This is a genomic window from Polynucleobacter sp. Fuers-14, assembly GCF_018882045.1.
GTDB lineage: Bacteria > Pseudomonadota > Gammaproteobacteria > Burkholderiales > Burkholderiaceae > Polynucleobacter.
This window is the reverse complement of the sequence record NZ_JACVPG010000021.1, coordinates 195,967-251,943: the sequence shown is the minus strand read 5'-3', so window position 1 is coordinate 251,943 and position 55,977 is coordinate 195,967. Positions and strand designations below refer to the sequence as shown.

Below are 55,977 nucleotides of genomic sequence, written 5' to 3'. Positions count from 1 at the left end.
CTTCCCGGGTCCCGATTCGAGTCCTGGTTAAGATTTATTGCCTTGCATTTGGTTTGATCACTAAAAAATTACTAAAAAATAAGCTTTAGCAAATATATACATGGATTTTCGAGTCCGCCCCGAGGCACCAAGAATTCTTCAAACAACGCCTAGCGTTGACCACAAAACCCCTTATAGGATAAGCCTCTAAGGGGTTTTTTGTTGCCTGTTGGCAATGATGGGAAATGAGGGTAGGGTGTCTGAAATGAGGGTAGTTTTGAGGGTAGAAAATTAAAGCCTCAAAGTTCTACCCTCCAATTCACATGACAGGGCTATTTGATGAAGTTGAGCGATGCGGTGATCAAAGCGGTTAAACCCGGTCGCCAATTGCAAAGCTTTCCTGATGGTAGGAACTTGCATTTTGTATGCCAAACCAATGGTTCGAAATGGTGGAAAGTTCGCTACCGTTTTGCGGGTAAAGAAAACACGCTTTCATTGGGCAGTTATCCTCAAGTTGGCCTGAAAAAAGCAAGAGAAAAACATTTAGCAATTCGTTTGTTGTTAGATGATGGTATTAACCCATCTCAAGATCGCCAGGAAAAAAAGCAACAACAAGCAATGGCTGCTGAGAATAGTTTTCGGGCGGTAGCTTTGAAGTGGCATGAGACTTGGTCGGTAGGCAAGGATCCAAGTAATGCTAGGCGCATATTAAGACGTTTAGAGCTCAATGTATTTAATCAGATTGGCTCTAAGCCAATAAATTCAATTACCGCGCCGATGCTTGTGGCCATGGTTAAGAAGATTGAGTCCGGTGAAAACAGTCCGCTGGAGATTGCCAAAAGAGCTTATTCAACGTGTGGACAGATTTTTCGATTTGCCGTGGCACATGGAATATGTGAGCGTAACCCCGCAGCTGATGTAAAAATTTCCGATGTTGTCCGTAATAAACCTGTTGTGCACAGGGCTAGGATCGATGCTAAGGATTTACCGGAGTTACTTCGAAAAGTAGACGCCTATGACACTCAGTTTGGTGGGGGTGAGCTCACTAAATTAGCAATGCAGTTGATGACTCTTACCTTTTTGCGTACCAGCGAACTAATACAGGCAAGATGGGAAGAGATAGATTTAAAAAATAAGGAGTGGCGCATCCCAGCCGCTCGAATGAAGATGAAAGATCCGCATATTGTTCATCTAACTACTCAAGCAGTGAAGTTATTTGAGCGCTTAAAAGAAATCTCAGGTGGTAGGCAGTTGGTATTTCCATCAGAAAAACCACTGAAGAGTATGAGTAACAACACCATTCTTTTTGCCCTTTATCGCATGGGGTATCGGGGGCGTATGACTGGCCATGGATTCCGAGGGCTAGCGTCGACAATACTACACGAGCAGGGGTATGAGCATGCACACATTGAATTGCAGTTAGCTCATTCGGATAGGGATGGTGTTAGTGCCGCGTATAACTTTGCAACCTATTTACCGAAAAGGGCGGTAATGATGCAAGACTGGGCAAATTATTTAGATGGCATTAAGGTCGGTGCAGATGTCATTAATCTCAAGCGAGCCTCTTAACTACAAAAATGTCCGCTATCGGCCAATAGTCGCCGGTAGGTTAGAGGATTGAAAACGTAGGATAGAGGGCTAAAACAGTTCTGCACATTGGGTCTAAGCTGGTTGCGACCCACCGCCCTATAAGCACCGAATCAATTGGCTCGCAGCGGTTTCGAATATTTCCAAAATGGCATGCGCAGCGTCGTGTTGGCGGGATATGCTATGTTTCATTTAGAGCAAAAGGTTGAGCGTCTAGGGGCTAGACGCTTGCTATGCAAAATTATTGCTGATGAGAGATGGCCAGCTTTAATAAACTTGCCACTCTATTCACCCCAAGCTTATCCATGACATTGGCTCGATGTGCTTCAACTGTTTTGAGTGAAATATTTAAAGTCTCACCAACCTGTCTATTGGTGCAGCCTTTGACTAGGCATTCTAAAACTTCTTTTTCGCGTTTCGTTAGAGTTTTCAGTTTGGTCTGTGCTGCTTGCACTTCTAAATTTTGCTTTTGCTCTAGATAAGCTTTTGACAACATATTCTCTACTAGACTACAAATTTGATTTTCTTTAAACGGCTTTTCTAAAAAATCTACTGCGCCTTGCTTAATTGCTTGAACGGCTAATTTAACTTCACCGTGACCAGTAACAAACGCTATTGGAATTTGATGGCCTTGCGCTGCCAATTTTTGTTGCAACTCAATTCCTGACATTCCGGGCAATCTGACATCAAATATGGCGCATGCCGCAGTAGATGCATCCGTATTGGCAAGTGCCTGTAAAAAGCGTTCTGCACTTTCATGACAACTGACCTTAAATCCGTTGCCCTCTAAAAGCCAACTCATAGAATCACGCATTGCCTCATCGTCATCGACAACATAAACTACTCCGCTTTTAACGGGCACTTCTTGGATTTTCTTGAGCATATTTACTATTGGGAGCTATATGTAGTCCCATCATATGGAATCTATTGGCTTTAGATATTAGGTATTCACCCTAAATGTGCTCCATTGCAGAAACAAAAACTGTCCCAATCAGCCTCTACCACTAGGGTAATGGCTACTTATGCTGTTGGGTTACAAGTCCCTTAACCTGATGCATTGAGCCCGCTTTTTGCGGTTTTTGTTATACGAGAACGGCAGAAATGGGTGGGCAACTATCCAATTGGCTTGGTGGGTCTAGGCGTCTCAAATCGGCCAGAAGCAGCCATCGCACCGCCTACACAATCTCATATGTCAGGAGTAAGACTGCAGCACCCATGCAGAGCAATGCGAGCATAAAGAACTTATCCGCAGTATCTTCAAAATAAACCTTCTTTGAATTGCTTCGAATGGATAGGTATGAAAAGATGGAGCTTGCTAGAAAGATGAGCGCATCTAGTGCTAGCATCATGTTTCATCCGGCTAATGCAGTTCACTTCAACTGGTTCTTTAAAAGAACCAGTTGAAGTGCAAATTATTGGTATGCGTCCAGTCAAGACGACTTATGTCTATCCCAATGTGGGTAAGCATGGGATGCCGTATAAATTAAATTAGGCGGAAGTCGAAACCCGATGCTTGCTTGCTGCTGAGCCAGCATCAGGTTTAAGTTTTAAATACCCCTTGAGCGAAATAAATATAAGCGCCCCTACGACAAAAAAGGTAATACGAAAATCCAATGCTGATGGGTTATTGATATTCCCATCTCTAGCTATAACGGTAATGTGAATAATGGCTGCCCCCAAGGCAACCCCGATACCTTGGGCAAGTTGACCAATAGTGCTAAAAAGGGTATTTGCCCCGCTCATTTTTTCTGGCGGTATATCTACAAAGGCTAGGGTTTGGATGCAAGTAAATTGCATTGATCGACTAACGCCATAGATAAACATGGCCAAGATAATGCCGATAATGCTCGAATCGCGAGAGAGCATGCCGCAAATCATGGCAGCAATGGCTGCAATAAACCCATTGCCAAGCATGATATTGCGAAAGCCAAAGCGCTCTAAAAGCATGGGGGTTAGAGGTTTGAGGCCAATATTGCCAAGCATGGCCGCAAAAAATAAAAGGCCTGACATAAAAGCACTATAGCCAAAGGCAATTTGGAACATCAAGGGTGCCAAGAACGGGGTTGCTCCTAATAGGACTCGCGTAAATGAGCCCGAGAAAAATGTAATGCCAAATGTGGGAACTTTGAGTACAGAAAAATCGAGCAAAGGATGGGTGTGCTTTTTAGCATGAAACCAGGCAGCAATTCCGCAGATAATTCCAAAGGCTGTATAGCCAATAGCTTGCTTGCTAAATCCCTCGCTGCCGACTAGCTCAACACCAATGATTGTGAACCCCAGGGCGCTCCCTATGATCAAAAATCCAATGTAATCAAGAGGGCGCTTTTCGAGCTGATGAGCATTAGACACATATTTTCTAATGAGAAAGATGCCTAATAGGCCTAGCGGCACATTAAGAATAAAGATCCAATGCCATGAGAGATAGGTAGTCAAGAAGCCGCCTAATGGAGGTCCAATTACAGGAGCTACCAATCCTGGCCATGTGATTAAGGCAATAGTTTTAACCAACTCCGATTTAGGCGTGGTTCTCAGGACAATTAATCGTCCAACGGGAACCATCATTGCTCCCCCAATCCCCTGAAGAATTCGAGCGATCATAAACTGATTTACCGTCTGACTAATGGCGCACAGAACAGAGGCAACGGTAAATATGCCAACAGCTGAGCCAAATACGGTTTGAGATCCTAGGCGATCAGAGAGCCATCCGCTAACTGGAATGAAGACTGCCAGCGTAATCAAATATGCAGTTATGCCGACACTCATATCTATGGCATTTACTCCTAATGTTTGAGCCATCTGGGGCAGTGCAGTGGTGATCACTGTGCCATCTAAGTTTTCCATAAAGAAGGCCGTCGCCACAATTAGTGGAACTATATGTGAGGGCGCAAAGGATTTATTCATCTAACTTCTCAAGATTTGCTATTTTTATGAATTTAAATAAAGAGCCCTTGTCCAATAAACTCACCTTCCTTGGCGCCGGGAGGGCATGCAAATAAACCACTGCCTACATGGGTTGTAAATTGATTAAGCATATCTATCTGCGCCATCTTAGCAAAGATTCGAGTAAACCCAAGGGTTGGATCTTTTTGGTAGCACTGAAATAAAAGACCTGCATCAAAGGTGGTTACTTGGCGCCATGGAGGCCAACGCTCAGCCACCTTGACAATCCCATTGTCATAAGAAAAAGCTCGTCTTAAGATTTGCGCTCCGCCATTATTTTCTGGTGCTGATAAAGCAACATGGGAATTTTCATTGATGATCGGATTGCCATCTTTATCTTCTCGATCTAAGCCAAGGGGATCAAACTCTTTTTTCTTTCCGATTGGTGCGCCTGATGCCTTATGTCTGCCAACTGTTTCCTCTTGGAAGGAGAGTTTCATCTCATCCCAATGCTCAACAGAAATGCGTATGGGGCGGATGACCATATAACTGCCATTTTGAAGCCACTTGGGGCCTTCATTGCCCACCCAAATAAATTGATCCAATGCTTTGGGATCTTTGCCTGAGACATTGATCGTTCCATCTTTAAATCCCATTTGATTTCTTGGGGTTTGATTTGGGGCGAAGTCTCCGCTAAAACCCATTTGAGCCCAGCGCATAACGGCAATGCCATTGGCGAGTTTTGCAAGGCGTCTAACGGCATATTCAACAACCTGGGGATCATAAGCACAGGCTTGTACAGAAAGATCTCCCCCGCATTTTTCAGGAAGAAGTTGATCGCCTGCAAATCTTGGTAAATCTTTGAGGGCTTCTGGTCGTTGCGCAGATATTCCAAAACGATCAATGCCGTCTTTTTCAAATAGCGCGGGGCCAAAGCCAAAAGTTAAGGTAAGTCCAGCGCTGGATAGTCCAACGGCCTCGCCTGGGCTAGTTGGAGGTAGATCAGGGTTTGTCTTTAAATCAAATTGCTCTGAGCTGCCCATCATTTGAGCGCTCGCCTGTGTCCAGCGCTTAAGCAGCTCAATCAGATCCTCTCGATTTTTTGAGACCATATCAAAAGCGATGAAATACGTATTCGTTTGTTGTGGGGTAGTGATACCTGATTGATGCTTGCCCCAAAATAATTCGGTTGGTCTTTTCGCTTTGCAGTCAGCAGCCTGCGCGTTTGAGGTGAAGGGCAATGCAATTGCCGATATTGCTGCGCTTTTTAGAAATGATCGGCGCCCTTGTGGCTTAAAAGTACTCATGGTTTAGCAATCCGTAATGAGTTGATGTCATCTTCAACGTAATAAAAACTTTTTCCATCGGGGGCAAGCGCAAGTCCAAAAAGATTGCCATTGCCAGGCGGAGACTGTGCTTGATTGGCATTGAGCCAATGGGCGTAAATCTGCTTTTTCTCTATCGGATCTATTTCCACAGCCTGCCCATTTTTTCCATTGGCGACAATTAAATGACCCTCAGGCGTCATAATCATTGCTAATGGCCATGCCAATAAACCTTCTTTGGCCACTGTTTCCCCTTTACCGGCACTATCTACTCTGGTGCTGGCATGGGCAATGGCGGTAATTTCATTGTCTAGGCCATCGGTGACGTAAAGCGTGTCATCTGAACCTAAAGCTAGGCCTGTGGGCCCCAGTAAAAAATTTGCAAGATCTGAACGATGTGAAAAACCATCCCCGATGACTGTTTGGCTTTTGAGGACCGGCGGCTTGCCATTTGGAATGGTGAGCTCTAAGCGCAATACCGTAGCCTTGTTCACAATAACAGGGTAGTCAGTTTTTGGGTCAATCACATCGGGGCTTGGTAAATCAAAGCCAGCCATGCTAATAAAGAGCGTAACGCTATCACCGCGATCAATAGTGGCTATATTCCCCCAGGGTCCATTAATAGTGGGGCCTTTCCAGGTGGAAACATGCTTACCATTGGGGTCAAATACCAAAATACAACCATCTCCCTTCGTTCTGGTTGTGCCATCGGTGCTTGGGGTGCTTCCCACAATCACCCAGCCACTTTTAAGCATGGTCATCGCGGTCGTAAGTCCTACGCCCCCTGGACATTCTTTTAATTTTTGGGGCACCTGTGCAAACAGTTTTGTTTCTTTGGTGCTGGGTCGATAGCGAATAATCGTTGTGCCAGTACCTTGAAGATTGGAGATATTGTTAAAGTTATCAACCAGCACATCATCCTTTTCAATTGCACCGAAAGAAACGGGTGCCACCACTACTGCGTATGGGTTTACGTCCCCATTATCTGGAATCGTTGAAGTTAAAAACTGATGACGCTTAATGGTTTCTAACATTCCCTTTGGTTCGGCATGGGCGGAAGATAGGCACATTAAAAAAATGCCAATACATGAAAGTACAGTCATCGACAACGTTTGTGGTGGCAACATGGTCGACTGCTTGGATGGCATTGATAAAAAGATGTTCATAGTCAATTTATTGGTAAGGGAAGTATTAATCTTCATTAGAATGAAATGTTGGTTCGGATGCCTAAAATCAGCTCGTTCTTAATTTTTGAATTGGGAATATTGGGGTTAGCTAATCCACCGCCAGGATTCATTGCATATTGAATGTCTGGCTGAATCTGAATCCACGGCTTCCATTGATACTGATAGGTTAACTCCACAAACGTTTCGCTATTGCGAATGGATGTAAAAGTATTGGTGAAGTTGGCGGTATTTTGATCGAGCTGCGCTACTTGATTGCTGACATGGGCATAACCAACGCCTAAGCCTAGGGTATCAGCCGGGCGATTTTTAAATGGGCTATGCATCACAGCACCAATGTTTGCACTAAAGTCAATCAGGTTATAGGCTTTCAGTGGAGTTCCCATGACACGGCCAAATATTCCTACGGTTCGATTGGGGTCTTTGTCATCACGCCAAATCAGCTGATCAGCCACTGCATACCAAGCATAGTTACCTTGATGCTGAAGGGGATTACCATTGCTATTGGGGTCCGCTAAAGATAGCCCATTGGTATCGACCGCCATATTCGAAAAATTATTGGTGTTATACCAGGCGCCAATTTTATAGGTATAGCCTAGCGATTTGGTTTGTCCAGGCTCAACCATGCTGCCCAATGTGGGGTAGGAGAATTGGGCTTCGGCGATATAAAGCTGTCCGCCGTTAGTGGGAAAGCTAGTTCCATAGCGGTTTTGGAGTTGTGGATCGCTCCCGTTATTGTTTTTAACTGGATCACCATTAAATGCGCCGACCAATAAGTTAAAGCCATCAACAGGTCTGACATTAAAACGAACCCCCAATGCTGACAATGGATAGGCGGGCCCACCGGAGGGCATATTGGCAGAAGGAAGCATGGGCCAGCCAAACATCGTATTAATAAAATAAAGAGCGTTTGTACTAACCATAAACTCCTGATCTAAGCTTTGCTGTCCAACGCGCACACTCAGGCGATCTTCATCTAGGAACTTTTGGTCATACCAAATCTCCCAAAGCCGGGTGGCTTGATCGCCCACAATGCCACTCGCCGTTTGTAATGTGTATAGGTTTTGAGCGCTCAGGTTATTGCCATGGAGATTTAGAACGCTGACATTAGCCAACCCCCCGTAGTGACCAAAGGCGCGATTTGTGTCCATTTGTGCCACGATCTGAGTAAGGCCATCATAAGCAGCGCTTTGCTTTACGCCGCCGTTGACATTGCCCATGTATTCGCTTGTTTCTAAAATCGCCAAGGAGATGCCATGTTTACTTAGGTCGGTACGAAGGCCCCACATATCACCCAGTAGAGCGCTACTTCGATTGATTCCATCGGTAAATCCCCAAAATCCTTTACTAGAAGCGTAGTTATCATCATTCATAGCCGAAATATTGATTGGTGGTGGTGCTGCAATAGCCTCCAGAGAGAGGCCTGCACTCGCCAGGGCAATAAAAATAGTGCCCAGCACCATCAGGCGGTTAGTTAAAGGCATGAAATATCAAATATATCAAATGAGAATGGTTATCATCTTAACATCTAAATAAGAATGATTTTCATTTGTTTGAAGAACTTGCCGATAAGTAATAAATGGGTATAGATCGAGGAACCCTTAGTTTTGGTGACTTATTCAAACCATGGCAGACTAACCAACCCGCTTAGGCGGGTTTTTTGTTGTCTCGATAGCCTGCTATGGGTCGCAAAGCGACAGTTGGAGATCGGATTTTGACTTTTTAACTAGTGGCCTGTAACTGAATTGACCTGATTTTTAGTACCACTCCATCAGAGAGGATTTTTGATAATTTTCATCCTAAAGGGGTATTAAATATGGCTAAAAGTTAACCTTTCAAACCCGAGCAAATCGGCATTTCTTTAAGGATGAATAAAAATAGCCTAGGCCAACTGTTGTATCGGGCAAAGCTAAAACGGAAGTCAGAACTGGGGGGGTATAAGGTAAAAAATGTAAAGACCAAAGAAAATCTCAGGCGTAAGCTTGATCAAATTCAAGCCCCGACCCCATTGGCAAATTTTGAAGATAGGTTGACACAAGACTGGCAGCCCTTCACCGCATAAGGCGAGTAGCCATCCCATGCTCGGACTGATGTCTTGGTGATGGTTAGAGCCCATCGCAAATTAACTCTATTGCTTACGTCTATTGCGCTGTTAGCCTCTGTACTGCTTGCATAAAAGCTATTTCTGCATCAAGAAGAAGATCTCAATCGCGTCGATTTCATGTCCGAATTAAGTCTATCAACCCTCTAAATGCAATTGATCTGCACAGATTTATTTATCTGCAATTTGATTGACGTCCCAGCCGCCGCCAAGCGCGGTAATTAGACCAACATGGGCTGCAATTTGACGATTAAGTAGAGACATCAGGATTCGTTCATTGGATAATTCCGCCGCCTGCGAAGTGGCTACATCCAAGTAAGTAATAATTCCTGATTTGTATTGATTTTCACTGATGCGCACTGCATCTTGGGCGTGCTTGACAGCGCTTGCTTGTGACTTACTCTCACTTTGCAGTAATCTGAGGGCAACCAAGTTGTCTTCAACATTCTGAAATGCTGCCAAAATAGTTTGACGATAGAGCGCGACGTTTTGATCATAGACTGCGCCAGCTTGTTGGTATGCGCCGATTCTGAGGCCACCATCAAATAAAGGCTGTGCGATCGCGGGTCCAATTGCCCAATAGCGCAAAGGCATACTGATCAGGCCCGGCAAATCTGCGCCCTGATACCCACCTGCGGCAGAGATGGTCAGCGTAGGGAAGAAGGCGGCTGTCGCCACACCAATTTTGGCGTTGGCTGCAGCCATTTGGCGTTCAGCTGCTGCAATATCTGGACGACGCTCTAAGAGCGTTGATGGCACCCCCACTGGAACATCGGGTAAATCAGCCACCAATTTGGATACTGGGCTGACTACTAAATGTGTTACCGGATCAATCGAAAGCATTTGTGGCGTGAGTGAGAAAGTGGATGGTGTCTGCCCAATCAATACGGCAATCGCATGCTCAAGTTGGGCTCTCGATAGGCTGACATCAATTGCCAGCGCGACAGTCGACTCTAGGAGGGTGCTCGCCTGAGCAACGTCCAGCTGAGTAACGATGCCAGCGTTGTATTGATTCTGGGTAATCTGGAGTGATTTTTCATAAGTTTTGATGGTGCTGTCATACATCTTGATTTGCATGTCAGCAATGCGCAGTTGGAAATACGTTTGGGCAAGGGTAGCCTGGGTTGATAGTCTAAGTGCATCGACCTGCGCAGCCGAAGCCTGCGCAGTATCTTTGCTGGCTTCAACATTGCGCCTGACTTGGCCCCAGATATCCGGTACCCAGCTTGCTCCAACATTGGCGTTGAACGTTTGGTTAACGCTAGATAGATTACCATTGCTTCCGCCGTTCACGGTTCCACGATTACCGCTGCCGTTCATCGTCAAAGTTGGGAATAGGGCGGCACGGGCTTGGGTTAATAAGGCGGTGGCTTGGCGATACTGGGCTTCGGAGGCAATGATGTTTTGATTATCAACATTGACCTTATCTATTAGCTGATTGAGGTCTGGGTCATGGTAAATCTCCCACCATTTTTCTTGCATACCCGCTTCATTTGGCTGTGCAATTTTCCAGCCATTACCACTCTTGCTATCGTCGGTTTCTTTGTAGCTGGGTGCTGTTGCGCTGTCAGGTTTGCTGTAGTCGGGGCCCATCATGCAGCTTGTCATGATCGCCAAAAGACCTATGGCACTCAGAATTTTTTTTGCAGTCTTGAGGTGAAGATTGTTTTGTATTGAATTCATTTCTTATTCCATTTCCAGGTGCGCAAACGCTCCATGTAAAGATAGACCACTGGTGTTGTGTATAGCGTGAGCAATTGACTCATGATGAGGCCGCCCACAATGGAAATACCAAGCGGCCGATGAAATTCTGCGCCATCCCCGGATCCAATGGCCAAAGGAACAGCTCCGAGAATGGCTGCCATAGTGGTCATTAGAATGGGGCGGAAGCGCAGCAAGCAGGCTTTATAGATTGCATCGTGCGGCGAGAGTCCGTCAGTTCTTTGGGCGTGAATCGCAAAGTCAATCATCATGATGGCATTCTTTTTGACAATGCCAATCAAGAGAATGACCCCAATTAGCGCAATGATGCTGAACTCAGTATTAAAGATCATCAGCGCCAGTAGTGCGCCAACACCTGCTGAAGGTAGGGTCGAGAGGATGGTGATGGGATGAATCAGGCTCTCATACAAAATGCCTAAAACTATGTAGACGGTGATGAAGGCGGCCAGTATTAACCAGGGTTGACTCGATAGGGAATCTTGAAAAGCCTTCGCTGCTCCCTGGAAGCTGGCTCTTATAGAATTCGGAACATTTAGCCGATCCATCATGGCATAAATGGCTTCTGAGGCTTGGCCAAGCGATACGCCTTCAGGCAGATTAAATGAGATGGTGGTCGCAGTAAATTGACCTTGGTGATTCACTACCAAAGGTGTATTGGTAGGACCATAACTAGAAAAAGCGGCTAGAGGCACTTGGCCACCAGTCGTTTTAGATCCGGGGCTGTGGATGGCGCTGATCGGAATCGTTGCTGCCGTAATAGATTGCGCTGCACCTACAGCAAACGAGTTAGGGGCGGGGGCAGCAGTACTGACATAAATTTGTTTGAGCATATCAGGGTTTTGCCAGTATTGCGGAGCAACCTCCATGACAACGTGATATTGATTTAAGGGGTTAAAGATAGTGGATACCTGGCGTTGACCAAAAGCATCGTTCAGTGTTGTATCAATGAGATTAGTGGTGAGCCCTAATTTGGCTGCAGTGTCATGATTGATATTGAGAGTGGTCTGCATGCCCTTATCTTGCGCATCGGTATTGACATCCACTAGCTCTGGCAAATCTGTCATGGCAAAGCGAATCTTAGGCCCCCACGCTCTTAAATCTTCTAGGCTGTCACCAAGGAGGGTGAATTGATACAGTGCATTACTAGGTCTTCCACCAATGCGGATATCTTGTACGGGCTGTAGGTAGAGGGTAGCCCCTGCAACTGCATTGAGCTTGCGCCTCAATCTAGCAAGCACTTCGTCCATGCTGCCTTGTCGGTCACTGAGGGCTTTGAGCGCCACAAACAGGCTACCCGTATTGGTTTGACCGCCACCATTAAAGCTCACAACTTTATCAACATCAGGATCTTGCATCACGATGCTCATGAACTGACCCATCTTTAACTGCATTGCCTGGAAGGAGATGTCTTGGTCCGCCTGAATACTGCCAACAATTCTGCCGGTATCTTGCTGCGGAAAGAATCCCTTGGGGATGCTGATATAGAGATATACATTTAAGGTGATAACTGAAAATAAAACCATCATCGTCATGCGTTTATGCTTTAACGCGTATTCGAGTGAACTGGCGTAGCGCTGATTCACGTTGCTAAAAAATCGTTCGACGGCTTGCATGAAGCGGCCGCTTGTCTTTGTGCCATGAGGCTTGAGTAGCCTGGCGCAAAGCATCGGTGTCGCAGTGAGGGAAATTACTAAAGAGACGCCAATGGCGACCGAAAGGGTGATAGCAAATTCCCGAAAGAGCCGCCCAACAATGCCACCCATTAATAAGATTGGGATGAATACCGCTACTAGAGATACGCTGATGGAGATTACCGTAAACCCAACTTCTCGGGCCCCCGAGATCGCAGCCAGAAAGGGCGCCTCTCCATCTTCTATTTTTCGTGAAATGACTTCCAGCACCACGATTGCGTCATCCACCACAAAACCTGTAGCAATTGTGAGAGCCATGAGTGAGAGGTTATTAAGAGAAAAGCCGCATAAATACATTGCAGCAAATGTGCCAATCAGTGAAACAGGCACCGCAATACTAGGAATAATGGTGGCCCTGACATTACCGAGAAACAGAAATACCACCATGACTACCAAAATGACCGACAAAATCAGTGTACGCTCGACTTCCCTGAGTGAGGCGCGGATGGTAGGTGTTCTATCAAGCGCAATCTCCATATTGATTGCCGCCGGAATAGATGCCTTGAGCTGGGGGAGAAGTGCTTTTACACCTTCAACTGTATCAATGATATTGGCGCCCGGTTGTCGCCAAAGCACCAGTAGTACGGCGGGCTTGCCGTTGGCTAGGCCGCCATTACGCAGATCTTCAACAGAGTCGACAACTTGCGCAATGTCTTGAATGCGAATGGGCGCGTTATTGTGATAACCCACAATGACTGGCATGTAGTCTTGAGCAGTCTTTGAAGTATCGTTGGCAACGACTTGCCAAGCGCGATCGCCACTTTCAATTACACCTTTAGGTCGTACGGTATTTGAAGCGGCAATGGCAGTGCGCACATCTTCAAAGCCAATGCCTAATGCAGACATGAGAGTGGGGTTAATTTCTACCCGAACGGCTGGTAGGGAACTACCTCCCACTGTCACCTGGCCAATGCCCTTAGACTGCGCTAGTTTTTGTGCCAGGATGGTGGAGGCGGCATCATACAGCTGTGCGCGCGGCATCGTTTCTGAGGTCAAACTCAAAATCATGATGGGGGCATCCGCTGGGTTTACCTTGCGGTAGGTGGGGTTGCTTGGTAAGCCGGTGGGCAAGAGGCTATGCGCAGCATTGATGGCAGCTTGGACATCGTTTGCTGCACCGTCGATGTTTCGGTTCAGATCAAATTGCAAGGTAATGCGTGTGGACCCCAAAGAGCTGGTAGAGGTCATTTCAGTAACGCCAGCAATTCTGCCTAAAGAGCGCTCAAGCGGAGTGGCAACGGTCGCCGCCATAGTCTCAGGGCTAGCGCCAGGGAGGCTGGCTGATACTGAGATCGTTGGAAAGTCAACTTGCGGTAAGGGCGAAACCGGTAGCAGTGTAAATGCCGTAATGCCTGCCAACACTGTGGCAATCATCAATAGGGTTGTGGCAATAGGCCGATGAATAAATGGAGCGGAGATATTCATCTGCAAATTCGTGTATTCATGGATTAAGCGCGACGACTGGCTCGATACGACTTAAGGCGACCCGAGAGTTGATTAAACGCTAAGTAAATGACGGGCGTAGTGAAGAGGGTGAGCACTTGACTTACCAGTAAGCCTCCGACCATAGTAATCCCGAGGGGATGTCGCAATTCTGAGCCGGTCCCAGTGCCCAGCATGAGGGGCAAAGCACCAAGTAGGGCTGCCATCGTGGTCATCAGAATCGGGCGCAAACGGAGTAGGCAGGCCTCATAAATGGCGTCACGTGATGATTTGCCCTCGGTACGCTCGGCTTCAAGCGCAAAGTCGATCATCATGATGGCGTTCTTTTTGACAATACCAATCAGCAAGATGATGCCAATGACGCCAATAATCCCTAGGTCATTACCGGAGACGATGAGAGCCAGCAGGGCACCAACGCCTGCCGATGGCAAGGTAGACAAGATCGTAATGGGGTGGATATAGCTTTCGTACAGGATGCCCAAAACGATGTACATACAAATAATGGCGGCAAAGATTAGGGTGACGGTATTGCTCAGTGATGCGTTGAATGCCTTAGATGCACCTTGGAAGCGCGTGACTAAGCTGGCAGGGACTTGTAGCTCATTTTCGGCGTCGTTAATCGCCTGAACGGCATCCCCCAGAGAGGCTGTGCGACTGAGATTAAATGACACTGTTGCTGACGGAAACTGTCCCTGGTGATTGATATTAAGCGGGCCATTTCGCTCTTCAATGGTGGCAATAACGCTTAATGGAATTTGCTTGCCACCGGCACCAGGAACATAGATGTCGTCTAAGGCATTTAGGCCGACCTCAACGCTGGGGCTGGCTTGCAAGACCACGCGGTATTGATTGGTTTGGGTAAAGATGGTGGATATGAGGCGTTGACCATAAGCGTTATACAGAGCGTTATCAATGGAGGCAATCGTTACCCCTAGGCGGGCAGCGATATCGCGGTCAATATCAATATAAGACTGCAAACCCTTATTCTGTAGATCACTCGCTACCTCACTAAGTTCGGGTAGGGAATTGAGCTTTTGAATAATCTTCGGTGTCCATTCGCTTAACTCATCTGCATTTGCATCCTCGAGTGTGAATTGATACTGTGTTCTGCTGACACGATCCTCAATGGTGAGATCTTGGACGGGCTGAAGATAGAGTTTGATATCAGAGAGTTGATCCACTTTTTCTTGTAAGCGACTAAGCACTGTTTTGATGTCATCCCGCTGATCGTGGGCTTTGAGATTAATCAGCATCCGCCCATTGTTCAGGGTTGCATTTGTGCCATCCACACCAATAAAAGAGGACAGACTTTCAACATCCGGATCTTTCAGGACAATGTCGGTCAATGCTTGTTGGCGACTGGCCATTGCTTGATAAGAGATCGATTGAGGCGCCTCAGAAATCCCCTGAATCATCCCGGTATCTTGGCTTGGAAAGAATCCTTTTGGGATGAAGATATACAACACAATTGTTAAGCCCAGAGTCAATCCTGCAACACTAAGCGTGGTTTTTTGGCGATCTAATACCCAATTCAGTGCGATGCTGTATTTGTGAATCAACTTGTCAAAAAGGGCGCCACTCCAATGGTAGAACCTAGATTGCTGATCCTCGGGAATATGATGAAGTAGCAGAGCACACATCATGGGCGTCAATGTGAGAGAGACTATCGCTGAAATGATGATGGCTACAGCCAAGGTCACTGCAAATTCTCTAAAGAGTCTACCAACGACATCACCCATAAATAGCAATGGAATCAACACCGCAATCAAGGAGATGGTCAGCGAGATAATGGTGAAGCCAATTTGCTTGGAGCCCTTAAGCGCTGCATCCAGCGGCCTGTCACCTTCTTCGATATAGCGTGAAATATTCTCAATCATCACAATGGCGTCATCCACCACGAAGCCGGTGGCAATCGTTAAAGCCATGAGAGATAGATTATTAAGTGAGAAGCCTGCCAAGCTCATAATGCCAAAGGTCCCCATTAGAGACAGAGGTACGGCAACGCTTGGGATTACGGTGGCGGGTACGCTTCTTAAGAAGACGTAAATTACTAAGACTACCAGCAATATAGAAAAGAGTAACTCTATCTGGACATCATTCACTGAAGCGCGAATAGTGCTTGTGCGGTCTGTGAGAATTTTGACCTCCAGAGCTTGCGGCAAGCTCGCAGATAGTTGCGGCAATAGTTTTTTAATTTGATCCACAACTTGGATGACGTTGGCTCCAGGTTGACGTTGAATATTTAGGATAATAGCGGGTTGTTTATTGGCCCAAGCGCCTAAGCGAACATTCTCGGGTGCACTGATGACTTTTGCCACATCCGAGACTCTTACGGGGGTACCATTGTTATAGGTGATGATAAGATCCTGATAACCCTCGGCAGATTTAATCTGATCGTTAGCGTCAATTGTTGAGGATTGATAAGGGCCATCAAAGCTCCCTTTGGCCGAGTTAATGTTGGCATTGCCAATGGCAACGCGGACATCATCCAGGCTTAAGCTTTTGGCAGCAAGTGCGCGAGGATTAGCGATGATGCGAACGGCTGGCCTTTGGCCGCCAGAAATACTTACCAGACCTACGCCTGGAATCTGGGAAATCTTTTGTGCTAAGCGGGTGTCTACCAAATCCTCGACCCGGGTCAGTGGCAAGGTGGGGGATGTAATTGCTAGCGTCAGAATCGGAGTATCAGCAGGATTTACCTTGTTGTAAATCGGCGGAGCAGGTAAATCTCCTGGTAGCAAAGAATTCGCCGCATTGATAGCTGCCTGCACTTCTTGCTCAGCAACATCCATATTCAGATCAAGCGTAAATTGCAAGACGATGACCGATGCACCACCTGAACTAACGGAGGACATCTGATTGAGTCCTGGCATTTGACCAAACTGACGCTCGAGTGGAGCAGTTACCAAGGAAGCCATCACATCAGGGCTGCCACCTGGATAAAGAGTGACTACCTGGATGGTAGGGTAGTCCACTTGTGGCAATGAGGAAATCGGCAGGTTGCGATAAGCAAGAATTCCCGCCAATAAAATTGCCACCATGAGTAATGAGGTGGCAATCGGGCGAAGAATGAATATCCGCGAAGGATTCATATGAGTCTGATCATCAGTCCGTTATGGCGCAGCATTTTTTTGTTTCTGCCCTTCACGCCAGCGCGCTTTGCCAGATGTTGGGGCTGAAGCTTCTCCAGCCATCACTTTGGCACCGTTACGTAATTTGTCGGTGCCATCCACCACGACAATATTGCCTGCCGCAAGACCATCCACCACCTGAACGCTGTTTCCATCAACTGGACCCAGCTTAATGGGAACAACGGAGACGGAATTATTGACATTCAGTCGATAGACAAAGGTACCAGGCGTGCCACGCTGAACGGCGGAAACGGGGATGACCACGACATCAGATAACACATTCAAGACCACTCGCACATTCACAAACTGATTTGGAAAGAGGGTCATCTCCTCGTTGGGGAAGATGGCGCGTAATTTAACAGTTCCGGTTGTGATATCAATTTGGTTGTCGATACTTTCTAAATAACCCGTCGCCAATTTTTTCTTATTGTCTGCATTCCAGGCTTCCACGGGAATAATCACTCTTTCAGGTATTGCGCTGGCATCAGAGGTTGCTGCAGGTTCGACACTAGCATCTTGGCTAATCTTGCGATGGCGCCCCTTGTGATCTTGAGATGGTTCAGTCTTGGCGCTAGCAGTCTCTACTTTCTGAGCATCTCCATTGGGCGTAGTTTCAGGAGGAGGTGGCTCTTGCAGGAATTTTTTGAACGAAGGGATGACATCCTGAGGAACTGAGAATAGGACTGTCGTAGGCTGGAGCTGTGTGATAACGAACAGACCGCTTGCGTCGCTCGGTTGCACCAAGTTGCCTGGATCTACCAATCGCAAACCAATGCGACCATTAATCGGTGAGGTGATGTGGGCGAATTCCAATTGCAATTTAGCACTACTGACCAAGCCCTCGTCAGTCAGAACATTGCCCTTGTATTGCTGAACTAAGGCTTTTTGGGTCGCATAGACTTGATGGGAAATCGAATCTTGTTTTAAAAGAGTGTCATAGCGTTTCAAGTCTAATTCGGCATTATTCAATAGCGCTTTGTCCTTATTCAAAGTTCCCTCAGCTTGCTTGAGGCTAGCCTCGAAAGCGCGTGGATCAATCAGAGCTAACAATTGACCGGCCTTTACTAGATCTCCCTCTTTGAAGAAAACCTTACTTAGAGTGCCGCTGACTTGTGAATGGACGGTAACGGTGTTGCGGGGGGTAACTGTACCCAATGCGGTTTGAATGACGGTAATCTGTCCTAGTTTCACAGGAGAAGTGACCACCGAGACGGGGCGCATCCGAGCGGCACGGCTTTTGGAGTCCTCAAAGAATCCTCCAATGAAATGCCATAGGACGCTTAATAGGATATAAAGAGTTACATATACAAATATTTGAGTAGCTCTTGCGCCCAATGAAAAATCAGGGTTCTTGCTGATCTTGCGGATGAGTTTTTCAAATCGGGGCTGAACATAAGCGGTGAGTTTGAGGTTCCAAGAGCAAAGCTTTTGATACGCCCAGCACAGCTTTTCTTTAGAAAAGCGGTAGATCTTGGGCCACAAAGGGAGTTGCCCAACGCGTTTTCCTAGATTCCTAATTGCTAAGTAAATTTTTTTGAGTAATTTTTTCATGGAGCCTACATTTTGACCTACCTAGTGTGCTGTAGCCATATTCAGCTGGCTCCATCAAAATCAGGCTGAAGAAGCCTAATTTGATTGCATTTAACCTTTATTAGACTGCCGAATTGGCAAATACTTACGCAGTTGGCGAAATAAGCACTATATAGCTTAAGTTGTAGCAGGTTTGTGCTGAATTTGACAGCATTCTGAATGTTTGACGGGGGATGTGTTTCATAGTTTGCGCTGCGATTGTGGTGCTCAACTAAAGACTGCTATGTATGAAATCGCTAAAGTCGGTCGAGGCGCCATCGTTTATCTTCATCAAGAAGGGCGGGTATTGGTCTCATTAACAAAATCAAAGCTTATGAGCTGCAAGAATATGGGGCTGATTCGGTAGAGGTCAACCATCTTTTTGGATTTGATGCTGATCTGCGAAGTTATGAAGGCGCTAAAACGATATTGAGTGCGCTAAATATTTCCTCTGTGCAGCTCATGACTAATAATCCTGCCAAAATATTGGCCTTAGTAGATTTAGGTATAAACGTGGTCAATCGTATTGGCTATAGCCTTTATATTGCCCATTGGCATCATAAATAGCCTGAGAAAAGACATTGGTCGACAATAACGCTAGCAGAAGGGGGTATTTTTTGAGGCTCTTCATTTTTAGTTCACCATGGTTATAGATACTACATATAAATTAGCATTAATGACTAAATGTCTTTAATTAATTTAATGGTTGAGTAATCATGAGTTCAATCACACCGCTTTATTGCCTCTAACTTATTTTCAGTATTAGCATTCTTTTCCCACTTTTTTGATAAAGGTCGATATCACTATCGCTAGATTTCCAAGAACTCCTCTCTTGATTACAAAATTCCTTCGAGGATGGGGGGGATTGAATTGAGGGTAGATAAGAGGGTAGTAATCTAAATAGATTTAAAAATAACTATATAAATCAATTATTTACAACTATATTGTGAGTCCGCCCCGAGCACCACTCAAAGACTGTTCAGTCCTTGAGCATCCCTAGATTATTTAAATTTCGTAAGTCTCGGATTCGTTATTCATTGCCTGCTCAACAATCTTCTTGGTGAGCGTTGGTGAGAATAGTTCAATGAAGGTGTAAACAAATGAGCGTAAGTAAGCGCCTTGTTTGACGCCAAGATGGGTCACGTTGTTACCAAATAAATGTCCCGCAGGAATCACTTTAAGATTGCGATCTCGATCGGGGTCATAAGCATGACCCGCAACAATACCAATGCCCATACCCGTTTCTACATAAGTCTTAATGACGTCGGCATCAATCGCTTCCAAAATAATATCGGGCGTAATATTTCTTTGTGCAAAGGCTGCATCAATCTTGCTACGACCAGCAAATGCCTTGTCGTAGGTGATGATTGGGTACTTAGCAATCTCTTCCAGGGTAAGTGTTGCCTGATTGAGAAGGGAATGGCTTAGCGGCACCATGAGTACGTGCTGCCATTGATAGCCCGGCAGGGCCAGTACCCCCGGAGTGTTGGCGATACCTTCCGTGGCAATCGCAATATCCGCACGATCATGTGTGAGTAACTCTGCAATTTGACCTGGATTACCTTGCTGAATACTCACCTTTACCTTTGGAAAGCGTTTAGTAAATTCAGTCAGCACTTTAGGAAGTGCGTAGCGCGCTTGTGTATGGGTAGTGGCAATGACGAGGCTACCTTGATCTTGGCTAGCAAAATCTTTACCTACTCTCTTCAGTGTTTCCACTTCATCGAGGATGCGCTCAATCGAACTCAAAATACGTTTACCTGGTTCGGTCAAGGAGCGAATGCGCTTACCATGGCGACGAAAGATCTCCACGCCTAACTCATCTTCCAGCTCAATAATGGCCTTAGAAACTCCTGGTTGAGAGGTGAATAAGGCCTTAGCTGCGGTCGTTAAATTGAAGTTTTGCCTAACGGCTTCCCGCACAAAGCGGAATTGGTGGAGATTCATAAGGATTCCTGTCTATATATCAACAATGATATAGGAATCAAATTCTAAATGATTTTTGGGTATTAAGCCTTAGAAACCCAGCGCAAACCGAATAGCGCCAAAAGGAAGTAGAGCAAAGGTGGGGTCAGCGCTGTTAGTAGTGCTGGCCAAGAACCCAAGAGCCCTACGTTAGAGAAGAGGGAGTTAAATAACTGGAAGCTCATGCCCAGCATGATTCCGCCAAACACTTTAATACCAACGCTTCCTGCTCGAACCTTAAGGTATGCAAACGGAAGGGCTAATGTCAGCATCACAAAAATCGTGAAGGGATAAACCACTTTCTTCCAGAAGGCGATGGAATGTCTCTGCGCATCTTGTTTGTTTTCACGAAGGTGGGAGATAAAGCGACCCAAACTCATGATCGACATTTTTTCAGGGCTAATTAAAAGCACATTCAAAATTTGGGGTGTAACCTCCGATTCCAAAGTGAGAATCGGATGAGTAAAAGTTTGCGCTGAAAAAACTGGGTTCAGTGGGTCAGACTGCTTTGTTTCTTTAAAGCGAGTTTCGGTGACGTCATTTAAAACCCAAATGCCAGTCTCATCAAACTGTCCGGAGTCTGCGCTACGGATTGAGAGAAGATGATAGGTGTCATCAAACTCATACATACGGATATTTTGAATCTCATTATCCTTGTCAACTTTGCCCACGTTGACATAGCGCACTCCTGGACGCACGGGCCCGCTGCCATCCTCATCGCGTAGGCGATCTTTTACCCAAACACCCGTTTTAAATTGTGACGTATAGGCTGAGCCCATAGCCTTCATGCGAATCTGGTCAGACTTTGCTTCGGAATAAGGGCCAACCCATTCACTCATGATGAGTGTGAGCGCTATTAATGGAAGTGAAATTTTTGTGAGAGTAATGAGCCCGCGTTTAACGTCTAATCCAGCGATGCGCAAAATGGTGAACTCAGACTGGCTAGCTAGCATTGCAAACACATAGATACTGCCAATCAAACCTGCAATGGGAATGATTTCTGAAATGCGGCTTGGGGCTTTCAGAAGAACATGAAGTAGCGCTAGAGGAAGCGTGTAGCCCCCCTGCACAGACCCCAACTCACTCAAGATATCGAAGAACAAAAACAAGGCCACCAAAGCGAACAAGATAAAGCCGAAAGCAGCATAAATCTGCTTGGCTAGATAGCGCTCGTAAATGAAAGGAAAGAGCAATTTCATTTGGTAGCCATTGAAGCGGGCAATTGACGGCGCCACCACTTTAGAGAAGGATTCATACGATTGCGAATTAAGGCTATCGCAATTAATAGGGCGAGCAAATGAATAGGCCAAATTGCAACAAATACACTGACCTTGCCTTGTGAGACAAAATTTTGCGTCAGGTTCAGTAAGTTGCTATAGATTAAATAAATTAAGACCGCATAAAACATCGCAGTGTAATTGCCCAGGCGAGGGTTTACATAAGCAAGCGGAATTGCAATCAGCACCAAACCTAATGCCATTAATGGCAAGCCAATGCGCCACAGTAACTCAGCGCGATTAGGGCTGATAGAGACTGGATTAGGGTCATTTAAAAGCTCAGTGATCGTCTTCTCGCGATCACGTGGCGGGGGTGCCAATGATTCTTTGCTCCGTATCTTGGTGCTGTATTCGTTAAATTCTAGAATTCTGAAATCGGGCTGAGTGGGTTGCCCCTCATAGCGTCTACCGTTATGCATCACGATGGATTTCTCACCACCTGCAGAGTTTTGAATAAATCCAGTTTGGGAAACTGCAATGCTCAGCCGACCATTCTTGGAATCAGCTACGAAGATATTCTTGACTTCGCTTTTATCAACATCGAGCTCTTCAATAAAAAATACACGCTCTGCTTTTGCGGACTCTTTGAATTGTCCGGCGCTCACCATGGATACGTCATCACGTTGTTGAAAGCGTTGACTAATTAAAGTGGATTCTCGGTTGGCCCAGGGCCACACAAAAAGAGCCAGGAGCGCGATCACAATAATGAGCGGCGTGGCAAATTGCATGATAGGGCGAATAAGATTGGTAACGCTTAGACCACTAGCAAACCACACAATCATTTCAGAATCTTTGTACCAGCGCACCAGAACAATTAATGTTGCGACAAATAGTGAGACTGTTAAAAGAACCGCAAGATAACCCAGGGTAGCTAAGGCAATTAACACTAGAGCGTCTTTTGGATTGACCGCCCCGTTAGCGGCATAACCCAAAATTCGGATCACCAAGGTGGTCACCATAATGGTGACTAAGACCAAAAAGACCCCGCCAGTCGTAAAACTGAGTTCGCGGCGAAGGGCCTGGTTAAAAATCATGAGAATTTATAGGTCTGGACTTGAAGGGTTATTGGGCTTGTAAATGGCTTATATTGCTGCAGGTAAGGGAAGTTATTCTCATGTCGGAGGATAATGGATAAACCTCCCAAATTAGCAGATTACCCCCTTTTGAAGCGACCAAAACACTGTAATAGATTATGACAATTCAATTCAGCACCAAGATTTTCCCTCAAGCAGACCTTCAGAGCCTAAAACTCCAGAAATCTAGCCTCAAATCCTTGCTTAGCCACAATACCGACTGCTTAGTTTTGGCATATTCCCAGGCGGATTTTGATAGTTTCTCTGGTGCTAAGGGCGCCAAGGCAAAAGCGGGATTTTTGCTAGAGCTAGATCTTTTGCTCGGAGGCTCAGTCAATCATGCCAATCTTGTTGGGGATTTAGATTCCAAGCAAGCTTCCGTATGCATGCTACGCGCAGAAAAATCTTGGTCCACTAATGGGGTTAAGGCAAAACGAGTATTACTCGTTGCTCTGGGTGATGTACATCTTGCTAGCGAACGGAGTTTGACTACTTATTCCAAAGTTGCTCGCGCAGCTTTGAAGGTCTTAAGTGGCGGATCCATTGAAAGTGCGCTTTGGTTTACACCAAGTTTTGCGCTTGCACACAAAGCTGACTTTATTGCCGAAGAGGTTCGCCTTACTGTTCAATACGCTGGCGACCAAGCTTATCGTTTTGGCGTGCGTCAGCCCGCTATGAAATTCAAAGTAAAAGATAAAGTAGACACATTTAAGCATCTCGTCTTTGCAGGTAACGATGCCTGCGCTAAAGAACTGAAGCCTGCGGTAGAGCAGGGCGTAGCTATGGTGGAGGGTATGAATCTGGCGAAGGATTTGGGTAACCTTCCTCCAAACATCTGTACACCAACTTACCTCGGTAAGGCCGCGCAGGGCTTAAGTAAAAAGACTGCTTTGAAAGTGGATGTACTTGGGCTCAAACAAATTGAGGCCTTGGGAATGGGCTCATTCTTATCCGTTGCCAAAGGATCTGCTACCCCGCCGCAATTTATTGTGATGAAACATCAAGGTGGCAAAGCAGGAGAGGCTCCGATTGTTTTGGTGGGCAAGGGCATCACTTTTGATACTGGTGGAATTTCATTAAAGCCAGGTGAAGCCATGGATGAAATGAAGTACGACATGTGTGGCGCAGCTTCAGTGATCGGTACGATGTACTCCGTTGCTTTAATGAAGTTAAAGAAGAACGTGATTGGCGTAGTTCCTACTTGTGAAAATATGCCATCAGGCCAAGCAACACGTCCTGGCGATATTGTGAAGAGTATGTCTGGGCAGACCATTGAGGTTCTCAACACCGATGCAGAAGGTCGCTTAATTCTGTGTGATGCGCTGACTTATGTAGAGCGCTTTAAGCCGGCGGCAGTGATTGACGTTGCCACCTTAACAGGCGCTTGCGTGATTGCTTTGGGTCATGTGCATAGCGGTTTGTTTTCTGACGACGAGAGCTTGGTAAGTGAATTGACTAAAGCGGGTCATGCTTCTTTGGATACGGTATGGCGTTTGCCTTTGGATGCGGCTTACCATGAGCAGCTCAAATCTAATTTTGCAGATGTTGCCAACATTGGTGGTCGTCCAGCTGGCAGCGTGACAGCGGCTTGCTTCTTGTCTCGCTTCACCGAGAAATACAAATGGGCTCACTTAGACATTGCTGGTACCGCATGGAAGAGTGGCGCTGCCAAAGGCTCTACCGGTCGTCCTGTGCCCCTCTTGGTGAACTTCTTGCTCGAGCGCAAGTGAGCGCTTTAGATCTTGGATAAATATTGAATGGCTCGAATTGATTTTCATAGCAATGTGAGTGATAAGCTGGAATATGCTTGTCGCCTTACGCGTAAGATTTGGAGTGCTACGCCTGAAGGTGAGCCAGTCCGCAATATTGTGATGGTGGGTGAGAAAGCAGATCTGAAAAAGTTGAACGAGCTTCTTTGGGCGTTTAGCAGTGCTGATTTCTTGCCGCATTGTTTTATTGAGGAAGAAGCTGCAGCTGAAACCCCAATAGTACTCACGGATGACTTTGCTTCCCCAGCCCTGATAGATATTCCCCATGCTGATGTCATGATTCATTTGGGAATGCGTATGCCTGCTGATGTGCCGGCCTTGGTTGCGCGCTTTCCCAGAATCGTTGAGGTAGTTACTGTGAATGAAACAGAGCGATTAGCAGGGCGCGAGCGTTTTAAAGCCTATCGAGAGTTGGGCCACGAGTTGCATAATTTCGACCAATCCAAAAGCTAACGATCCCAATACCCATGTTGATTCATCCACAGTTTGACCCTGCAGCAATTCGTATTGGATCTTTTGCAATTCATTGGTATGGCTTGATGTATTTAATGGCCTTCGTTCAATTTTTGCTTCTGGGTCGCTTACGCATTAAATCACCACGTTATCAATCCCTAGGTTGGACCTATAAAGATCTTGAGGATCTCCTGTTTGCCGGCGTTCTGGGCGTCGTGTTAGGCGGTCGTTTGGGCTACACCTTGTTTTATATGCCAGGCTTCTATCTAACTCACCCTTTGAGTATTTTTAAGATATGGGAAGGCGGCATGTCTTTTCATGGTGGTTTGTTAGGTGTGCTAGTTGCGCTTTACTGGTTCGCTAAAAAGCATAAGACTACTTTTTTTGTCGTGAGTGATTTGGTTGCTCCGCTAGTTCCCTTTGGCCTGGCTTTTGGTCGACTGGGGAACTTTATTAATGGCGAGTTATGGGGTAGACCTACCGATCTTCCATGGGCGATGATTTTTCCTTTAGTCGATTCTGTGCCACGCCATCCATCACAGATTTATCAACTGCTTGGTGAAGGTGTACTCCTGGGTATTGCGCTTTGGATTTATGCAGGCAAGCCAAGATGTGTTGGCCAGATATCTGGATTTTTCATGTTGGGTTACGGTATTTGCCGCTTCTTGGCGGAGTATGCGCGTGAGCCCGATTCCTTCTTGGGCCTTCTAGGCTTGGGTTTATCTATGGGTCAGTGGTTGTGTGTGCCAATGATATTGTTTGGCCTCTATCTCATGACTGCATTTAAATCCAAGAGTCAATAATTAGCTCATGCTAAATGAAGAGCTAACACTTCGAAAATTAGAAGTATTGTGCTCGTTTATTCGGACCGGCAGTCTTTCAAAAACAGCGGAAGAGTTGCATTTAAGTTCAGTCAGTATTCACAAGGCATTGCATTCCCTGGAATCCGGAATAGGGTGCGCCCTATTTGTAAAAGATGGACGCCAGTTAAAAGCTTTGCCGGCAGCTATTTATTTGGCTGAAGCAAGTGCTGATTTATTGGCTGACGTAGATCGTGTTCTCAAAAAGACGAGAGCAAAAGCCGGTGTCGAGAGCGGGCAAATTCGCCTGGGGTCAATGTACTCTTTGACGGCCAATATTATTCCTAGAGTCATTATGGGTACCAAAATTCGTAGACCTGATTTGGATATTGATTTGTATCTGGGATCTAATGAGGACTTGATGAAAAGGCTCGGCGAGGGAAATGTAGATGCAGTAGTCATGGCAGTTCCTACAAGAGATCTTCCGGAGGGTGTTCAGGTAGTCCCTCTTTTTGAGGACCAGTTGTTTTTAGCTTCCTCAAAAAACAATAAGCCAGCCGAAGCTAATATTGATTTATCCGAGTACCAAAATGAGAAATTTTTAACCCTTCAAGATGGTTTTGCCACCACCTCAGGGTTTTATGAGGCTTTCCAGTTGGCTGGATTTGCCCCCAATGTAGTTATGAAGGTGGGTGATATCTTTTCTTTAATGAATATGGTCTCCGGGGACCTGGGAAGATCTTTGTTGCCCGGTAGGGTGAAGGCATTAATGGGGGATGCGATTGAATTTACCCCGTTATTGCCAAAATATCAGGCAACCCAACATATTGCCCTAATGTACCTCCAGGCTAATGAATCAAACCCCAATATCCTCGCTCTAGCGGCTGAAACCCGCATGATGCATCGCAATAATTTCTAAACCTGGCTTAACGCGCTAGCTAATTCATTAACTTAAAGTTAATGAATATATACTTTCATTAATTGATTCAGGTATGGCTCAGCTATACATTAGTAATCAACCCGCCACCCTTTGGGTTGAATTCTTTGAGAGATACACATGCTTGAAAAGCTAGCAAAAGCCCGTTACTTTTCCCGCGTTACCGGCGCGGTTAATCGACTCATTTCCGAGCGCGGCGAATCGAATGCCGTCAGCATGGCTAATGATGTGATCCACAACTATCGCAAGCTCTCTAAAGATCAACACTCTAAATTTTTTAATTTTCTATTTGAAAAACTCAATCCTGATGCTGCTGCGGTCATGGCTGCTGCGCAAAATTTTTCAGCAGAAGCAAGTGCGCGTAATTACATTAAATTACAACGCGTGACTGAGCCTCCGAGGCAGGAATTGTTTCGTCGACTTAATCGTGCAACCAATGGAACTGCTGCGCTTGTAGGTATGCGTCGTGATCTGTTGCAATTACTTGAAAAGCAGCCGGAGTTAACAGCAGTTGATTTTGACTTGCGTCACCTCTTGTCTTCTTGGTTTAACCCAGGATTTTTAAAGATGCATCGGGTGGATTGGAAGTCGCCTGCCGAGGTTCTGGAAAAACTGATTCAGCATGAGGCTGTGCACGCAATTGATGGTTGGGATGACCTGCGCCGCCGCTTGCAGCCTGATCGTAGATGTTTTGCCTTCTTTCACCCGCAGCTTCCAAACGAGCCTTTGATTTTCGTTGAAGTAGCGCTTTTGCCAGAAATTCCCGCTGTGATCACGCCTTTGGTAGATAAGAAGGCAGAGACAGTTCATCAAACTTCACAATATAAAGTGGCTGCTTTTTATTCTATTAGTAACTGCGAGCCAGGCCTGCGCGGTGTTTCAATGGGTAATTTCTTGATTAAGCGCGTTGCCGAACAGTTACATGCAGAATTTCCTGGTCTCAAAACCTTTGTGACGCTTTCTCCAATTCCAGGCTTCATTGACTGGGTCGCAGCTGGTGCAGATATTGGCAGCGAAAAGACAGGTACCCAACTCAAGCCGGCAGTTCGCACAGCTCGTGAGCAATCCCTGGAGGTCCTTGGACTTGCTAATCGCTCTTGGTCTGAGCGCTTAAGTGCTGGCTGGCATCCAGACAATGCTAATGAAAAAGAAAAGGCCGCTTTACTATGCCTCGCAAGTATTTACTTGGGTTTAGGTTCTGCTGGCCGTAACGGTAACCCGGTTGCCAAGTTTCACTTGGGCAACGGCGCCAAGCTTCATCAGATTAACTGGGCTGGAGACCTTTCTCGCAAGGGTTTACGACAGTCCGCGGCACTTATGGTTAATTATTTATATGATCTTTCGGCTGTTGAGGAAAATCATGAGCGATTTACCCGGGGTGAAATTGATTATTCCCGTGCGGTTGGTCGTTTAATGCAGCCCTAAGTAAGAAATTTAGTAGAGGAGACGCTAAAGCAGAATTCACAGAGTATTCGCTTTAGAATGGAACATGAATAAGCCAGCGGTCACAAAACTGGCAGTATCCACAGTTGTAAGTAGAAAAATAATAGTCATTTAGGAGATGAACATGACAGATTCAAAAGAAATTTCTCAATTGCGTCGCACATTGTTGCTGGGTGCGGCTGGAGCATCCCTTGCTGGTTACGATCTGAGCGCGTTTGCTCAATCAGGCGCCAAAAGTTTAAAGATTTCTCACCAATTTCCAAGTGGCACAGACTTCCGTGATCGCTTATGTAAGAAGTTCGGTGAAGAGGTCACTAAAAAAACAAACGGCGAATTGAAGTTCGACGTTTATCCGCAATCCTCATTAATGAAAACAAATGCTCAATTTAGCGCTCTCCGTAAAGGCGCCCTTGACTTTAGTTTCTACCCAATGCCTTATGCGGGTGGAGAAGTTGTTGAGGCTAACATTGGTCTAATGCCAGCGCTAGTTACTAGCTATGAACAAGGCGCTAAGTGGAAAAATGCTGAAGTTGGCAAGATCTTGAATAAGGTCATGGAGTCCAAGGGTATTGTGATTGTTAGTTGGGTGTGGCAGGCTGGTGGCGTTGCTACACGTTCTGGTCCTATCGTGGTTCCGGACGACGTTAAAGGCGTTAAGGTGAGGGGTGGCAGTCGTGAATTTGATGCCATGCTTAAGGCAGCAGGTGCATCCGTAATGACCTCGATTCCTTCAAATGAGATTTATCAGGCCGTGCAAACTGGCTCACTAGAGGCAGCATACACATCATCGGCAAGCTTAATGTCATTCAAGCTTGCGGAGTTAACTAAAAACTTTACTTCCGCCAAAAATAAATCCTATTGGTATATGTTAGAGCCGCTCATGATGTCAAAAACGGTGTTTGATTCTTTAACACCAAAACAACGCGACGTCATTATGGCGGTCGGAGCGGATATGGAAAAATTTGGTACCGAACAGGCCAAATTGGATGATATTGATGCAGCTATTGCATTTGCTAAGGCCGGCAACAAGGTTTTTGAAATGGATACGTCGGTAGTTGATAAATGGAAGGCAGTAGCTAAAAATTCTGCTTGGAAAGAATTCTCCGAGCGTAATGAAACTTGTGCTGCAATGATGCGCTCGGCAGAGAAGATTTCATAAAATGATGTTGATTCTAGAGGCTGCCGACAGAGTGATGTCGGCAGTGAATAAATTCTTGGTGTTACTGGGCTCACTCGCCCTGATGGCCGCAGCTCTCATTCTGAGTTACAGCGTTATGTCTCGTGGTTTATTTCATACGGCGAACGACTGGCAAGATGAAGCTGCTCTATTTTGCTTGGTGGGCGTAACTTTTCTCTGCAGTTCATATGTGCAAGAGAGGCGTGGCCATATAGGAATTTCCGCCATTGAGGGTCTGTTGCCTCACCCAGTTAATAAAGTGCGCGGAATTGTTATTGATGTGATTTCCTGCCTATTTTTTGCCTTTTTTTCTACGAAAACTTGGGATTTGCTTCAGGAAGCATGGGTAGATGGTCAAGTAACTAACTCCACATGGGCCCCCCCTTTGTGGATTCCCTATTCAATGATGTTTGCTGGCATGGCATTGCTCACATTTCAACTATTTCTACAAATTTTCATCAGAAAAACGATCGCTACTGATGTTGTGAGTGGGGGTCACTAATATGTCTATTCTTACCATTGGTCTTTTATTTGCTTTTGTAACCCTGGTGATTATGTTTTCAGGGATTTCAATTGCTTTTGCTTTAGGTATTGTTGCAATTATTTTTATGTATTTCTTCATGCCTGCTTCATCATTGGATACGGTTGCGCAGAACGTGTATGAGGAAATGTCCAGCATTACTTTGATGTCCATACCATTGTTTATCTTGAAAGGTGCTGCTATTGGCCGTTCACGTGCGGGCAAGGATTTGTATGATGCTCTTCATGTATGGATGGGTAAGATACCTGGCGGCTTAGGAGTTGCGAACGTATTTGCTTGTGCGCTGTTTGCTGCTATGGCCGGATCTAGCCCTGCAACCTGCTCTGCAATTGGTAGCGCAGGCATTCCTGAGATGCGTAAGCGTGGCTACTCTCCAGGTTTTGCAGCAGGCATTATTGCTGCTGGCGGCACCTTGGGAATTTTATTGCCACCTTCAATCACCATGATTTTGTATTCTGTGGCAGCAGAGCAATCATTGGGGCGCTTATTCTTGGCGGCTATTGGCCCTGGCGTCATGTTGGTCATATTCTTTTCCGTCTACACGGTCTATCGCTTCCGTAAAGAGTACACCAGCGCTTACGAAGCTTATGCCGTGACTAAGGTTTCTACGCCCATATTGGAGCGTCAAACCTACACCATTCAGCAAAAAATGAGCTCATTGCCTAGAGTGCTGCCTTTCTTAGTTTTATTGATCGGTGTAATGGTTGCCTTGTACGGAGGATATGCAACGCCTGCTGAAACAGCGGGCTTGGGCGCAGTCTTTGCATTTCTATTAATTGCAGTGATTTATAAGATGTGGCGTTTCAAGGACCTGTACCCATTATTAGATGTCACGATCCGCGAATCCGCGATGTTGATGTTCATCATTGGCATGTCCCTCTTATTTGCAAATGTGATGAGTTACTTGCATTTAAGTCAGTCTGCTGCACAGGCAATTGTTGATCTAAATACTTCCAGATGGGTGCTATTGGGAGCCATTCTACTAATGGTGATCGTCCTAGGATTCTTCTTGCCACCTGTCTCGATTATTTTGATGACTTCGCCAATTTTCTTGCCACCTCTGCGTGCCGCTGGCTTTGATTTAATCTGGTTTGGCGTGGTGATGACTATTGTGATGGAAACGGGCTTAATTCATCCACCAGTTGGCTTGAATATTTTCGTTATTAAGAATATTGCCCCTGATATCACCTTGCGTGAAATCATCTACGGCGTGATGCCATTTGTATTCATCATGCTTTTTTCTGTTGTATTGCTTTGCGCATTCCCAGAAATCGCCACTGGATTATCTAATTGGGTAATGGGTGCGCCTCTAGTTTAAGAAATCAAGGAATATTTTCATGAATTTGTATTCAGTATTGGAAAAAGGTTTTCCAAAGGATAAAAAAGCGTGCGCTCTCGAGACACACGACGGTCTTTATTACTCTTGGGGTGACCTTGAGTCAGCAACCGCCAAGCTGGCTAATTTACTTGCTAGCTTGAAGCTTCCAAAAGGAGCTAGGGTTGCAGTGCAGGTTGAGAAGTCTCCTGAAGCACTTTTTCTTTATCTAGCAACGATTCGTGCGGGCTATGTGTATTTGCCGCTGAATACCGCTTATCAGTCAGCTGAAATCCAGTACTTCCTAGAGAATGCTGAGCCAGCAGTGGTTGTGTGCAGCAGCAAGAATCTCTCTTGGGTTTCTAAGGTAGCTTCCAAGGCTGGCACTAAGCATGTATTCACGCTGGACGAGAATCGTACGGGTACTTTATTAGAGCGTGCAGGAAACCTGAGCGACAAATTCAAGACCGTTCCAGCGAAGGATAATGATCTTGCAGCGATTCTGTACACCTCTGGTACGACAGGACGCAGCAAGGGCGCAATGCTGACTCATAAGAACCTTGGCAGCAATGCACAAGTGCTGCAAAAGTTCTGGGGCTGGAAAAAAGGCGACGTATTGCTACATGCTTTACCTATCTTCCACGTTCATGGATTGTTTGTGGCGGCGCATGGCGCATTGATTAATGGCAGCAAAATGATTTGGTTGCCACGTTTAGATACGGCGCAATTGATTAAGCACATGCCACAGTCCACAGTGATGATGGGTGTGCCTACATTCTATGTACGCCTATTGGCTGACAAAGGATTTACTAAAAAAGTAGCAAGCAATATGCGTCTATTTGTTTCCGGCTCAGCTCCTTTGCTGACAGAAACATTTAATACCTTCAAAGAAGTGATTGGCCAGCCGATTCTTGAGCGTTATGGCATGAGTGAGACGGTGATGTTGGTTTCTAATCCTTACAAAGGCAAGCGCGTAGGTGGTTCAGTTGGCCTACCATTGCCTGGCGTTAAGGTGCGTGTAGTGGATGAAGATAACAAGCCATGCAAAGTAAACGAGATTGGCAGTATTCAAGTGAAGGGCCCGAACATATTTGCAGGCTACTGGCGTATGCCTGAGAAGACTGCCGAAGAATTTACCAAAGACGGCTGGTTTAAAACTGGCGACGTCGGTCGTTGGGGTGGCGATGCCAATGGCGGTAAAGCTCCAAATGATTACTTGTGCATTGTTGGTCGCAGCAAGGATTTGATTATTTCTGGTGGCTACAACGTTTACCCGAAAGAGATCGAAAGTTTTATTGATGACATGACTGGCGTTGATGAAAGTGCTGTGATTGGTATTCCACACCCTGATTTTGGTGAGGCAGTGATGGCAGTAGTGGTGCCTAAGGCCGGAGTAAAACTCAATGCAGAAGCCATGATTGCTACTTTGAAAACACAAATTGCAAACTTTAAGATTCCAAAGCGCGTAGAGATTGTTGCTGATTTACCTCGTAACGCTATGGGTAAGGTGCAAAAGAATATTTTGCGTCAGCAGTACACAGCGTAATTAGAAGCCGAATGCCTTGCGGCTTTCATTAAACATGAAGGCTGCAAGGAAAAAAAGCATGATGCCAAAAACTCGTTTGAGTTGAGCAATATCGAGTTTTCTGGCCATCTTTGCACCTAAAGGTGCAGTAAAAATACTGACCGTCACGATGCACGCAACCGCTGGTAAATATACAAAGCCCAAAGAGCCTGCTGGAAGATCGGGGTTGCCCCAGCTCCCATACATATAACCAATAGTGGCCGCTGCAGCAATTGGAAAGCCCAAGCCAGATGAAGTAGCCATTGCTGTATGCGGCTTGACGTTGCACCAAAGCATAAATGGCACAGTAATAAATGCCCCACCTGCGCCAACTAAGCTTGCAAGGGCTCCAGCAAAGGCGCCAAACGAAAATAATCCAAGTGTCCCGGGCAAGTCTCTACCTGCCTTAGGCTTCTTATTGAGGAGCATTTGGATTGAGGTGTAAACAATAAAGACGGCAAAGAAGAGTGATAGCCATGAGGTCTTGAGTGCCTCAAATAATTCACTGCCACCAATCAATCCACCAAAAATCATTCCGGGGCTTAAATAGGCAACTAGTTTCCAATCAATCGAGCTATGTTTGTGATGCGCCCAAATTGCAGAGGTGGTGGTAAATAGAATGGTCGCCATGCCTGTTGCAATTGCCATGTGCACAATCACTTCTTGGCTAAATCCGAGATGATTAAAAACCAAGATCATGAAGGGGACCAGAATCATGCCGCCACCAATACCCAGTAGTCCAGCCAGATAGCCAGAGATGGCGCCACATAACATCAACATCAAGATGTCGCTTAGTAACATGAATTCCCCGCCTTAGCCGCTAGGCCGTCATCCTGAACCCTAAGGTTCAAGGTGGAACGGCTACTCTGTTTCGGGTGCATTAAGAGGCTCAGGGAGTAACCAAGTCTAAGTTGGCACTGTGAACTTGCAAAACGCTCACGCCCACAAGGTAAAGATCGTTCCGGATGCTTGCGCATCGGTTCAAGGAACTATTGGCCTTGGCGAACCAGGCAGGGAAAGGGTTTGCATCAAAGCATCTACTTGGTCTTCAAGTGCACGAATCTCACCCTGAAGGCGAGTGACTTCATCTGTGCTGACATTGGAAGAGCTGCTTTGCTGCGATGGATTTTTTTGTAGGGTAATAAGATCGCCGGCAATTTTGAGTGCGGCCATCATGCTCGCTCTTTCAATGCTGCGGTTACCACCATTAATAGCTAGTTGAATTTGTTCATCTACCAAGACACACGCTGCACGGAGTAATGGCTCATGCTCAGCACTGGTTGCCAGAGTAATTTTCTGGCCGGCAAGACTTACCTCAATGCGTTGTTGGCTCATTGTCATCCTCGGGGTTATTTGGTGGGATAGCTTCGCCTAGTAGGTTGAGTTGGCGACCGTCGCTTTGTTCTGGCAGGCGACTTAGGATATGTTGAATACGCTTTTGCGCATCTTCAATCTTGTTTTCGAGTTGCGCTCGATTTTGGTTTAAGTTTTGAACGGCTTCAGCAATAACCTGAATTTTTCCAGCCACTCGATTGATGGATGCGCATAGCGCATCCATACCTAAGGCTAGGTCGCCAGTGGAAAGAGGGGAGGTCTCGCTCATACTGGCATTGTAGTCTGAAAAAAGAGCTTATTTCATAGCGTAACGCAGCCCTACAAATACGTTTGAGCCCGGGGTGTTGTAGCCATAACTAAGTTGGTAGGTCTTATTTAAAGCATTATTCCAGCGGGCAAAGACGCTCAGGTCTTTCTCTAAATCGTAATTAGCATAGAGATTGAAGATGGTGTAGCCGCCCATGCCAGTGTTTGCACCCTGAAAATCGTCCCTTCTTCCGGAAAAAGTAGCCCCAATTCCGGTAGTTAATTTGAGATAAAGATACTCGCCCGCCACATTGCAGTATTGCTTAGCCTGTTTTATCAAAGTGCTATTAGTGCTCTCGTTTACCGGGTTTTGTTGTGTGAAGGAGCCTTTTAAGCTGAGTGAAGACATTTGTACGGCGCCACTCAAAGTGCTGCCAGTAATTTTGGCGCTGGCCACGTTGGATGCACAGCCAAAAATACCTGTTCCCACTGGGCAAGTATCTGAATTGCTAACTTGAATTAAATTTGAGATGGAATTACTAAAGACCACAACATGCCCATCAAGACCTGGTTTTTCATAATGCAGTCCTGCTTCAGTGTTTTTACTTTTCTCAGGAAGGATGGCTGTATTTCCGTATCCTGGGTAGTAGAGGTCATTAAAGGTTGGTGCTCTAAATCCAGTTCCGTAGTTGATGTTCGCACGCCATTCTTTGGTGAAGAAATAACCATAAGCCGCGGCACCGGTAGTTTGTGGTCCATAACCTGTAATGCTGTCATTGCGGAGCGAGAAGTTAGCTAAGTGCGCCTCTCTTTTTAGTTGATAAGCAATAGCACCTGAATTGGTATTACGAGTTTGACTAAAGCCTAAAAAAGGATAGGGCGCTGTCAAGTTGTTGAAGTCACCGTTGTTGTAGTCCAGTTGATTGCTGGAAACTTTTTGGGTTTTTCTTTCCGCTAATACTTGCAAAACATCAGTGCCAATAGCGAAATCATTTTGCCAGGTGTAGGTATTTTGTCTTTGATTCAGGGTGCTGTCGTATGCTGGGTTATCTGGCGTGCCAGGAGCATGGTTTAGTGCGGTTCCTGTTTGTGCGGATGCTTGCAGGAGGCTGCGCCAGTTTTCCATCACTTGATTTTTAGAGTAGAGGGAATAGGTTCCCAATTGAGAAACTTGATTTTGAGTTTGTTGATATAAAAACTCTTGTGGGTCAAACCCAGGTAGTTGGTTATTTAGACGACTATTTAAAAACTGTAATCCAAACTCTTGTCCCTTACTCCACTCCTGGGATAGTCTGCCAGTAATACTGTCTTGAACGTAGCCCGTTCTGCCTGATGCGCTAAGCCCATCCTTATTGTTCGGTGCGATAGTGTTGAAACCCATGGAGAGCGTTTGGCTTGCGGCAAGCGAGTAGCGAATTTTTTGATCGCCTTGCGTAGAGCCATTAATGCTGGCTTCACTGATGCTCGTGCCGTAACTGCCGTATCCAAAAGAGGCGCCCACCTTAGCAGGGCCATCGCTTTTTTTGGTAAAGATTTGCACTGCGCCACCGATGGCATCAGAGCCATAAAGACTACTTTGAGGGCCAAATACAATTTCAATATGATCAATGATGGTCAGCGGGATAACTGACCAGTTGGTGCCGCCATTAATTGCATCATCAATACGCACGCCATCGATTAATACCAGAGTCTGGTTATTGGTAGTGCCTCTCAAGAAAACGCTGGCATTAGATCCGCCCGTTCCGTAACTAGAAATGGTCACGCCCTTTTGGCGTTGCAGTAACTCAACTAAGCTCGTCTGTCCGGCTTGCTCAATTTCTTCAGGGCCAATGTAAACGTTATCGGCCAATACATCGCTCGCTTTGGTTGGCGTACGCGTTGCGGTGACGATGATGGGGTTAAGTGGGCTAGCAGCGCTTGCTAAAACTATTGGTGAGTTGTTTTGTGCGAAGGCATTAATGCTGATGAGGGCACCCAAAAGAAGTGCCGCTTTTTTGTTGTTGAACTGCTGCTTCATGATTCACTTTCTGTTATCGATTGCCTAGCTAACTTCCCCGTTAGCTGGGTCGAACAGAATTTCCCGTGCAGGAGTTCAGGCGTCAATTGGGCGCAGTATCGAGAGACTTAGCGCTTTCTTGGCGCGCGAAGATCCCCGTCCGCAAAATTCCACCTGTCTTGGCCGGTATCCGGGCTAGTAAATATCAGAATCTGGCCTTCCCATGCTATTGACGCGCACAGTGGCTTTGTCAGATTCCTGACGCCCCAAATAAAGCAAAAAGGGCGCATTTACCTACCGTTGCGGGGGCAGCACACATTTAGTGTTTCCCGTTTAACTTTATTGCACTGCAATAAAGCACCACGACCTCATCATTCTAGCGGATTTGAAGTGCGCCAAGAGGGGGTTCAAGGCTTTGGGAGGTAAAAAAGCCTACAATAGAGGGTCTTGGAGCAAGGATTCATGACCGTATTAGATAAGCATCCCGAAAAAAACTTGATTCGCTTACAGTTGAGTCAAAACTCGGTCTTAAAAAGCTTGGATCCCTCAGCAATGGCTGATTTAGAGCGCCATTTAGAAATTGCGGACCTCAAAAAATCAGAAATTTTGCTGCATCAAGGTGATCACCAGATGGAGCAGTACTTCGTTTTGGATGGCATTCTGAAGCGGATTGTTTCAAGCGCTGATGCCAAAGAGATGATTTTGCGTTTTGCCATCGAAAAAGATATTGAAACGAGCTATGCCGCATGGCGCTTAAAAACCGCTGCCCCCTACAGTATTGCGTGTGTCACTAAGGCGCGTGTGGCCCGGATGCCCATGAAGAAGTGGGCTGAATTTCTTGAGGAGCACAAACCTCTCAAAGAGAGCTTTGAGTTCGAGGTAATGCGCCTGATGAGTGAAATCATGGCCCACACCATTACCTTGCATATGCTCGATGCCCCAGGCCGGGTAGAGCGTTTCTTGCGTAAATATGAGGATTTGTTCGAGCTTCTACCAAAGAAGGAGCTGGCAGCCTATCTCAATCTCTCTCCTGAGACCCTAAGTCGCCTTAAAACGAAGCATAAAGAGCTCTTTGTTTAAGGGGCAAAACCGCCCGTAATTACAGGATTTAGGGGGGAAATTGACCGAAGTCAATGATGAACCTCTCCCCCAAGCCTAATATTCATCTCAGCCTAAGCGGGACACAAAACCCGTTATGCGATTTATAACTACATTGGAGACGTTAGCGAAAGCTAAATTGCATTGGCTCTACAAGAGCAAACCCGCAATTTCTATATCAATTTCTATGACAACAGATAATCAAAACACACAATTAACCGATGGCTTTCACCTCGTTATTGACGCCCTGAAAGCAAACGACCTCGATACTATTTTCGGCCTCGTTGGTATTCCAATTACTGACTTATGCCGTTTAGCGCAAGCAGAAGGTTTGCGTTTTATCGGCTTCCGTCACGAACAACACGCAGGTAATGCTGCCGCTATTGCTGGTTACATGACGCAAAAGCCGGGTATCTGTATGACTGTTTCTGCTCCTGGTTTCTTGAACGGTTTGACAGCTTTAGCTAACGCCACTGTGAACTGCTTCCCAATGATTTTGATCTCTGGTTCAAGCGAGCGTGAAATCGTTGACTTGCAACAGGGTGACTACGAAGAGATGGATCAGCTCAATGCTGCTAAGCCATACTGCAAAGCTGCATATCGTATTAATCATATTGAAGATATCGGTATCGGTTTTGCTCGCGCAATCCGCGCTGCCGTTTCTGGTCGTCCAGGTGGCGTGTATTTAGACTTGCCAGCTCAGTTGCTTGCTCAAACCATGCCTGCTGATGAGGCTAAGAAATCCATTTTCAAAGTAATCGATCCAGTTCCACGTCAAATCCCAGCAGCTGATGCAGTTGCTCGTGCATTAGATGTGTTGAAGGGCGCTAAGCGTCCATTGATTCTCTTGGGTAAGGGCGCTGCTTATGCTCAAGCCGATAAAGAGATTCGTGACTTAGTTGAAAAATCAGGTATCCCTTACTTGCCGATGTCGATGGCTAAAGGTTTGTTGCCAGACAATCACCCACAATCTGCTTCTGCAGCGCGTTCATTTGTATTGGCTGAAGCTGATGCAGTGTTATTGGTTGGTGCACGTTTGAACTGGTTGCTGGCACACGGTAAAGGTAAAACTTGGGGCAAAGAGCCTAAGAAATTTATCCAAATTGATATTCAAGCAAACGAAGTGGATAGCAACGTTCAAATTGCTGCTCCATTGATTGGTGATATCGGTTCATGCGTTGGTGAACTCTTGAAGGGCATCTCTGCTGTTCCTAAGCCAAGTGCTGAGTGGATTGCTGCGATCACTGAGAAGAAGGATAAGAACTTAGCCAAGATGGCAGAGACATTGGCTAAAGAAGCAAATCCAATGAACTTCCATGGCGCATTACGTGTGATTCGTGATGTGATCAAGAAGAACCCAGATGTGAACTTGGTAAACGAAGGTGCAAATACACTCGACTATTGCCGTGCAATCGTTGATATGTACAAGCCACGTAAGCGTTTTGACTCTGGTACTTGGGGCATTATGGGTATCGGTATGGGTTATGCAATTGGCGCGGCCGTTACTAGCGGCTTGCCAACAGTTGCAGTTGAAGGCGATAGCGCATTTGGCTTTAGCGGTATGGAATTGGAAACAGTTTGCCGTTACAACTTGCCAATCACGACTGTTGTATTCAACAACAACGGCGTATACCGCGGTACTGACGTTAACCCAACAGGCGGCGCTGATGTTGCACCAACTGTGTTCGTTAAAGATGCTCGTTACGACAAAATGATTGAAGCATTTGGTGGTGTTGGTTACTACGTAACTACCCCAGCAGAATTAGAAGCAGCGTTAACAGAAGCGATTGCTGCCGGTAAACCAGCCCTCATCAATGCTGTTATTGATGAAACTGCAGGTACTGAGAGTGGACGTTTAACGAACTTAAACCCATCCACAGCAGCTGCTAAGAAATAAGATATTAAAAACGGTAATAAAAAGTTAATATTTTTGAGCTAAATTTGAAGTAAACAAGAAAGACTTAAGGAGAAACACACATGACTAAACCATTAGACGGTATTCGCATTATTGACTTCACACACGTACAAGCAGGTCCTGCATGTACTCAGTTGTTGGCTTGGTACGGCGCTGACGTAATCAAGGTTGAGCGTCCAGGTTCTGGCGACGTAACTCGTAGCCAATTGCGCGACATTCCAGGTGCAGATGCTTTGTACTTCACAATGTTGAACGGTAACAAGCGTTCTTTGACTTTGGATACTAAGACTCAAGAAGGTAAAGAAGTTTTAGAGAAGATGATCAAAACTTCTGACGTCATGGTTGAGAACTTTGGCCCAGGCGCTTTGGATCGTATGGGATTCTCTTGGAAGCGTATCCAAGAATTGAACCCAAAAATGATCATGGCTTCTGTAAAAGGTTTTAGCGATGGCCACTCATACGAAGACTTAAAAGTGTATGAGAACGTTGCTCAGTGCGCTGGTGGTGCTGCTTCCACAACTGGTTTCTGGGATGGTCCTCCTACAGTTTCTGCTGCTGCTTTAGGCGACTCAAATACTGGTATGCACTTGGCAATCGGTATCTTGACAGCTTTGATGCAACGTCAAAAAACTGGCAAAGGTCAAAAAGTTTCTTGCTCAATGCAAGATGCTGTATTGAACTTGTGCCGCGTGAAGTTGCGCGACCAACAACGTTTGGACAAAATTGGTTACTTGGAAGAGTACCCACAGTACCCACACGGTTCATTCACTGACGTAGTTCCACGTGGCGGTAACGCTGGTGGTGGCGGTCAGCCAGGTTGGGTGTTGAAGTGTAAGGGTTGGGAAACAGATCCAAACGCATACATCTATTTCACTATTCAAGGTCACGCTTGGGAGCCAATTACTCGTGCGATTGGTAAGCCAGAGTGGGCAACTGATCCAGCGTACATGACTGCTGAAGCGCGTCAAGACAAGATTTTTGACATCTTCGCAACTATTGAAGACTGGCTCAAAGACAAGACTAAATACGAAGCTGTAGACATTCTCCGCAAGTTTGATATTCCATGTGCCCCAGTTCTCTCCATGAAAGAATTGGCTAACTCACCTGACTTGCGTAAGAGTGGTTCTATCGTTGAAGTGGATCACAAAGTACGTGGTAAGTATTTGACTATCGGTAGCCCAATCAAGTTCTCTGATTTGGAAATCGAAGTTGGTCCATCACCGGTATTGGGTGAGCACACTGACGAAGTATTGGCTGACCTTGGCTATAGCGCTGATGACATCGCTAAGTTGCACACAGCTAAAGCAGTTTAATAACAAGTAACATTGGCATTAATTTGAAGGCGCTCCTAGTGAGCGCCTTTTTTATTTCTTAAAAACTCTATAGACTGATCACATGAACACCAATATTGATTTACACCAGTTAGTGGAGTGCGTAGGCGATGCGATTGTGGTTGCTGATGCCCATGAAAAGATCGTGCTGTGGAATCCTGCGGCCACACGTATCTTTGGATACTCAGAGCAAGAAGCCCTTGGAAATACTTTAGATCTCATTGTTCCTGAGCGTCAGCGCCAGAAACACAATGAGGGATACAACCATTCAATGGAGACGGGCACGACCCGTTATGGCGCATCCTTATTGAAAGTGCCAGCCAAGCACAAGGATGGCAGCACTATATCGATTGCATTCACTGTAGGCATGCTGTTTGACGCCTCGGGGAAGGCTAGCGGGGTGGCTGCCATTATTCGGGATGAAAGCGAGCGTTTTGCCGAAGAAAGGGCCCTTAAAAAGCGACTTTCTGAGCTTGAAAATCCCCAGGCTTAGTCGCATATAGACCCTAACAAGAGTAAATGTAGGTTTAGACGGAATATATGCCCAAAAAGCGGGCACGCCTCAATTTCCCCTATATCCCACTGGTAAAATCGCCTTAATTCAAAATTTCATTCTTATTGGGACTTAAATCATGGCAAAAGCACTAGAAGGGGTCAAAATTCTCGACTTTACGCACGTTCAATCAGGTCCGACCTGCACTCAGTTGCTGGCTTGGTTTGGTGCAGATGTTATCAAAGTAGAAAAATCCGGTGAAGGCGATGCAACGCGTGGCCAATTGCGCGACATCCCCGATGCGGATAGTTTGTATTTCACGATGTTGAACCATAACAAGCGTTCCATTACCGTGAATACCAAAACCCAAAAGGGTAAAGAAATTCTAGAGCGCCTCATTAAAGAGTGCGACGTATTGGTTGAGAACTTCGCACCCGGCGCACTTGATCGCATGGGATTTTCTTGGGAGCGCATTCAAGAACTCAATCCAATGATGATCATGGCTTCTGTCAAAGGCTTTGGTCCTGGTCCATATGAAGATTGCAAGGTGTATGAGAACGTAGCGCAGTGCGCTGGTGGTTCTGCATCTACTACTGGTTTTGATGACGGCCCTCCAATGGTGACTGGTGCACAAATTGGTGACAGCGGAACCGGTTTGCATTTAGCACTTGGTATTGTTACAGCTCTATACCAACGTACGCACTCTGGCCGTGGTCAGAAAGTATTGGCAGCAATGCAAGATGCAGTGTTGAACCTGTGCCGCGTGAAGTTGCGCGATCAACAGCGTTTAGAGCGCGTTGGTCTGATGCAAGAGTACCCACAATTCCCGAACGGTGAGTTCGGTGACGCTGTACCCCGTGCTGGTAATGCTTCTGGCGGTGGTCAGCCTGGTTGGATTGTGAAGTGTAAGGGCTGGGAAACTGATCCAAATGCTTACATGTATGTGATCGTACAAGCGCCAGTTTGGGAGGCAATTTGCAAAGTAATCGGCCGTGAAGATTGGATTACCGATGTGCGTTTCGCATCGCCAATGGCACGCTTGCCACACCTTATGGAAATCTTCGGTGAGATCGAAAAGTGGACTATGACCATGACGAAGTTTGAAGTCATGGACGTATTGAATAAATATGACATTCCATGCGGTCCAATTCTGTCCATGAAAGAAATTGCTGAAGAGCCTGCATTGCGCGCGACTGGGACAGTTGTTGAGGTTGATCATCCAATTCGTGGCAAGTACCTTACTGTTGGTAACCCAATCAAGATGTCTGATAGCCCAACCGATGTGACTCGTTCACCTTTGCTTGGTGAGCATACTGATGAGATTCTTAGTGAGTTAGGTTACTCAACTGATGAATTGATCGCATTACGTCACGAGAAGGTGATCTAAGATGCGGGTTGCTTTAATTGGGAGTGCGGATTTTGGTAAGGCGGCGCTAGAAGCCTTTTTAGATCGCGGCGACGAAGTGGTTGCCGTTTTCTGCCCACCCGACAATCCTAAATCAAGCAAATCCGAAGTCTTGAAAGAGGCGTCGTTAGCAAGGGGTTTAACCCCCCTGCAGTTCACATCCTTAAAGGGTCCTGAAGCTGCTCAAGCCATGATTGATGCCAATGCAGACATCTGTGTAATGGCTTATGTGCTTCAGTTTGTACCGCAAGAGCTTTGTAAGATTCCGAAGCACGGCACCATTCAATATCATCCATCCTTGCTGCCTAAGTATCGCGGTCCGAGCGCTATCAATTGGGCAATCGCATTAGGTGAAGAGAGAACAGGTTTAACCATCTTCCGCCCATCCGATGGTTTGGATGAGGGCGAAGTGATTTTGCAAAAGGAAGTAGCCATTGGACCTAATGACACCTTAGGCAAGATCTACTTTGATCATTTATTCCCGATCGGTGTACAAGCCCTCCTAGAGACTGCTGATCTTGTAGTTGCAGGTAAGCATCAAGAGGTTGTTCAAGATGAATCACAAGCGAACTATGAAGGCTGGTTTGATGCCAACGCTGCGCAGATTCATTGGGCAACACATATCAGTCAAATCTATAACCTGATTCGTGCATGCAATCCTGCGCCTGGTGCATGGACTAAGTTTGGCGAACAAAAAGTACAGATCTACGATTGCCATAAGCACGTTGCTGCAACCTTTGGCACCGTCAAAGGCAAGCCTGGAGAAGTAACGCAGATTACGCTTGATTCATTCTTCGTCACCTGCCATGGCGGACAGATTGAAGTCCTTAAGGCTAAAGGCGCTGCGGGTAAAGTGACTGGTGCTGAGCTTGCTAAAGAGTTGAATCTAGAGGTAGGGCAGTTTTTCGCTCTTTAGATCGCTTGGCAAATAACCCAATTAGGTTATCAATCGTGATGCTCACCAGCTCTTGCCATAGAATCATCATTTACAAATAGCCATTCCACTGCTATCTTTTGATGGAATGCTTTTAAGTCAAATTGACTTGCATTAGCTTGTTTAATTTAGAAGACGCCACCTGATTTTTACTACAAGGATTTTGTCTATGAAACACCGATTTTTGCTATTACTTATTTGTGCCCTAAGTTTAGGAATGGTTGCCTGTTCTAAAGGAACCAATTCAAGCGAAATTAAGGTAGCCGTATCGCCTGCATCGCCGCCCATGCTGTTTGATCAGAATGGCCAGATTGTTGGCGTAGATATGGATATTTTCCAAGGCTATTGCAAGTCTCGTGGCTGTACTTTAAAGGTAACCCCTTATGATTGGCAGGGAATGCTTGGCGCCGTTTCAAGTGGTCAAGCTGATGTTGCCTTCTCTGGCATCTCAATTACGGATAAGCGCAAAGAGGCGATGGATTTTTCTCAGCCTTATTACGACAACTCTTGGCATCTAGTAAGCCTTAAAAGTAAAAACATCAAGATCACAGATTTAAATCAACTTAAGAAGTATTCGATTGGCTACCCACGTGGCATGGCCTACGATGACTTGATCAGAAATGAGCTGGAGCCTAAGGGCTACTACTCTATAAGCAAGGTAAAGCTTTATCCCTCATATGCTGAGGTGGTAACAGATCTGCAGAATGGCAATATTGATTTGGCATTTATTGAAGAGCCTGTGCTCTTGAATTATGAAAACAAGCTGAAGTTACCATTGGAAAGTGCTTATGTATTCAAGGGTTACGATAAGTTAGGATTTGCTTTTTCCAAGGGATCCAAGTTGCGTGATGACTTTGATAAGTACCTGACAGAACTAGGACCAGAAAAAATTCAAGCGATCTTAGATAAGTGGATGAAGTAATCCGTTAGCAAAAGGTTGTCATGAGTCTTTTAGATATTCTGCTGGAGCTCTGTAAGGGTGTTGTCTACACTGTTATCGTGACACTAGTTTGCAGTATGACCGGCCTTGTGGTTGGTCTACTGCTTTCTAGTCTGCATCGACTCTCCATCAGAAGCGTTTCATTTCTCATTGATATCTATACCTATATCTTTAGGGGTGTTCCAGTACTCGTTCTCCTATTCATGGTGTACTTTGGCCTTCCCGGAATTGGTATTAAACCTCCGCCTTTAATGGCCATGGCCCTTAGCCTAGGTTTAGTAGCTGGCGCTTATCTCACAGAGGTCTTTCGTGGAGCATTTAATTCTATTGATCCAGCCGAGATAGTTGCCGCACAGGCAATGGGCATGAGTCGCATCCAGGTGCTTCGTTATATTGAAATTCCACAGATGCTCCGCTTTTCCATTCCCGGCATGGTAAATGAATTTACCTCTGTCCTGAAATACTCTCCATTTGCCTATACCGTTGGTATTCCAGAGATCACCAAGGAAGCCATGACATTGACAGCCAATACCTTAAAGGGAATTGATGTTTATCTCATGGTTGGAGTCCTTTATTTTGTTATTTATCGGATCTTGTTATTGGGTGTTCAAGTCATTCAAAAGCATTATGAGATTCCAGAAATGAAAGAAGCTGCAGTATGACGGTAATCACCATCCGAGGCCTCACCAAGAAATTTGAGGGTCAGTTAGTTCTCTCCGGGATTAACCTGGACTTGCAGCAAGGTGAAGTGAAAGTCCTAATGGGCTCTTCTGGTAGCGGTAAATCTACTCTCTTGAGATGTTTGAATCGCTTAGTAGAGCCTACCTCCGGATCAATTCAGTTCAAGGGCAATGAGATCCTGGGACCCAATGTAGATGTAAGGCAATTGCGCAAACAAATTGGATTTGTGTTTCAGCAATTTGCTTTGTATAGCCATCTCACTGTCTTAGAAAACGTCACATTAGCATTACGTAAATTAGAGGGTATGGGGCTTAAAGAGGCCAATGAAAAGGCTTTACATGAGTTGTCTCGATTTGAGATGACATCCCATCAAAGCAAGTACCCATCTCAATTATCTGGCGGACAGAAGCAGCGCGTTGCTATTGCACGAGCTTTAGCAATGGACCCAGCCGTGTTGCTGCTTGATGAGCCAACCTCAGCACTGGATCCCATCATGTCTCGTGATGTGGGAGATCTCATAAATCGCCTGCACCACAATGGAATCACCATGATTTGTGTAACTCATGACTTGGGTTTAGCGAGCGCTATTTCAGATCGGGTGCTATTTTTGGATAAGGGCGTCATTCGTGCAGACGAGCGCATTGATGTTCTTGCCAACAATCACTCTGATCCAGAGCTGCAAGCTTTTTTTGGTAAGAGAGAGTAGTCATGGCGGGATCTTGGAGCGGTTTTGAGTGCGACCTTCTTGAGCAGATGCCGCTTATATTGGCTGGACTTTCCAATACTCTCCAATTAGCAGTTGTAATTACCATTACAGGATTTTTATTGGGTGTTGTTGTCTTTTATCTGACGCTCAGTAAGAACGCCTTCATACGCAATGCCGTCAATGGCTACATTTCCTTTTTTATTGGCATGCCTTTGATCGTGCTCTTGTTCTTAATGTATTACGGCCTTCCACAATGGGGGGTTAGACTCAATCCATTTACAGTGGCAGTGATCGGGTTTACCTTAAATGTGGCTGCTTACAATGCTGCATATCTAAAGACGGCGTTTAATGGCCTGGATAAGACCCAGTTGGAGGCTGCTAGAGCACAAGGCTTTAAGCCGTCACAGGTATTTCGTTTAATTACTCTGCCGCAAGTATTGCGTACTTCAGTGCCAGCACTAACCAACCAAGTAATAGGCAACCTTAAAGACAGCTCGATTACGTTTTTGATTCAGTACACCGAGTTCTTTGCCCGTATGCAAGAGCTGGCTTCTACTAATTTTCAGTTCTTTAAAGCCTACTTACTCACCGCTTTAGTATATTTACTCTTAGTTTCCGTCATTGTCTTAGTGGCTAGAAGAATTGAGCGACGGGTGCTAATACCGATTAATTGAACTCAGCTAAATATAGCTAAAGACAGCTAAATTAGTTTTCACCAGAACTTGGATTTGTATGGAAAGTAATCATAAATTACAGCGCGGCTTAGGTCAGCGACAAATCGAAATGATCGCCATCGGCGGCTGTATTGGCACCGGTTTATTCATGGGCTCTGGAAAGACCATATCGATTGCTGGCCCCAGCATCATTTTGATTTATGCCGTCATTGGCTGCATCTTATATTTTGTGATGCGAGCTATGGGAGAGCTGCTCCTATCTAACCTCAATTACAAATCCTTTGTTGATTTTTCAGAAGACTTACTGGGGCCGTCAGCAGGATTTTTTATGGGCTGGACGTATTGGTTTGCCTGGATCGTAGCTGCGATTGCTGAGATTATTGCGATTACTGGCTATATTGCTTTCTGGTGGCCCAACTTACCCCCTTGGATATCTGCTCTTTCCATTGTGCTTTTATTACTCACTCTAAATATTCTCAGTGTTAAAGCATTTGGGGAGCTAGAGTTTTGGTTGGCCATTATCAAAGTGGTCGCCATCATTAGTCTGATTGCTCTCGGGATTTACTTATGTATTACCGGCTTTGTTTCTCCGAGTGGGGTTACCGCCCACATTAGTAACCTATGGTCCTACGGAGGACTGTTTCCTAATGGGGTCTCGGGCTTGCTGGGAGGTCTTCAGACTGCCATCTTCGCATTTGCTGGCATGGAAATCATTGGCACCATGATGGCAGAAACAAAGGATCCAGAGCGGATGCTGCCCGATGCAATTCATAAAATACCTTTCCGCATCATGATTTTCTATATTGGCACGGTCATGGTTTTAATGATGGTGACTCCTTGGGTGGATATCTCTCCTAACGAAAGTCCTTTTGTCGGAATGTTTTCGCTGGTGGGTATGGTGAGTGCTGCATCCTTGATTAACGGCGTGGTGATTAGTTCGGCAACGTCTTCGAGCAATAGCGGCATATACGCTACATCACGCATGGTGTATGGCCTAGCAAAGAATCATCATGCACCATCCATCTTTGGAAAGTTGTCTTCTCATAAAATTCCAACTGGTGGCATCTTTTTTGGAACAGGTCTTGTATTGTCGGCATCTCTCATTCTGACAACCACACAGTCCATGATGAGCGCATTTGAATTGGTTGGCAGCGTAACAGCCATTCTCTTTATTTATATCTGGTCAATGATTTTACTTTCTTATCTTGCGTATCGAAAGCGTTTACCCCAGGTTCATGATGAGTCGAAGTTTAAGACTCCTCTGGGTAAAACGATGATTTATGTCGCATTTGTATTTTTTGCAATTGTCATCTACGCTCTAGGCCTAAATGAGAACACACGCATTGCGCTGTACTTCTTGCCATTATGGTTTGTGGTTCTTGGATTTTTCTACTGGTTTAAAACTCGTAGAAGTGTGAATCAGAATGCATTGATTGCAGCCTTTAAGAAAAAAGTCATCGAGCAAAATGCTGCTGCAAAAATATATAGGGCTCGATAGGAATATATGCAAACAGTGAATTCTCTAGTAGAAGATCTCAGTCTTCTCCCGCATCCTGAGGGTGGCTTTTATCGTGAAATGTATCGTTCGCCAACTATGGTTAGTGCTGAAGGCGCAGGACTAAAGAGTGCCTACACCAGTATTTATTATCTGCTATCAGGCGGCGACTTCTCATCATGGCATCGGATTAAATCAGATGAGACTTGGTACTTTCATAGTGGTTGCGATGTCAGTATCTATTTCTTTGATAAGAATAAAGAGCTGCAAACCATTCAATTGGGGCTGGATTCGAAATGCTTGCAAGCCACTATTTCAGCCAATACTTGGTTTGCTGCCAAACCCATGCATCAAAACTCGTTTTGCTTAGTGAGCTGTGCTGTAGCACCCGGTTTCGAGTTTGTAGATTTTGAAATTGGTCAGCGCGAGATCTTGTTAAGAGAGCTTGGCCACTCTGCAGATAACATCAAGGCTATTGAGACTCTTACGAGGGCTTGATCAATATTTTGACTGACCCCAGACTTAGATTTCGAGGTTATCAATCAGTCGAGTTTTACCCAGCTTAGCTGCTGTCAGAATGACGAGTGGCTCACCAGCTTGTAATTGCTCATTGCTTGCAGGGGCTAAATCACTTTGTTGACGAATAGCGATGTAGTCTGGTTGCCAACCGCGTTTAGCCAAACTGGCAGCTGCAGCTTTTTCGATCTCGGAAATAGATTGGCTGTTGCGATCCTTCAGTTGGATGACGCGTTCCCGAACTTCTTTGAGCGCCTTCATTAACTCTGGTGCTTCAGCACGTTCCTCAACCGAGAGATAGCCATTACGTGAAGAGAGGGCAAGCCCATCTTCTGCACGAATAGTTTCACCAGGAATGATGTCAACCGGTAAGGCAAACTGCTTAGCCATCTGGCGAATAATCATCAGCTGCTGATAATCTTTTTTACCAAACACGGCCACCTTAGGCTGTACACAAGAAAAGAGCTTCAATACAACTGTACAAACCCCTTTAAAGAAACCTGGACGGAACTCACCTTCGAGGATATCTCCCAACTGCTGCGGTGGATCAACTCGATATTCTTGTGGCTGTGGATAAAGATCGCGCTCAGTAGGTGCAAACAGGATGTATACACCTTCTTTTTCCAGCTTATCAATATCCGCCTGCATGGTGCGCGGGTAGCTATCAAAATCTTCGTTAGGACCAAACTGCAGGCGGTTCACAAAGATACTGGCCACAACTGGGTCACCATGCTGTCTTGCCAGGCGCATCAATGAGAGGTGACCTTCATGAAGGTTACCCATTGTTGGTACAAATGAAGCGCGGTTTTGACCTCTTAAATGGTCACGTAATTCTTGGATGTCGCTAATGATTTTCATGCAACGGGTGTGTAGGCAAGACGCACATAAATCGGCGCATAGGGCTCAGCTTGGGTAATTTCTACTAAAGCTTCGCGTGATAGCTCAAGCATCGCAATGAAGTTCACGATAACAACCGGTATGCCTTTGCCAGAATTAATGGCTTCTTCAAATAGCTCGCTGAACTCTACAAATTTAGTGCTTTGCAGGCGACGCAAGATGCGTGTCATGAAGTCACGTACTGATAATTCTTCACGGGTAATCGTGTGATGCTGAGTGAGTTTGGCACGGTGTAAAACATCACGCCAAGCCATTTGCAAGTCTTCTACATTGACATCTGGCCACGCAATTGCAACGGTGGTATCCACATAGCCGTGTGCTACCTGGAAATCACGCCCTTGCTGTGGAATCTGATCAAGCTCTTGCGCTGCTAGCTTCATACGCTCGTACTCTAAGAGACGACGTACTAATTCTGCGCGTGGATCTTCTACTTCTTCTTCGCTATCTGCCTTCTTCATTGGCAGGAGCATGCGGGATTTAATTTCAATCAACATGGCAGCCATGAGTAGATACTCAGCAGCCAGTTCAAGATTGTGATGACGGATTTGATCGACATAGCTCAGGTACTGTTGAGTAACCTGTGCCATTGGAATATCGAGAACGTTGAAGTTCTGTTTGCGAATCAAGTACAGCAATAGATCTAATGGACCTTCAAATGCTTCTAGAAAAACTTCCAGTGCATCTGGTGGAATGTAAAGATCAGTAGGGAGCTTAAAAAGTGGTTCGCCATACAGTTTAGCGAAAGCAGCCGACATTCCATCAGTAACCGATGGAGTGCTATCGAGTAAATCCGATATTGGCTGAGCGCTAGGCTCATTGCCTTGATTAGTCATTCGAGTACACGTAGGCGCGTTGCTTGAGTTTTGCAGCTTTGGCGCGGCGCTGGTCTTCAACGCTCAATGGCTCTTTGTCCCAAAGGAGGGCGCGACCAGCCTGCTGTTCAGCTTCGAGCTGTGGATGCTCGGTTTTGAGCTCAGTTAAGAACTGGGTAATTTCAGATTGATATCTTGCCATGGCATTTCCTAAAATACTCAATAAATTCAATAACTTATGAAATTAATTCGAAAAGTTATCTAGGGACTACAACCGCCATTATAGGTGCTTTTTAGGGCTATTTTTACAAGTTTGCAGCCAGCAAAGCCTCAATTTGAGGGGCTTCCACCCGGGTCATGAGGTGTTTATAGGGCTTAATAGGGTTCTTGCTGGAGAGCGGGGTATTAATGTCTGACCATGAAAGGGGTGGCAAGGAGAAGAATTCTTCAACTCCAGCTGCTACATGAGGAATCACTGGCTTCAGATAAAGACTCATCATCCGGAATGCCTCTAACGTAATACTGCAAACCCGCTGTAAATCTGCTTCACGTTCTGGATCTTTAGCGATTTCCCATGGCTTGTTCTCATCTACAAAGCCGTTTACCTTGTCAGCTAACTCCATCACGGTACGCAGTGCTTTTGCATATTCGCGTCCCTCATAGAGTTCAGCTATTTTTTCGCTAGCAGCGGCAATCTCTTTGAGTAGTGGATTACTCATCGCTTCATCAGAAACTACGCCACCAAATCGCTTCACTAAGAAGCCTGCGCTACGACTAGCAATATTGATGTACTTGCCGAGTAGGTCACTATTCACGCGCGCAACAAAGTCTTGAAGATTTAAATCTAAATCTTCCATGCTGTCATTAAGCTTAGTCGCAAAGTAATAGCGGAACCACTCAGGATTAAAGCCGCACTCAATCACGCTGTTTGCAGAAATTAAAGTGCCGCGTGACTTACTCATCTTCTCGCCATCTACGGTTAAGAAGCCATGAGCAAATACGTTGGTTGGTGTGCGATAGCCGGCAAACTTCAAAGTAGCAGGCCAGAATAAAGTGTGGAAATACAGAATATCTTTGCCGATGAAGTGGTATTGCTCGGTAGTGGTATCTGGCTTGACCCACTCATCAAAATTAAGGCCTTTAGCTTGGCAGTAATTGAGGAAGCTGGCATAGTATCCGATCGGGGCATCAAGCCACACATAGAAGTACTTGCCTGGTGCGTCAGGGATCTCGAACCCGAAATATGGGGCATCGCGGGAGATGTCCCAATCGCCCAGCTTGCTTTCGCCAGGCTGGCCAACCCATTCTTTCATCTTATTGCGAGCTTCAGGCTGCAATGGAGTTTTGACTTGAGTCCAGTCGCGTAAAAACTCTTCACAACGCGGATCAGACAACTTAAAGAAATAGTGATCCGAAATCTTTTTAATAGGTGTTGCACCGCTCACTACTGAGAAAGGATTTTTTAAATCCGTTGGCGCATAAGTGGCACCACACTTTTCACAGTTATCGCCATACTGATCTTTAGCGCCGCACTTAGGGCACTCACCTTTGATGAAGCGATCCGGTAAGAACATTTCTTTAACAGGATCGTAAGCTTGCTCAATTGCACGTTTTTCTATCAAGCCAGCATCACGCAGCTTGAGATAAATACTTTGCGCTAACTTCTCATTCTCGGGACTATCTGTGGTGTAGTAGTTGTCAAACGAAATGAGGAAGTTATCAAAGTCGCGTTTATGTTCTTTCCAAACATTCGCAATGAGTTCTTTAGGGGTGATGCCTTCTTTTTCAGCGCGCAACATGATGGGGGTGCCATGCGTGTCATCGGCGCCAACATAGTGAACCTCATGACCACGCATTCTCTGAAAGCGAACCCAAATATCAGTCTGAACGTATTCCACCAAATGGCCGATATGGATCTGACCATTGGCATACGGTAAGGCGGAGGTGACAAGAAGGCGGCGTTGAGAACTGCTCATGTAGTGCGGACTTAAATAAGAATGTAAGAAGGTTAAATAGGGTGCAGCGCTCAATTATGCTGGCTAATGCAGTGATTTTAGTCTGCGGTTAAAGTAAAGCCCCGCGGAGTGTTCTTAAACCCCGATAAAATTGAGTTCAGCCCGACCTTAGAGAGTATTTTATGGCAGTAAAACCAACCATTCAGATGTCTTCTGCCTCAGTGCCCTTGGTGCATGAGGTCGAGGTCATGGATGAGCTAGGCCGCCTTAAAACTACCCATATTCCGGGGGAGCGCCCTTTAACCATTTATTTAGATAAGCGTGAAGTCGTAACACTCATGACCTTGGGGAGCGCCCCAGAAGCGTTGGTCTTGGGCTATTTGCGTAATCAGCGTCTTGTGGAGTCTCCGGACGATATCGAGAGTATCCAAATGGACTGGGAGACCGATTCAGCTGCTGTTAAGACGCGCCGTAGTACGGTGGATATTGATGCTCTAACCAGCAAACGGGTAGTAACCACTGGTTGCGGTCAGGGAACCATGTTTGGTGGCTTGATTGAGGAGATGGATGCAATTCAGCTTCCCGAGGGGCCGCTACTCTCTCAAGAGGCAATAGTTGCCTTGATTGACTCCATTCGGATGCATGACACGATTTATAAGAAGTCTGGTTCGGTCCATGCCTGTGCGGTCTTTGAGCGAGATGGTCAGGATGGGGTGCGACTGCTGCACTTTATTGAAGATGTTGGTCGTCATAATGCGGTCGATTCCATTTCTGGCTTGATGTGGCTAGTGAATAAACCGGGCAAGGATTTGATTTTCTTTACTACTGGGCGCCTGACCTCAGAGATGGTGATCAAGGGGGCTCAGATGGGCATCCCTTTCCTTCTGACCCGCTCTGGCGTGACCTTGATGGGTCTGGAGCTGGCGCGCAAGACTAACCTCACCATCCTCTCCCGTTGCTCCGGCAAACACTTTGAGATCTATAACGCCCCGGAGAGGGTCGTTTTTAGCCAAAAACCCCAATAAATTCGTCGGCAGGTAAGGGCGAAGGTTTTACAATTCGGTCATGACTATTAAATCAGACCACTGGATCCGCCGCATGGGCGAGCAAGGCATGATCAGCCCATTCGAACCTGGGCAAGTTCGCCAAGATGCCGCCGGCAACAAAATTGTAAGTTATGGCACTTCAAGCTATGGCTATGACATTCGTTGCGCAGACGAATTCAAAATCTTTACAAATATCAATAGCACCATCGTTGATCCGAAGAATTTCGATGAGCAATCATTCGTCGACTTCAAGGGTGATGTTTGCATCATTCCACCAAACTCTTTTGCATTGGCAAGAACAGTAGAGTACTTCAAGATTCCACGTAGCGTATTAACTGTCTGCGTTGGTAAGAGTACGTATGCTCGCTGCGGCATTATTGTGAACGTCACGCCATTTGAGCCTGAGTGGGAAGGTTATGTCACTCTTGAGTTTTCAAACACAACACCATTGCCTGCAAAGATTTATGCGGGTGAAGGTTGTGCGCAAGTACTCTTCTTTGAGAGTGATGAAGTGTGTGGAACATCATATAAAGATCGCGGTGGTAAGTATCAAGGTCAGCGGGGCGTAACCCTGCCTAAGACCTAAGCCATAACGGCAGTGCGTAAATTTCTATTTAATCGCCGTCCATCGCGGATTAATCTAGAAGAATATCGCGCCACACTCTCGCGCTCAGAAATGGCGCGTCCAGAGAATAATTTCTACCATTGGCTGCTAGGTACCACCTGGACTAGCTTTATGTTGCTAGTCGTTTTTGTATATCTCGGTACAAATCTTATATTTGCTTTTGCTTATATCGCATGTGGAGACGGGGCCATTACCAATGCCCGACCAGGCTCTTTGTTGGATGTCTTTTTCTTTAGTGTGCAAACGATGGCAACCATTGGATATGGCCGAATGACTCCGGTTGGTAGTTGGCCAAATGCGATTGTGACGTTTGAGGCGTTCTTTGGAATTGTTTACTCCGCATTAACTACGGGTCTGGCCTTTGCGCGCTTTACTAGGCCTACCGCAGGCATACGTTTTTCTAAAGTAGCTGTAGTGGGCAACCATGACGGCATCAAAACATTGAAGTTCCGAGTAGCCAATGATCGCAGCTCCCATATTGTGGAGGCGCAGTTACGCTTATGGCTCATTGCAGAAAGCATGACAAGCGAGGGTGAGCGCTATCGTCGATCTGTTGAATTGCAGCTGCATCGCTCCGAGAGCCCAGTCTTTTCCTTGACCTGGACGGCGATGCATAGCGTGGATGAGGCAAGTCCACTAAAAGATTTCTTGGGTAAAGCAGAATTGAATGGTCATTGGCATCTTTTAATTACCTTTACGGGGTATCACGAGAGCCTGGCCAATCAAGTCTATGCTCGCCATGTTTACTTACCAAGAGATGTGCAGCAAAATGCGACTTTTGTCGATATAGTCACGGTTTCGCCAGATGGCGGCCGGATAATAGATTTGGCCAACTTTGAGAAGTGGGTTCCGAATGTCTCGGATAAATTAGCAGGGGAGTTTTTATGAAATTTCGTTTTCCAATCATCATTATTGATGAAGACTTCCGCTCCGAAAATATTTCGGGTTCGGGAATTCGTGACCTCGCCGAGGCGATTGAGAATGAAGGCATGGAGGTTATTGGCTTAACGAGCTATGGTGACCTGACTTCGTTTGCTCAGCAAGCTTCTCGTGCATCGTCATTCATCGTCTCGATTGATGATGAGGAGTTTGACTCTGACTCAGAAGATAATGATCTTCCAGCCTTAAATAACTTGCGTGCTTTTATTACTGAAGTGCGTAAACGTAATGAAGATATCCCTATCTTCTTGTATGGCGAGACACGTACCTCACGTCATATGCCCAATGACATCTTGCGCGAGTTGCACGGTTTCATTCATATGAATGAAGACACTCCAGAATTCGTGGCACGTCATATTATTCGTGAAGCCAAGGTGTATTTGGATTCTCTGGCTCCTCCATTTTTCCGTGCGTTAACTAACTATGCCTCTGAAGGGTCTTATTCTTGGCATTGCCCAGGTCACTCTGGTGGTGTTGCTTTCTTAAAGAGCCCGGTAGGACGAATGTTCCATCAGTTCTTTGGTGAGAATATGTTGCGCGCTGACGTCTGTAACGCCGTGGAAGAGCTGGGTCAACTTCTGGACCATACGGGCCCAGTGCTGCAGAGCGAGCGCAATGCGGCACGCATCTTCAATGCCGATCATTTGTTCTTCGTTACCAATGGCACATCGACATCAAACAAGATTGTTTGGCACTCTACGGTTGCTCCTGGCGACGTGGTCCTAGTTGACCGTAATTGTCATAAGTCTGTGATTCATTCCATCACCATGATGGGCGCGATTCCTATCTTCTTGATGCCTACTCGTAATCACTTGGGCATTATTGGCCCAATCCCGAAAGAAGAGTTTGAGTGGAAAAACATCAAGAAGAAAATTGATGCAAATCCGTTCATCAAGGACAAGAATGTCGTGCCACGTGTTATGACGCTCACACAAAGTACTTATGACGGCATTGTTTATAACGTTGAGATGATTAAGGAGATGCTGGACGGCAAGGTAGACTCCTTGCATTT

Annotated in this window: 47 protein-coding genes, 1 other RNA gene, 2 pseudogenes and 1 riboswitch; of the genes and pseudogenes, 28 read left to right on the top strand and 22 right to left on the bottom strand. The window is 45.8% G+C overall.

Annotated features, from left to right (window positions below):
• Positions 1–318: 318 nt before the first annotated feature.
• Positions 319–1,548 carry a tyrosine-type recombinase/integrase gene (locus ICN40_RS11120; protein ID WP_216243986.1) on the top strand — a complete coding sequence of 410 codons (1,230 nt, stop codon included), beginning with the start codon at positions 319–321 and terminating at the stop codon, positions 1,546–1,548.
• Between the two features lie 259 nt (positions 1,549–1,807).
• Here ICN40_RS11120 and ICN40_RS11115 read toward each other — a convergent pair whose 3' ends face one another.
• The gene (locus ICN40_RS11115) at positions 1,808–2,449 is read right to left on the bottom strand and encodes a response regulator transcription factor (RefSeq protein WP_216243984.1); all 642 of its coding nucleotides are present in this window, start codon (positions 2,447–2,449) and stop codon (positions 1,808–1,810) included.
• 292 nt (positions 2,450–2,741) lie between these two features.
• Positions 2,742–2,915: a hypothetical protein gene (locus ICN40_RS11110; protein ID WP_216243982.1), complete on the bottom strand. Its 174-nt coding sequence runs from the start codon at positions 2,913–2,915 to the stop codon at positions 2,742–2,744.
• Positions 2,916–2,929: 14 nt separating this feature from the next.
• Between ICN40_RS11110 and ICN40_RS11795 the strand changes: the two genes are divergently transcribed.
• Positions 2,930–3,058, top strand: coding sequence for a hypothetical protein (locus ICN40_RS11795; RefSeq protein WP_255561317.1), 129 nt, complete (start codon positions 2,930–2,932; stop codon positions 3,056–3,058).
• On the opposite strand, the gene ICN40_RS11105 is transcribed toward ICN40_RS11795, so the two are convergent.
• The 8 genes from ICN40_RS11105 to ICN40_RS11070 all read right to left on the bottom strand — a co-directional run bounded on the left by ICN40_RS11105 (position 3,055) and on the right by ICN40_RS11070 (position 18,594).
• Entirely contained in the window at positions 3,055–4,467 is a 1,413-nt protein-coding gene (locus ICN40_RS11105) for an MFS transporter (protein ID WP_216243980.1), read from the bottom strand. The two genes, ICN40_RS11795 and ICN40_RS11105, sit on opposite strands and share 4 nt — an antisense overlap.
• A 32-nt stretch (positions 4,468–4,499) precedes the next feature.
• Positions 4,500–5,753 (bottom strand): Dyp-type peroxidase, encoded by a 1,254-nt coding sequence (locus ICN40_RS11100; RefSeq protein ID WP_216243978.1) that lies wholly within the window; start codon positions 5,751–5,753, stop codon positions 4,500–4,502.
• Positions 5,750–6,937 (bottom strand): hypothetical protein, encoded by a 1,188-nt coding sequence (locus tag ICN40_RS11095; protein ID WP_255561315.1) that lies wholly within the window; start codon positions 6,935–6,937, stop codon positions 5,750–5,752. The genes ICN40_RS11100 and ICN40_RS11095 overlap by 4 nt, the downstream gene beginning before the upstream one ends.
• A gap of 35 nt (positions 6,938–6,972) precedes the next feature.
• Entirely contained in the window at positions 6,973–8,439 is a 1,467-nt protein-coding gene (locus tag ICN40_RS11090; RefSeq protein WP_216243976.1) for a carbohydrate porin, read from the bottom strand.
• A 788-nt stretch (positions 8,440–9,227) separates the two neighbouring features.
• Entirely contained in the window at positions 9,228–10,739 is a 1,512-nt protein-coding gene (locus tag ICN40_RS11085; RefSeq protein ID WP_071467232.1) for an efflux transporter outer membrane subunit, read from the bottom strand.
• The gene (locus ICN40_RS11080) at positions 10,736–13,894 is read right to left on the bottom strand and encodes an efflux RND transporter permease subunit (RefSeq protein ID WP_216243974.1); all 3,159 of its coding nucleotides are present in this window, start codon (positions 13,892–13,894) and stop codon (positions 10,736–10,738) included. The genes ICN40_RS11085 and ICN40_RS11080 overlap by 4 nt, the downstream gene beginning before the upstream one ends.
• A 23-nt stretch (positions 13,895–13,917) precedes the next feature.
• Positions 13,918–17,004, bottom strand: coding sequence for an MdtB/MuxB family multidrug efflux RND transporter permease subunit (locus ICN40_RS11075; protein ID WP_216243972.1), 3,087 nt, complete (start codon positions 17,002–17,004; stop codon positions 13,918–13,920).
• A gap of 21 nt (positions 17,005–17,025) precedes the next feature.
• A complete protein-coding gene (locus ICN40_RS11070) occupies positions 17,026–18,594 on the bottom strand; it encodes an efflux RND transporter periplasmic adaptor subunit (RefSeq protein ID WP_255561314.1) in 1,569 nt (522 codons plus the stop codon).
• A 202-nt stretch (positions 18,595–18,796) separates the two neighbouring features.
• Between ICN40_RS11070 and ICN40_RS11065 the strand changes: the two are divergent.
• A pseudogene (locus ICN40_RS11065) lies at positions 18,797–19,179 on the top strand (hypothetical protein).
• A gap of 438 nt (positions 19,180–19,617) precedes the next feature.
• On the opposite strand, the gene ICN40_RS11060 reads toward ICN40_RS11065, so the two are convergent.
• From ICN40_RS11060 to lptF, 3 genes are all read right to left on the bottom strand, one after another.
• Positions 19,618–20,559 carry a CysB family HTH-type transcriptional regulator gene (locus ICN40_RS11060; RefSeq protein WP_216243970.1) on the bottom strand — a complete coding sequence of 314 codons (942 nt, stop codon included), beginning with the start codon at positions 20,557–20,559 and terminating at the stop codon, positions 19,618–19,620.
• Positions 20,560–20,621: 62 nt separating this feature from the next.
• On the bottom strand, positions 20,622–21,776 hold the full coding sequence (lptG, locus tag ICN40_RS11055; RefSeq protein WP_216243969.1) for an LPS export ABC transporter permease LptG: 1,155 nt from the start codon (positions 21,774–21,776) through the stop codon (positions 20,622–20,624).
• The gene (gene lptF / locus ICN40_RS11050) at positions 21,773–22,888 is read right to left on the bottom strand and encodes an LPS export ABC transporter permease LptF (protein WP_216243967.1); all 1,116 of its coding nucleotides are present in this window, start codon (positions 22,886–22,888) and stop codon (positions 21,773–21,775) included. Before lptF ends, lptG begins: the two co-directional genes overlap by 4 nt.
• Before the next feature lie 164 nt (positions 22,889–23,052).
• Between lptF and ICN40_RS11045 the strand changes: the two genes are divergently transcribed.
• The 9 genes from ICN40_RS11045 to ICN40_RS11005 all read left to right on the top strand — a co-directional run bounded on the left by ICN40_RS11045 (position 23,053) and on the right by ICN40_RS11005 (position 32,908).
• Positions 23,053–24,657 (top strand): leucyl aminopeptidase, encoded by a 1,605-nt coding sequence (locus ICN40_RS11045; RefSeq protein ID WP_374222791.1) that lies wholly within the window; start codon positions 23,053–23,055, stop codon positions 24,655–24,657.
• A gap of 27 nt (positions 24,658–24,684) precedes the next feature.
• The gene (locus ICN40_RS11040) at positions 24,685–25,149 is read left to right on the top strand and encodes a DNA polymerase III subunit chi (protein WP_216243964.1); all 465 of its coding nucleotides are present in this window, start codon (positions 24,685–24,687) and stop codon (positions 25,147–25,149) included.
• A 14-nt stretch (positions 25,150–25,163) separates the two neighbouring features.
• On the top strand, positions 25,164–25,952 hold the full coding sequence (lgt, locus tag ICN40_RS11035) for a prolipoprotein diacylglyceryl transferase (protein ID WP_216243962.1): 789 nt from the start codon (positions 25,164–25,166) through the stop codon (positions 25,950–25,952).
• A 7-nt stretch (positions 25,953–25,959) separates the two neighbouring features.
• The gene (locus tag ICN40_RS11030; RefSeq protein WP_216243960.1) at positions 25,960–26,868 is read left to right on the top strand and encodes a LysR substrate-binding domain-containing protein; all 909 of its coding nucleotides are present in this window, start codon (positions 25,960–25,962) and stop codon (positions 26,866–26,868) included.
• Positions 26,869–27,006: 138 nt separating this feature from the next.
• Positions 27,007–28,311, top strand: coding sequence for a malonyl-CoA decarboxylase domain-containing protein (locus ICN40_RS11025; RefSeq protein ID WP_216243958.1), 1,305 nt, complete (start codon positions 27,007–27,009; stop codon positions 28,309–28,311).
• A 142-nt stretch (positions 28,312–28,453) separates the two neighbouring features.
• Positions 28,454–29,488, top strand: a complete 1,035-nt coding sequence (dctP, locus tag ICN40_RS11020) for a TRAP transporter substrate-binding protein DctP (RefSeq protein WP_216243956.1) — start codon at positions 28,454–28,456, stop codon at positions 29,486–29,488.
• Position 29,489: 1 nt separating this feature from the next.
• Positions 29,490–30,008, top strand: a complete 519-nt coding sequence (locus tag ICN40_RS11015) for a TRAP transporter small permease (RefSeq protein ID WP_255561313.1) — start codon at positions 29,490–29,492, stop codon at positions 30,006–30,008.
• Between the two features lies 1 nt (position 30,009).
• Positions 30,010–31,365, top strand: coding sequence for a TRAP transporter large permease (locus ICN40_RS11010; protein WP_072583796.1), 1,356 nt, complete (start codon positions 30,010–30,012; stop codon positions 31,363–31,365).
• A gap of 13 nt (positions 31,366–31,378) precedes the next feature.
• Positions 31,379–32,908, top strand: a complete 1,530-nt coding sequence (locus tag ICN40_RS11005) for a malonyl-CoA synthase (RefSeq protein ID WP_216244010.1) — start codon at positions 31,379–31,381, stop codon at positions 32,906–32,908.
• Here ICN40_RS11005 and ICN40_RS11000 read toward each other — a convergent pair whose 3' ends face one another.
• From ICN40_RS11000 to ICN40_RS10980, 5 genes and pseudogenes are all read right to left on the bottom strand, one after another.
• The gene (locus ICN40_RS11000; protein WP_216243954.1) at positions 32,909–33,727 is read right to left on the bottom strand and encodes a sulfite exporter TauE/SafE family protein; all 819 of its coding nucleotides are present in this window, start codon (positions 33,725–33,727) and stop codon (positions 32,909–32,911) included.
• Positions 33,728–33,946: non-coding RNA, 6S RNA (ssrS, locus tag ICN40_RS10995), on the bottom strand.
• Between the two features lie 99 nt (positions 33,947–34,045).
• Positions 34,046–34,261 (bottom strand): annotated as a pseudogene (locus ICN40_RS11920) (cell division protein ZapA); the annotation flags it as partial.
• Positions 34,242–34,529: a hypothetical protein gene (locus ICN40_RS10985; protein WP_072583793.1), complete on the bottom strand. Its 288-nt coding sequence runs from the start codon at positions 34,527–34,529 to the stop codon at positions 34,242–34,244. The pseudogene ICN40_RS11920 and the gene ICN40_RS10985, both read right to left, overlap by 20 nt.
• A 27-nt stretch (positions 34,530–34,556) precedes the next feature.
• The gene (locus ICN40_RS10980) at positions 34,557–36,524 is read right to left on the bottom strand and encodes a TonB-dependent receptor domain-containing protein (protein WP_216243952.1); all 1,968 of its coding nucleotides are present in this window, start codon (positions 36,522–36,524) and stop codon (positions 34,557–34,559) included.
• Between the two features lie 142 nt (positions 36,525–36,666).
• Positions 36,667–36,883: riboswitch (cobalamin riboswitch) on the bottom strand.
• Between the two features lie 82 nt (positions 36,884–36,965).
• On the opposite strand from ICN40_RS10980, the gene ICN40_RS10975 reads away from it, so the two are divergent.
• From ICN40_RS10975 to ICN40_RS10920, 12 genes are all read left to right on the top strand, one after another.
• A complete protein-coding gene (locus tag ICN40_RS10975; RefSeq protein ID WP_072583791.1) occupies positions 36,966–37,583 on the top strand; it encodes a Crp/Fnr family transcriptional regulator in 618 nt (205 codons plus the stop codon).
• Positions 37,584–37,788: 205 nt separating this feature from the next.
• Positions 37,789–39,498 (top strand): oxalyl-CoA decarboxylase, encoded by a 1,710-nt coding sequence (oxc, locus tag ICN40_RS10970; protein WP_072583790.1) that lies wholly within the window; start codon positions 37,789–37,791, stop codon positions 39,496–39,498.
• An 80-nt stretch (positions 39,499–39,578) separates the two neighbouring features.
• Complete coding sequence (gene frc / locus ICN40_RS10965; protein ID WP_215357501.1) at positions 39,579–40,829, top strand: formyl-CoA transferase; 1,251 nt, start codon at positions 39,579–39,581, stop codon at positions 40,827–40,829.
• 82 nt (positions 40,830–40,911) lie between these two features.
• Positions 40,912–41,340: a PAS domain S-box protein gene (locus ICN40_RS10960; protein WP_216243950.1), complete on the top strand. Its 429-nt coding sequence runs from the start codon at positions 40,912–40,914 to the stop codon at positions 41,338–41,340.
• A gap of 139 nt (positions 41,341–41,479) precedes the next feature.
• Positions 41,480–42,727 carry a formyl-CoA transferase gene (gene frc / locus ICN40_RS10955; RefSeq protein ID WP_072583787.1) on the top strand — a complete coding sequence of 416 codons (1,248 nt, stop codon included), beginning with the start codon at positions 41,480–41,482 and terminating at the stop codon, positions 42,725–42,727.
• Between the two features lies 1 nt (position 42,728).
• Positions 42,729–43,661 (top strand): methionyl-tRNA formyltransferase, encoded by a 933-nt coding sequence (locus tag ICN40_RS10950; RefSeq protein WP_216243948.1) that lies wholly within the window; start codon positions 42,729–42,731, stop codon positions 43,659–43,661.
• Positions 43,662–43,848: 187 nt separating this feature from the next.
• Entirely contained in the window at positions 43,849–44,601 is a 753-nt protein-coding gene (locus ICN40_RS10945; RefSeq protein WP_216243946.1) for a transporter substrate-binding domain-containing protein, read from the top strand.
• Positions 44,602–44,621: 20 nt separating this feature from the next.
• The gene (locus ICN40_RS10940; RefSeq protein ID WP_216243945.1) at positions 44,622–45,281 is read left to right on the top strand and encodes an amino acid ABC transporter permease; all 660 of its coding nucleotides are present in this window, start codon (positions 44,622–44,624) and stop codon (positions 45,279–45,281) included.
• Positions 45,278–46,006, top strand: coding sequence for an amino acid ABC transporter ATP-binding protein (locus ICN40_RS10935; RefSeq protein ID WP_216243942.1), 729 nt, complete (start codon positions 45,278–45,280; stop codon positions 46,004–46,006). Before ICN40_RS10940 ends, ICN40_RS10935 begins: the two co-directional genes overlap by 4 nt.
• Before the next feature lie 2 nt (positions 46,007–46,008).
• The gene (locus ICN40_RS10930) at positions 46,009–46,680 is read left to right on the top strand and encodes an amino acid ABC transporter permease (protein ID WP_216243941.1); all 672 of its coding nucleotides are present in this window, start codon (positions 46,009–46,011) and stop codon (positions 46,678–46,680) included.
• Positions 46,681–46,738: 58 nt separating this feature from the next.
• Entirely contained in the window at positions 46,739–48,178 is a 1,440-nt protein-coding gene (locus tag ICN40_RS10925; protein WP_216243939.1) for an amino acid permease, read from the top strand.
• A 6-nt stretch (positions 48,179–48,184) separates the two neighbouring features.
• Positions 48,185–48,673 (top strand): cupin domain-containing protein, encoded by a 489-nt coding sequence (locus ICN40_RS10920; RefSeq protein ID WP_072583780.1) that lies wholly within the window; start codon positions 48,185–48,187, stop codon positions 48,671–48,673.
• 24 nt (positions 48,674–48,697) lie between these two features.
• Here the strand turns inward: ICN40_RS10920 and panC are convergent, their stop codons facing one another.
• The 4 genes from panC to metG form a co-directional block, all read right to left on the bottom strand.
• Positions 48,698–49,549, bottom strand: a complete 852-nt coding sequence (gene panC, locus ICN40_RS10915) for a pantoate--beta-alanine ligase (RefSeq protein ID WP_216243937.1) — start codon at positions 49,547–49,549, stop codon at positions 48,698–48,700.
• Positions 49,546–50,421, bottom strand: a complete 876-nt coding sequence (locus tag ICN40_RS10910; RefSeq protein WP_216243935.1) for a ScpA family protein — start codon at positions 50,419–50,421, stop codon at positions 49,546–49,548. Before ICN40_RS10910 ends, panC begins: the two co-directional genes overlap by 4 nt.
• Positions 50,414–50,602: a DUF3460 family protein gene (locus ICN40_RS10905; protein ID WP_072583777.1), complete on the bottom strand. Its 189-nt coding sequence runs from the start codon at positions 50,600–50,602 to the stop codon at positions 50,414–50,416. The genes ICN40_RS10910 and ICN40_RS10905 overlap by 8 nt, the downstream gene beginning before the upstream one ends.
• Positions 50,603–50,705: 103 nt before the next feature.
• The gene (gene metG / locus ICN40_RS10900) at positions 50,706–52,376 is read right to left on the bottom strand and encodes a methionine--tRNA ligase (protein ID WP_216243933.1); all 1,671 of its coding nucleotides are present in this window, start codon (positions 52,374–52,376) and stop codon (positions 50,706–50,708) included.
• A 161-nt stretch (positions 52,377–52,537) separates the two neighbouring features.
• On the opposite strand from metG, the gene ICN40_RS10895 reads away from it, so the two are divergent.
• The 4 genes from ICN40_RS10895 to ICN40_RS11785 all read left to right on the top strand — a co-directional run.
• A complete protein-coding gene (locus tag ICN40_RS10895) occupies positions 52,538–53,380 on the top strand; it encodes a formate dehydrogenase accessory sulfurtransferase FdhD (RefSeq protein WP_216243932.1) in 843 nt (280 codons plus the stop codon).
• A gap of 40 nt (positions 53,381–53,420) precedes the next feature.
• On the top strand, positions 53,421–53,987 hold the full coding sequence (gene dcd, locus ICN40_RS10890; RefSeq protein ID WP_071464932.1) for a dCTP deaminase: 567 nt from the start codon (positions 53,421–53,423) through the stop codon (positions 53,985–53,987).
• 12 nt (positions 53,988–53,999) lie between these two features.
• Positions 54,000–54,914: an ion channel gene (locus ICN40_RS10885; RefSeq protein WP_072583774.1), complete on the top strand. Its 915-nt coding sequence runs from the start codon at positions 54,000–54,002 to the stop codon at positions 54,912–54,914.
• On the top strand, positions 54,911–55,977 hold a 1,067-nt coding region (locus tag ICN40_RS11785; RefSeq protein ID WP_304609053.1), incomplete at its 3' end, for an Orn/Lys/Arg decarboxylase N-terminal domain-containing protein. The genes ICN40_RS10885 and ICN40_RS11785, both read left to right, overlap by 4 nt.

What these genes read in the sequence shown, in the direction of transcription:
- ICN40_RS11120 (WP_216243986.1), top strand. Translation starts at nt 319, where the DNA reads ATGAAGTTGAGCGATGCGGTGATCAAAGCGGTTAAACCCGGTCGCCAA.
- ICN40_RS11115 (WP_216243984.1), bottom strand. Translation starts at nt 2,449, where the DNA reads ATGCTCAAGAAAATCCAAGAAGTGCCCGTTAAAAGCGGAGTAGTTTAT.
- ICN40_RS11110 (WP_216243982.1), bottom strand. Translation starts at nt 2,915, where the DNA reads ATGATGCTAGCACTAGATGCGCTCATCTTTCTAGCAAGCTCCATCTTT.
- ICN40_RS11795 (WP_255561317.1), top strand. Translation starts at nt 2,930, where the DNA reads ATGCAGTTCACTTCAACTGGTTCTTTAAAAGAACCAGTTGAAGTGCAA.
- ICN40_RS11105 (WP_216243980.1), bottom strand. Translation starts at nt 4,467, where the DNA reads ATGAATAAATCCTTTGCGCCCTCACATATAGTTCCACTAATTGTGGCG.
- ICN40_RS11100 (WP_216243978.1), bottom strand. Translation starts at nt 5,753, where the DNA reads ATGAGTACTTTTAAGCCACAAGGGCGCCGATCATTTCTAAAAAGCGCA.
- ICN40_RS11095 (WP_255561315.1), bottom strand. Translation starts at nt 6,937, where the DNA reads ATGAACATCTTTTTATCAATGCCATCCAAGCAGTCGACCATGTTGCCA.
- ICN40_RS11090 (WP_216243976.1), bottom strand. Translation starts at nt 8,439, where the DNA reads ATGCCTTTAACTAACCGCCTGATGGTGCTGGGCACTATTTTTATTGCC.
- ICN40_RS11085 (WP_071467232.1), bottom strand. Translation starts at nt 10,739, where the DNA reads ATGAATTCAATACAAAACAATCTTCACCTCAAGACTGCAAAAAAAATT.
- ICN40_RS11080 (WP_216243974.1), bottom strand. Translation starts at nt 13,894, where the DNA reads ATGAATATCTCCGCTCCATTTATTCATCGGCCTATTGCCACAACCCTA.
- ICN40_RS11075 (WP_216243972.1), bottom strand. Translation starts at nt 17,004, where the DNA reads ATGAATCCTTCGCGGATATTCATTCTTCGCCCGATTGCCACCTCATTA.
- ICN40_RS11070 (WP_255561314.1), bottom strand. Translation starts at nt 18,594, where the DNA reads ATGAAAAAATTACTCAAAAAAATTTACTTAGCAATTAGGAATCTAGGA.
- ICN40_RS11060 (WP_216243970.1), bottom strand. Translation starts at nt 20,559, where the DNA reads ATGAATCTCCACCAATTCCGCTTTGTGCGGGAAGCCGTTAGGCAAAAC.
- lptG (WP_216243969.1), bottom strand. Translation starts at nt 21,776, where the DNA reads ATGAAATTGCTCTTTCCTTTCATTTACGAGCGCTATCTAGCCAAGCAG.
- lptF (WP_216243967.1), bottom strand. Translation starts at nt 22,888, where the DNA reads ATGATTTTTAACCAGGCCCTTCGCCGCGAACTCAGTTTTACGACTGGC.
- ICN40_RS11040 (WP_216243964.1), top strand. Translation starts at nt 24,685, where the DNA reads ATGGCTCGAATTGATTTTCATAGCAATGTGAGTGATAAGCTGGAATAT.
- lgt (WP_216243962.1), top strand. Translation starts at nt 25,164, where the DNA reads ATGTTGATTCATCCACAGTTTGACCCTGCAGCAATTCGTATTGGATCT.
- ICN40_RS11030 (WP_216243960.1), top strand. Translation starts at nt 25,960, where the DNA reads ATGCTAAATGAAGAGCTAACACTTCGAAAATTAGAAGTATTGTGCTCG.
- ICN40_RS11025 (WP_216243958.1), top strand. Translation starts at nt 27,007, where the DNA reads ATGCTTGAAAAGCTAGCAAAAGCCCGTTACTTTTCCCGCGTTACCGGC.
- dctP (WP_216243956.1), top strand. Translation starts at nt 28,454, where the DNA reads ATGACAGATTCAAAAGAAATTTCTCAATTGCGTCGCACATTGTTGCTG.
- ICN40_RS11015 (WP_255561313.1), top strand. Translation starts at nt 29,490, where the DNA reads ATGATGTTGATTCTAGAGGCTGCCGACAGAGTGATGTCGGCAGTGAAT.
- ICN40_RS11010 (WP_072583796.1), top strand. Translation starts at nt 30,010, where the DNA reads ATGTCTATTCTTACCATTGGTCTTTTATTTGCTTTTGTAACCCTGGTG.
- ICN40_RS11000 (WP_216243954.1), bottom strand. Translation starts at nt 33,727, where the DNA reads ATGTTACTAAGCGACATCTTGATGTTGATGTTATGTGGCGCCATCTCT.
- ICN40_RS10985 (WP_072583793.1), bottom strand. Translation starts at nt 34,529, where the DNA reads ATGAGCGAGACCTCCCCTCTTTCCACTGGCGACCTAGCCTTAGGTATG.
- ICN40_RS10980 (WP_216243952.1), bottom strand. Translation starts at nt 36,524, where the DNA reads ATGAAGCAGCAGTTCAACAACAAAAAAGCGGCACTTCTTTTGGGTGCC.
- ICN40_RS10975 (WP_072583791.1), top strand. Translation starts at nt 36,966, where the DNA reads ATGACCGTATTAGATAAGCATCCCGAAAAAAACTTGATTCGCTTACAG.
- oxc (WP_072583790.1), top strand. Translation starts at nt 37,789, where the DNA reads ATGACAACAGATAATCAAAACACACAATTAACCGATGGCTTTCACCTC.
- frc (WP_215357501.1), top strand. Translation starts at nt 39,579, where the DNA reads ATGACTAAACCATTAGACGGTATTCGCATTATTGACTTCACACACGTA.
- ICN40_RS10960 (WP_216243950.1), top strand. Translation starts at nt 40,912, where the DNA reads ATGAACACCAATATTGATTTACACCAGTTAGTGGAGTGCGTAGGCGAT.
- frc (WP_072583787.1), top strand. Translation starts at nt 41,480, where the DNA reads ATGGCAAAAGCACTAGAAGGGGTCAAAATTCTCGACTTTACGCACGTT.
- ICN40_RS10950 (WP_216243948.1), top strand. Translation starts at nt 42,729, where the DNA reads ATGCGGGTTGCTTTAATTGGGAGTGCGGATTTTGGTAAGGCGGCGCTA.
- ICN40_RS10945 (WP_216243946.1), top strand. Translation starts at nt 43,849, where the DNA reads ATGAAACACCGATTTTTGCTATTACTTATTTGTGCCCTAAGTTTAGGA.
- ICN40_RS10940 (WP_216243945.1), top strand. Translation starts at nt 44,622, where the DNA reads ATGAGTCTTTTAGATATTCTGCTGGAGCTCTGTAAGGGTGTTGTCTAC.
- ICN40_RS10935 (WP_216243942.1), top strand. Translation starts at nt 45,278, where the DNA reads ATGACGGTAATCACCATCCGAGGCCTCACCAAGAAATTTGAGGGTCAG.
- ICN40_RS10930 (WP_216243941.1), top strand. Translation starts at nt 46,009, where the DNA reads ATGGCGGGATCTTGGAGCGGTTTTGAGTGCGACCTTCTTGAGCAGATG.
- ICN40_RS10925 (WP_216243939.1), top strand. Translation starts at nt 46,739, where the DNA reads ATGGAAAGTAATCATAAATTACAGCGCGGCTTAGGTCAGCGACAAATC.
- ICN40_RS10920 (WP_072583780.1), top strand. Translation starts at nt 48,185, where the DNA reads ATGCAAACAGTGAATTCTCTAGTAGAAGATCTCAGTCTTCTCCCGCAT.
- panC (WP_216243937.1), bottom strand. Translation starts at nt 49,549, where the DNA reads ATGAAAATCATTAGCGACATCCAAGAATTACGTGACCATTTAAGAGGT.
- ICN40_RS10910 (WP_216243935.1), bottom strand. Translation starts at nt 50,421, where the DNA reads ATGACTAATCAAGGCAATGAGCCTAGCGCTCAGCCAATATCGGATTTA.
- ICN40_RS10905 (WP_072583777.1), bottom strand. Translation starts at nt 50,602, where the DNA reads ATGGCAAGATATCAATCTGAAATTACCCAGTTCTTAACTGAGCTCAAA.
- metG (WP_216243933.1), bottom strand. Translation starts at nt 52,376, where the DNA reads ATGAGCAGTTCTCAACGCCGCCTTCTTGTCACCTCCGCCTTACCGTAT.
- ICN40_RS10895 (WP_216243932.1), top strand. Translation starts at nt 52,538, where the DNA reads ATGGCAGTAAAACCAACCATTCAGATGTCTTCTGCCTCAGTGCCCTTG.
- dcd (WP_071464932.1), top strand. Translation starts at nt 53,421, where the DNA reads ATGACTATTAAATCAGACCACTGGATCCGCCGCATGGGCGAGCAAGGC.